The sequence below is a fragment of the Aeromonas sp. V90_14 genome (assembly GCF_029967615.1).
GTDB classification, from domain to species: Bacteria; Pseudomonadota; Gammaproteobacteria; order Enterobacterales; family Aeromonadaceae; genus Aeromonas; species Aeromonas hydrophila.
This window is the reverse complement of sequence record NZ_JASCAS010000049.1, coordinates 56,061-113,731: the sequence shown is the minus strand read 5'-3', so window position 1 is coordinate 113,731 and position 57,671 is coordinate 56,061. Positions and strand designations below refer to the sequence as shown.

The following is a 57,671-nucleotide window of genomic DNA, read 5'->3' as shown; positions in this document are numbered from 1 at the left end:
TCGTCGACCATGGCCAGCGGCGCCGGAAAGATCCCCATCCCCGCCTTGCCGAACGACTTCATCAGGGTCGAATCGTCGAACTGGCCGACCAGATGGGGATGGATGCCCTGCTGCCGATACCAGGCCAGCAAGCTGTCATGGGTCGCCGACTTCTCCCCCGGGATCAGCAGCGGCAGCCCCTCAAGGGAAGCAGGAAAACCCTGCCGCGCCTTGGCAGCCAGCTCGGGGCTGGCAAACAGCGCCAGCGGGCTGCGTCCCAGCTCGTGGTTGTAGCCGCGCACTCCGCTGTCGGGAGGGAGCGGGCGATCGATCAGCACCATGTCCAGCTTGTGGCTGGCCAGCTCGCTGAACAGCTGTTCCGCCCGCTCTTCATGGCACACCAGCCGCAGCGGGGTGACCAGCGCCATGGCGGGTGCCAGCAGCTCGAACGCCAGGGTGCGGGGCACGGAGTCGGCGATCCCCACCTGCATGGTCAGCTCCTGGCTGGCATGGCGCAGGGTATGCTCGAGATCGGCGCCGAGCGAGAAGATGGCGCCAGCCTGTTCGAGCGCCTGGCGACCGGCGGTGGTCAGGGCAAGCCGCCGCCCCACCCGGTTGAACAGCGCCACCCCGAGCGAGAGCTCCAGCTCGGCCACCTGACCGCTGACGGTCTGCGGCGTGAGGTGCAACTGCTCGGCGGCCCGCGTCACACTCCCGCTGCGCGCCACGTGCCAGAAGTAATAGAGCTGTTTGTAGTTGAGCATCGGGCCCCTTATCAGTTTTTACCGAACAATCATCAATCAAAATCTGATTTTATCGAAACATCTTGCACTCTAGCATGCAACCACCCTGTGAATTGCCTCCTGCGAACTCCCATGCTGGATGTTGTTGTACTCTTTTTCCTGTTTGGCCTGCTGGCCGGTCTGGTGCGCTCCGAGCTCAAGCTGCCACCCGCGCTCTACGATACTCTCTCCCTCTTTCTGTTGCTGGCCATAGGCCTCAAGGGCGGCGTCGGCCTGGCGCAGCAATCCCTGCAACCGTTATTACCGCAACTGGCACTGGTGATCCTGCTCGGCATGCTGCAGACCCTGGCCGGGTTTGCCGTGCTGCGCCTCAAGATGAACCGGGTCGATGCCGCCGCCACCGCCGCCCACTACGGCTCGGTCAGCGTGGCGACCTTTGCGGTCGGGGTGAACTGGCTGACCGAGCGCGGCATCAGCTTCGAATCCCAGCTCTCCATCTTCCTGGCGGTGATGGAGATCCCCGCCATCCTGGTCGGCATCGTGCTGGCTCAGGGGATAAGCCGGCAGACCCGCTGGCGCCGGCTGGCCCATGAAACCTTCCTCGGCAAGGGGGTCACCCTGCTGCTGGGCGGCATGGCCATCGGTTATCTGGCCGGTCCCGACGGGATTGCCCCGCTCAAACCCCTGTTCGTCGACCTGTTCAAGGGGGCGCTGGCGCTGTTCCTGCTAGAGATGGGCCTCATTGTCGCCCGCCAGTGCCAGGACCTGCGCCGCCACGGCCTGTTCCTGCTCGGCTTCGCCCTGCTGATGCCGCTCGCCTCCGCTGGCCTCGGCCTGGTGATCGGCCAGCTGATGGGGCTCTCCCTCGGTGGCCTGACCCTGCTGGCCACCCTGGCGGCTAGCGCCTCCTATATCGCCGTGCCGGCCACCATGCGCATCGCCGTCCCTCAGGCCAATCCGGGCCTGTCGCTCAGCGCCGTACTGGGGGTCACCTTCCCGTTCAACATCATGCTGGGGATCCCGCTCTACCACAGCTGGGCCCGCCACTTCACGGAGTAGCCACATGCAGACCGAGATCCGCACCCTGCTCACCGTCATCACGGAAGCGAACCTGGAACCCACCCTGCTGCGCACCCTCACCCGCGAGGGGCTGCGCGGCTACACCATTACCGATGCCAGAGGGCGCGGTGACCACGGTGAGCGCAACGCCAGCTGGAGCGAGAGCGGCAACATCCGGCTGGAGGCGATCTGCAGCCGCGAACAGGCGGAACGCCTGCTCGCCCACCTGCAGAGTCGCTACTACCCCGACTATGCCATGGTCGCCTTTTTGCAACCGGTCGAAATCGTGCGACCCGAAAAATTCTGAGCCGGCTTGCCGGCTCTTTTTGCCAACCAGAGACAAACGTTTGACTGCAAGGAGTCATCAGCCATGAATACCCCTCCCCTGATCGGCCTGGTAATGGGATCCGACTCCGACTGGCCCGTGATGCAGGCCGCCGCCCGCATCCTCAAGGAGCATGGCGTCCCCTACGAGGCGCGCGTGGTCTCGGCCCACCGCACCCCGGATCTGCTGTTCGAATATGCCGCCAGCGCCCGTGAGCGTGGCCTGCACGCCATCATCGCCGGGGCTGGCGGCGCCGCCCATCTGCCGGGCATGGTGGCCGCCAAGACCACCATTCCGGTGCTGGGTGTGCCCATCCCGACCCGCCAGCTCAAGGGGATGGACTCCCTGCTCTCCATCGTGCAGATGCCCAAGGGGGTGCCGGTCGCCACCTTCGCCATCGGCGAGGCGGGCGCCGCCAACGCCGGCCTGTTCGCGGTCTCCCTGCTATCCGTCGCGCAAGACGGCGATGCCCCCCGCTATCAGCAGCAGCTCGACGGCTTTCGCACCACCGAACGCGACCGGGTGCAGGCCCTCACCCTGGAGGACCCGGCATGATACTGCCACCCGCCACCCTCGGCATGCTGGGGGGCGGCCAGCTCGGCCGCTACTTCGTGATGGCCGCCCACCGCCTCGGCTACAAGGTGGTGGTGCTGGATCCCGATCCCGCCAGCATCGCCGGCGCGGCTGCCGATCACCATATTGTTGCCGCCTATGACGACCCGACCGCCCTGCACGATCTGGCCAGCCGCTGCGCCGCCGTCACCTGCGAGTTCGAGAACGTGCCGGCCACCGCCCTGGCCCTGCTGGAGCAGTACCAGCCGGTACGCCCGGCCGCCGGTGCCGTGCGCATCTGTCAGGATCGCCGCGAAGAGAAGGCCTTCCTGAGCAGAGCCGGCATCCCGGTCGCGCCGAACCAGACCCTGCAACCGGGCGAGCCGCTGCCAGCGCTGCCCGCCGCCCTCTTCCCCGCCATCCTCAAGACCGCCCGCGAGGGGTACGACGGCAAAGGCCAGTGGACCATTCAGGCCGCCGACCAGCTGCCGGCCGCGCTGGCCGCCAGCGGCGTACCCTGCGTGCTGGAACAACGGCTGGCGCTGGAGGGTGAGTTTTCCCTGACCCTGGCCCGCAGCCCGAGCGGTGCCATCGGTGCCCTGCCGCTGGTGCAGAACTGGCACAGCGGCGGCATTCTGGACCAGACTCGCTCCCCGGCCAAGGTGCCGGCGCTGGAGGCCGACGCCAGACGCATCGCCGAGCAGCTGATCGCCGCCCTCGACTACGTCGGCGTGCTGACGGTGGAGTTCTTCCTGGTGGCAGGGAAGTTGCTGGTCAACGAGCTGGCGCCACGCCCCCACAACTCGGGCCACCCCAGCCTCGACAACGCCGAGTGCAGCCAGTTCGAGCTGCAGGTGCGCGCCCTGTGCGATCTGCCGCTGCCCGCGCGGATCGCCGTGCGCCCTGCCATGCTGCTCAACCTGCTGGGGGATCTCTGGCAGGCTGGCACGCCAGACTGGGCCGCCCTGCTGGCACTGCCCGGCGTGCATCTGCACCTGTACGGCAAGGGGGAACCCCGCCCCGGCCGCAAGATGGGCCATGTCACCATCACCGCCGCCGACTGGCCGACGGTGGAAGAGACCTGCCAGCGGGTGCGCCAGCTGTTGGGGCTGCCGCCACGCTGAGTAATGAGCCGCGCATAAAAAAGACCCGGGCCAGGCCCGGGTCTTTTCATTGCTTGCTGCGGCAGGCGGGTGATCAGGCCCGCTCTACCGATACCGGCGCCGGCAGGCGGATGGTGAGGGAGAGCACCAGCGCCACCACCAGCAACACCAGGATCAGGTTGAAGGTCGCCATGAAACCACCGAACAGGGAGGCTACGATGGAGCCGATGATGCTGCCCAGACCAAAGCCCAGATAGATGACGCCGTAGTTCTTGGTCAGGTTGTTGAGACCGAAGAAGTCGCTCACCAGCGAGGGATAGACGGTGATGGTGCCGCCGAAGCTGAACGCCACGCAGGCCACCGCCACGAAGAACAGGTTGGCGTTGAGCGGCACGAACAGCAGCAGCGCCATGCCGGCCAGGGTAATCAGCTGGGCGATGGTGATGACCCGGATGCGGGACATCTTGTCAGACAGGATGCCAAGCACCAGCCGGCCACCCAGGTTGGCCATGGCGATGATGGCGACGGCGTTGGCGGCGACCACGGCCGGCAGGCCCACCATGTTCTCGCCGATGTCCTTGGCCACGCCGATGACGTAGAGACCGCTCATGCAGGCGGTGAGGAACATCAGCGCCAGCATCCAGTACTGCGGCTTGCGCATCGCCTCGGCCAGAGTGAAGTCGCGGCTCTCGCTCTGCTGCACGGCGGCCGCCTGCTTGGGTGCATCCTTCATCAGCATGCCGCCCACCAGCACCATGGACATGGCGATCAGCCCCCACAGCTGGAAGGTGGTCTCAAGGCCGTTGCTGGAGAGCAGCAGCAGGTTGATGTACTTGAAACCCAGGCTGCCGAGGCCGTAGGCGCCGATGGAACAGGCGGAGATCAGCCCCTTGCGCTCCGGGAACCACTTCACGCAGTTGGAGAGGGTCATCAGGTAGCCGGTACCGTCGGCAAAACCGACCAGGATGCCGGCGCAGAGGTAGAGCATCGCCAGGTTGCTGGCGTGGGCGGTGAGGAAGAAGCCGATGCCGAGCAGCACGCCGGCACCCAGGGTGACGTTGCGCACCCCGAACCGCTCCTGCAGCTTGCCCGCCAGGGAGGAAGCTACCGCCAGGGAGAGGCTGAGCAGGCCGAAGGCGAAGGCGACCTGACTGACCGGCTCGTCCAGCTTGTCGGAGAGCTGGGCGTTGAACAGGCTCCAGGTGTAAACGGATCCCAGCGCGAACTGGGTGATGATGGTCCCCAACAGGGTGAGGTAGCGGGTGCGATTCATCTCTTTGGTCATGATGCGTCTCGGTCAATGGCCTTAAGGAAACTGGGGCCACTATAGGCAAGACGCCACTCCCGCCGACCGATTAAGGCATGAAATGCAGATCGGCGGGAATGAATGACAATCAGAGCCGCATCAGCTGACGGAACGCCTTGATGTTGCTGCGGCTGACCGGCACTTCGAACGGCAGGTCATGGAGCCGGATGAGATAGGTGCTGTTGAACCAGGGCACTATCTCGCGGATCTTGTTGATGTTGACGCAGTAGGAGCGGTGACAGCGGAAGAACCCCTCGGCGGGCAGCCGGCTGACGAACTCGCTGAGGGTCATGGTCATCACGTAGCGATCATCGCGGGTGTAGACATAGGTGAGCTTCTCGTCGGCTTCCGCGTAGTAGATCTGCTCGCAGGGGGTGACGATGATGCGCTCCCCCTTCACCAGATTGACGGTGCGATTGTGCGGCGTGCCCGGCTCGCTCCCCTGCCCCGTCTGCGACTTGCCCACCAGCTCCAGCTTTTGCAACAGGCTGATGAGACGCGGTTCGTTGTAGGGTTTGAGGATGTAGTCGAACGCCTCCAGCTCGAATGCCTCCACCGCAAACTCCTTGTAGGCGGTGACGAAGACGATGTGGGGCGGATGGCTCGACTTGTGCAGGTTCTTGGCCAGCAGCAGGCCATCGATGGAGGGAATCTGGATATCCAGAAACACCACGTCCACCTCGTGATCCTGCAGGTATTTGAACGCCTCCAGCCCATCCTCGAAGCTCGCTACTATCTCGATGGCGCTGTGCTGCCCCACCAGGTAGGCCAGCTCCTCGCGCGCCAGATATTCGTCTTCCACTATGATGGCTTTCAGCATGACAACGCCTCTCGCAGCACACACTTATCTTCAATCATGATGGCCTTCAGCATGGCATCGACTCCTGATCCGGCAGATAGAAACTCACTTCGGTACCCGGCTCCAGCCGTTTGAGGTGCAGGCCGTCGCCATAGAGCAGCTTGACCCGTTGATGCACGTTCATCAGGCCGATGCTGCGGCTCTCCACCCGACCGGCGGCGACCCCGTCGATCACCTCCTGGCTGATGCCGTAACCGGTATCGCGCACCGCTACTCGAATGCCGCCCGCCAGCTGCTTCACCTCGATGGTGACCCGACCCGGCGCGCTGCGGGGCTGGATGCCGTGCAGGATGGCGTTTTCCACCAGCGGCTGCAACAGCAGGCTCGGCACCTGGATGTGCACGTCATCCACCTCGAACACCACCTCCAGCTTGTCGCCGAAGCGGGCCTGCTCGATGGCCACGTAGTCGCGCACCTGCTGCAGCTCCTCCTGGATATCGATGAGGGTGTCCCCCTTGTTGAGGTTGTAGCGCAGGTAGTCCGCCAGATTGGCAATCAGCTGACGTGCCTGCTGGGGCCGAATGCGGATCAGCGACGAGATGGCATTGAGGGCGTTGAACAGGAAGTGCGGGTTGATCTTGCTCTGCAGCGCGGTGAACTCCGCCTTGCGGGTCATCTCCTTGAGCTGCTCGATGCGCGATACCTCCATCTGGGTGGAGATGAGCTGGGAGAGGCCCACCGCCATCTCCTTGAGGGAGCTGGTGATGCTGTGGGTGCGACGGTAGTAGATCTTGAGGGTGCCGCTCACCGAGCCGTTTTCCCGCAGCGGAATAATGATGACCGAGTGGAAATCGGATAGGTGATATTGGCGCAGATCGTTGTTGATGATGATCTGGTCGAGCAGCACCGCCCGCTGGGTCATGTCGCTGATGGCGTGGTGCTCGTCCAGCTCGTAGTAATCCTTGCCCACCCCCACATAGGCCAACACGTCACGGGTGTCGGTGATGGCCACCGCATCGGCGCTGATCTCGCTGCGAATGATGCCGCACACCTGGCTCAGGGAGTGGCGATCGATGTTCTGGAAGAAGGGCAGCGTCTTGTTGGCGATATCCAGCGCCAGCTTGGCCTGCTTGGCGGCAATCAGCTCCTTCTCGTCATCCAGATCCTGCACCAGCTTGATGATCAGGCCGATGCAGAGCGCCCCGGCGATCATCGGGTAGGCGATGTGGCTTACGATCTCGACACCCACCGCATGGGGCTCGGTCAGCAGCCAGATGAGCAGCATGGTGAGCCCTTCACACAACATCCCCGCCAGAATGCCGTACAGCCAGAGCCGCGACTTGCGACAGCGCAGGTGCAGCCAGGTGGCGAGCAGGCCGGCGATGATGCTGGCGATGAGGCACGGGATCGAGGTGTGCCCATCCATGTCGATGAGATAGCGGTGCAGACCGGAGATGACCCCGGCCGGAATGCCGACCCAGGGGCCAAACAGGATGCCGCCGGAGATGATGGCGATGATCCGCACGTTGATGAGGGCCCCTTCCACCGGAATGCCGGTATAGGTGCTGAACACCGCAAACAGGCAGAAGATGGCCGCCACCAGCACCAGCTCGGCCGGGGTGTGATCCCGCTTCTGGAACAGCCGCTGGAACGGCCGGGTACGGGTCAGGAAGAACAGGGTCATCAACATCAGCGCCGCCCGTTCGAACACCGCCAACAACATCATCTGATTTTCGAGCAAAGCAGGGATTCCATATCTATGACTAAAGGGAGGACAAGGCGCGGGATCATACCCCGTATCCCGTGTCAGCTCATTCCGAATAGTGGGGTACAGATTAAGCTTCGCCGCGGGCGGGTCGATAGATGAGTGACCCCCGGCAGCGGGGTAACCTCGATATCCAGGAGATAATCATATGTCTCAGAAAGGAGTTCTGGTGGCACTACTGGCTGGTTGCTGCGCGATGGCGGCTCAGGCCGACACACAAACCAATCAGCTCACCTGGCCTGCCACCGCCAGCAAGAGTACCGGGATGGAAATTTCGCTCACCCACCCGGGTCAGCAACCGGTCAATTCCGTTGCCACATCCAGCCCGGTCCAGACCGAGGCCATCAACCTCAGCAATCCGGACTTCAACACCACCTATCAATTGCAGGCTCGCACCCTGTATGCCAGTTTGCCCGAACAGGCCGGCACCGACTTCAAGCTGGCGCTCAACGGCCAGCCACTGCCACAACACCATGCCCTGCCTCTGACCCAGGCCACCCGCTACTTCCTCAGCTATCTGGCTCCGGCCGCCAAACCGGATCAGACCGGCGAAGCGGCCTATGAACTGCTGGTCTACTGGCACGGTTGACCATCCATGAAGGCATGCCCGGCATGCCTTCATTTTCATTCCGGCTCGGCCTGCATTTGCACCATGGCCTGCCTGACGATCCCGTAGGCATGCTGCAACGGCAGCAATGCCATCGGCAATCCCTGCGGCCCGAGCCTGGCAGATTCTGTCTCGCTGCACACCGCAACCAGTTTCATCGCTCCCATGATCCTGGCCCCGCCCTTCAGACGGTGCACATAGTCGAGAAAACGGGCCAGTTCACCCCCCTCTGCGGCTTGCTGCAGGCCCAGCAGATCATCGTCGCTGGCTCGCATAAACTCATGCAACAAGGGCAACATCAGCGCAGGCTGATTGCCGGTCAATGGTCCGAGACACTGCTTGATCTCCTGCACACAGCGCTCGATTTCCCGCTGCTCCTCATGCTGCATGTGGCGACACAGGCAGCGCTCCAGCTCTTCCAGCCCTACCGGCTTGAACAGGCAGTCGTCCATGCCAGCAGTCAGCCCCTCGCTCACCTGCTCCTGGCGGGCATCCGCCGTCAACCCCAGGATGAGGCAACGATGCGTACCCCGGCTCAGCTCCAGAGCCCGATACTGGCGGGTCAGTTCAAAGCCGCTCATGCCAGGCATGTTGAAGTCGGTGATCATCACGTCAAAGGGTGAGTTGGCAAACAGTGCCAGCGCCTCGCGCCCCGACTCGGCGGCGGTGGCATCATGCCCGAGGTATGCCAGTTGCTGGCTGACCAACAGCCGGTTGGTGGGGTGATCGTCCACTATCATGACCCGCAGTCGCCGGTGATGCCCTGTCATCGTGCCCAATGCCACGGGCGTAACTGATTCGACGGCGCTCGCCAGCGGCACTTTCATCTCGATGCTGATGCACGTGCCGTGTCCAAGCTCGCTCTCCAGCAGCAGCGAGCCTCCCATCGACTCGCACAGCGAGCGAGAGATCATCAGTCCGAGACCGGTCCCGGAGCGCTGGATGTGCTCGGGCTGCCTGGCCTGACCAAAAGGCTGAAACAGCCTGGCTTGCTCCGCAGGCGCAATCCCTATGCCCGTATCCCGGATCACCAGTTGCAAGGTACACCAGCCGTCGCTGGTTTTTGATTGCAACTCGACCCGCACCGATCCCTGCTCGGTGTACTTGATGGCATTGCTGATGAGATTGGAGAGGATCTGCTTGTAGCAGATGCCATCTATCTGTACCCAGCGGGGCTCGCCGGCGGCGAGTTCCAGTTGCAGGCTCTTTTGTCTGGCCAGCGCAGTGAATACGGTGACCACCGAGGCCGTCAGCGCCGTGATTTCATGGGGCTCCGGCCTCAGTTCAAGCCGGCCGGACTCGATCTTGGATATGTCCAGAATATCGCCAATCAGGCTCAGCAGATCCCTGGCCGAACCATGGGCGATGGAGAGTGAGGTCTTATCCTCATCATGCAATCGATCGCGGCGCAGGGTCAGTTCCAGCAAACCTATGATGGCATTCATGGGCGTGCGGATCTCGTGGCTCATGGTGGCCAGAAAGGTCGACTTGGCACGATTGGCCTCCTGGGCATCCTGACTGGCCAGAGCCAGCTCTTCGAGCAGCCGCAGCCGCTCGCTCACGTCGATCCAACCACCGATTCCCCCCTGAACATTTCCCTCCAGGTCATAGTAGGGCTGTACCCAGTGATAAACGGCCACGGACCCCGTCGCCATGGAGAGGCGATGATCCCCCTGCCTGGCACAGCGTACCGTACGCGCGGCACTCAAATCCTCGAACAGGGGAGCCAGAAAAGGCCAGCGCTGCACATCGTCCGCCATGGTGGAGCCCAACAGACGGCTCTTCTCCTCGCCAAAGAAGCTGGCATAAGTGCTGTTGCAGAGCACCAGCCGATCCTCTCGATCTCTGGCATAGATGGGATGGGGTGTGCCGTCCACCAGATCTTCGATGAACTTGAGCTGGGCACTCAAAGCCATCTCGGCTGCCCGGCGCTGGCGCACCTGTTTGTGCAAAGAGAGGCCCCATAGGCCGATCCAGATGGTCAGCAGCATGATCAAGGCAATGATGCCGCCAAATTCCCGTACCAGCTCCTGCCAGGTGATGGCCTCCTGCTGGGTACTGACACGCCAGCGATTGGAGAGTCCCTCCAGCTCATCCGGCGGAATGATGGCAATCACCCGATCCAGAATGTCGCGCAACATATGCTGCTTGGGCGAAACGGCAAACGCCGCCCCGATCGGGATGGAGTCGAACAACTCTCCCGTAATGAGCAGACTGTCCGGAAACTTGCTGTTGATGTAGTACTTGGCGACCCGCAACGGCAACACGGTCACGTCGCAGGTCTCGGTCGCCACGCAGCGCAGCGCATCTTCGATCCGTTCGAACTTTCTGCTGGTCAGCTTGCCATACTCGTCCTCTATCGCCTGCTCGGAGATGAAGTCCTTGATAATGGCGACCGTACCGGTCTTGAGCAGCGTCTCCGGTGCCGTCGCCTCATGGCGGACCCCCACCACATAGGCCAGCGGGTCGAGCACAAAGGCACGGCTGAACAGGTAACGACTGCGACGCTCTTCCGATGGGCTCAACACCGCGATGTCCACCTGCCCACCATCCAGCAACTGCAACATCTGCCCTGGCGTCTTGACCGGCACCACCTCTATTTCCACCCCCAGCTTCGCTCGCAACACCTGCAGCAAATCGGCCACCACCCCGTGCAAGGTGTCATTGATGTCGAGAAAACTCAGCGGCGGCACCCCGCTGTTGACGGCCATCCGGATTTTTTTCTGCTGACCCAGCCAGGCCCACTGCTCGCTGGTCAGCTCGACCTTGCTGGCCCCGATAGAGAGGCCGCCGCCATTCCAGCGTTTGGCAATTTCCTCCCGCTTGCCTTCCAGAATTTCATCCAGCGCAATATTGATGATTTTTTTAAGCCGCTGATTTTTTCTTTCCAGCGAAAACGAAAAACCATGGGTGTCTATATAAAGAGGTTTCAGTAATTGAATGCTGTCTTGATAAAATTTATTGACGATGAAGTTCCCGGAAATCATGTCCAGCATGACGGCATCGACCTGGCCATATGCAACCGAAGAAAGTGCGCTATAACGAGAGGAATACATTTTTATCTGAACCTTGGGCAGGTAGCGCATCACATCCAGCGCCGGCAGATAATACTCCGGGACGGCCACCGTTCTTATATCACGCTCCTTTACGTGTATATTTTTATATATGGCCGGATCATCCGGCATATATTTATCGGTCAACAATAATTGCTGCTCTTCTTCATAGGCATTGGAGGTGCTCAGCAGATCGACCTCTCCCCGCTTGAGCGCAGCAATGGCCGCGGCGCGAGACGGCAGATTCTTTACGACGATCTCGACACGCAACAGATGACTCAGCATGCCGACAATGTCGGCGGTGACGCCTTCGTAAGCATTGGCACGCAGGGTGATGTCCATCGGAGGATTGTCGGGCATGGGGACCCCGAGCACCAACCGGCCACGATTTCTCAACCACAGCCAATCTTCCGCATGCAGCGGCAGAGTCTGCTTCTCGAGGTACTCGCTGTCATTGCGCGCATAGACATGCAGAAAGGGCGCCGCCAGCTCATGAGCCGAAGCCCATGAAGCGCAGCAACAGAACAGCAGAGCTGCAAGCCAATGCCTCATGGTCACAGCAACTCTTGGCGCTTGGCCAGGCTGATCAGATCAACCATGGTGGTGACATTGAGCTTTTGCATCAGCCGACTCTTGTAGGTGCTGACTGTCTTCTCGCTGAGCAGCATGCTCTCTGCAATCTGCTTGTTGGTGTGCCCCTGGCATATCTGCAACAAGACGCTCATTTCTCTATCCGAGAGCGCCGACAAGAGATCTTTCCGATCGACTTCATGGGCATTCTTAGCGCCAGCAATCACATCGCGAGGGAAATAAAGCTGACCTTTCCCTACCTTTACCAGCACTGTTTTCAGCAAGGAAAGGTCATCCAGCTTGGATATGAAACCGTTGGCACCGGCTTGCAGACAACGCACCATAATATGATGCGTAGCTTGTGCCGACAATATGACCACCTTGATATCAGCATCCATCTCTTTCAGTCTTTTGATCACCTCAATGCCGTCCAGCCTGGGAATTCCGATATCCAGCACGACCATATCAGGCTGATATTTCCGCGCCATCGAAACTGCATCAACACCATTATCAACTTCGGCAACAATATGATGATCATCCTGCTGCAGCAGGATATTTACAGCCATTCTGATGGCGGGGTGATCATCTACTACCAATATTTTTGCCATATACTTTCCTGTCATTACTCCATTTGATTCAACGTATATTAACTACAAAGTCGGCACGTGTACCATATGGCGCTTGAATATTAATGATATGTTACGTAGTTCAAATAACGACTCCTCTCTTCGCACCTAATTCATTTTTATCTGATATTTTTATTTATGCTCATCAAATACTTACAGAGCTATATATTCTTTTGAATCTCCATTTTTCCTTGTACTCATTCCCGCACGGCAACTCCTCCCATCCTCCCCCGCCAGAGAGACACGCCATCTAGATAAGAAAAGCACCAAAACTCTTAAAAATCAAAATCATAAGAGAAACAAAAAACCCTGATAAGGGAATGGACAAGGCTTATTTTAAGTTGCAGACAACAACCATCTTTTAGGACTTTTCCTACACAGCATTCCATCGATCCGAGCAGGTCCGTCCAGTATCTTTGCCGGCGAAAAGATGAGCTGATTGACGAAACATTACCCTTCGGCGATCGGCAAGATTGCTTGGACAAACCCGTCCGGCAAGGTGGAAAGGGAATGCACCCTGGGTGCGTGAAATCAAACGGGTGGCAAATGCCCCCATCAGGAAATGTGTAGGAAATATCAAGATGAAAAAGACTCTGATTGCGCTGACTGTTGCAGGACTGGGCTTCGCTGCCGCCGCTCAGGCCGCTGTAGAAGCAAAATCCGTTGCCACCTGGAAGGCAACCGCCAAAAAGGACACCGAGTCGGCGCTGGTTGTCACGCCGCTCGACAGCCTCTCTTTCCAATACGCGGAAGGGATCAAGGGTTTCAACACCGTGAACGGCCTGTTCGACGTTGCCATCAAGGGTGATGCCAGCGCCACCGACTTCACGCTGAAGGCCAAGAAGCTGAGCGGCACCCTGAACCACCTGAGCGGCGGCTCCACCGTCGACGTCGGCGTGCTGTGGCAAGGTGCTCCCGTCAGCACCACCGCCTATACCACGCTGATCGATACCGCTGCCGGCATCACGGGCGGCAACCTCTCTCCGCTGGCCAGCAGCTTCAAGGATGACACCCAGCGCAGCACCGCCCAGGGCTCGTTCACCTTCAACATCGAAAGCGCGACCGTCAACGGCACTGAAGCGGCTTTCGAGACCCTGCCGGATGGCCTGTGGAGTGGGGAAGTCAACGTCGAGTTCGTTGCCAACTGGTCCTAATTGCCGCGACGCATAGTATTTGGGGCCCTGCGGGGCCCTTTGCAATCACAGGAGTTCCCATGAACCTGAAAATGCTGATGGCATGGATGCTGTTTATTCCCGGGGTCAGCCAGGCCATCAACGTTGGTTCCGTCACCACCTTCATCGATGCAGGCAACCAGGATGTAGCCAAGGAGATCGAGAATGGCAGTGCTCAAGCCAGGCTGGTCACCATCTCCATCAGCCGCATCTCTTCACCCGAAGAGGGTGGCCAGGAGATCCCGATGGAAGTGGCCGGCGAGCTGATGCTCTCGCCCAGCCGACTGATGCTGCCCGCCCATGCCAAGAACAACGTGCGTTTCTTTTACAAGGGACTGCAGGATGGCAAGGAGCGCTACTACCGCATCCGCTGGCTGGACACCGCCCTGTCGATGGACGACCAGAGCAACAATCGCCGCCAGGCGGTTGCCACCACCTCTGCCCAGATAGGCACCATTCTGGTGGTCACGCCACGCCAGCAGCACTTCGCCTACAACCTGCAAAACGGAATGTTGAGCAATCAGGGGAATGCCTCTTACCGCACCGTGGCCTACGGCCCCTGTCTGGACCGCAAGGCACAGGCGCAGTGCAAAGAGACCTACTACGACCTGCCCGGCAAGCAGCGCCGCTTCAAGAAAGTCGATTTGCAGGATCCGCAAAGTCATCTTGGCCTCTGGCTGGGTCAGGAATTCGTCGTCGTCAAATAACCCGTTTGTGCTGGTACTGCCTTCACCACCCGGTCGAGTGGCGGTGTTGTTTTGCCGAAATCTGAAACCATGGTGCGTGATATGTTGAAGAAAACCTGCTTGTTGCCGCTCTCATTGCTGATGGTGGTCTCCGCCTCGGCCAACAGCGCGGCGCCACTCAAGATCGCCAACGTCATCATTCCGGCCAGTTTTGCCCAGGCTCTGGCAGAAGGGCTGGCTGTTCCCGTTCGTCTGCAGTACACGGATGAAAAAAACCGGCTCGACACCCTGACCGATAACCCGATCGGCAATGCCACCCTGCTGCTGCAGGACGGCAAGCTGCATCTGCTGCACATCGATTTTGGTGCTGGCCAGCAGCAAGGTCTGCTCAACGACCAGCTGACCACCATGCTCGCTAGCGAAGAGAAACGCACGTTTTCTGCCGAGGGCAGCTTGCAGATAGATGCCAACGCCAGCATGCAGCTTGACCTGGTGGCCATGTTGCTGACGATTCGGGTTTCACGCGATGCATTCGGCCAGGCGAGGCAGCCGGACAACCGGGTGACCTTGACCCCGACCGTTGACGCCCTGACCGGGGTGCATCGCTACAATCTGGGCTACTCCTTCAACAGCAATCCGCAAAACGGTCACAGCGACTCCAACTTCCTGCAACTGGACAGTACCGTCGGGATGGGCGCCCATCACATGGCGCTGGACGCCTCCCTCTACAACCTAGGGGAGCCAGAACAGAGCGGTGACATCTATCGTGCCATGTACGAGCGGGATCTTGACGATCGCCGCATCGCGGCCGGCATGGCCTCGACCTGGGATCTGCAGACGCTGGGGGTGGTGACCGGCCTGAGTACTGGCCGCATTTATGGGGCATCGTACGGCAACCAGGCCCAGTCACGTAAACAGAAAGCCGACGCGTCCACCACCCCGGTACAAGTCTTCATGCCTGCCAATGGCGAGGTCAGGGTGTACCGTGAGGATCGCCTGATCAGCCTGCAGAACCTGGCCATCGGCAACCAGAATATCGACACCTCGGCGTTCCCCAGTGGCGTCTACAACGTCACGGTCGAAGTCTATGTCGATGGACGGCTGACCAGCACCACGACCCAGCGCGTCACCAAACTGGGCGGTAGTCTGGGCTTTACTCAGGAGTGGGGATGGCAATGGTGGGGAGGCATGATGGAAGGCGCCCAGAACAACGGTGATTCACCGCTGCTGGGAGTATCACTGGCACGTTCGCTGGATACTCTGGAACTGGCCACCACAACCTATGCCTTCAAGGATGCTGCGGTAGGCGAAGCGCGTGCAAACTGGCAGGCAACCGATCGTGTCAGTGCCCAGTTGCAAACCATGCTGGCCTCCGACCAATCGTGGCGATTCGCATCCAGCCTTGCCCTGCAGGCCCATGACAATGCCTCTCTTTGGCTCAGCCAGGAGAAGCTCGAGACCGGCAGCGCCCTGACAGTAAGCAACGCCGAACTCTACTCTGCCGGCATCACGCTCAATCTGGGTGGCTGGGTCAGCGGTCTCGGCCAGCTCACCTTCAACACCTTGCACGACCGCCAGATGAACAGCGATCGCAGTTATGCCGATTACTACCAGCACCTTTATGCCGGCAAATACGGCAACCTGTCGCTGCGCGCCAGCCTGCAGAGCGACAGCGGCACGCTCAACGGATTCAACAACAAGAGCATCACGCTGGATTACTCGATCCCGTTCGACAACCTGTTCAGCTTTGGCATGAGCAGCAACGAGCAGGGCCAGACCACGGCCAACCTCAACTACCAGAAACGCATGGACGGTGTCATCAATCTGGCCTCGTTCAATGCCTCGCGCATGATGCACGGCAGTGATGAACACAATATGGCGCTCTCCGGCACTCTCGGGTTCGAGAACAGGGTCATCGGCGGCACCATGACACTGGGCCGCAGCCATGGTGGCGACATGAATGGCAACCTGATTGCGCGCGGCGCCCTGGTCACTACCGAGGACTCACTGGTCGCCTCTAGCCGCAACTCCTCGGGGTCCGGCTTGATCATCAATACCGGGATCGATCGCGAAGGACAGATGCTCGCCAAGGTCAACGGACAGGATTACCCCCTGCATGGCGAGCAGACCTTCCTCGCCCTCCCCCCTTACGGGGAGTACGAGATAGAGCTGCTCAACAGCAAGCGGGGCAAGGACAGCTACGACATCAATACCGGCAAGCAGCGCTACACCCTGTTTCCCGGCAACGTGGCCACCCTGGATGCGAGCAGCACCATCAAGGAGATGGTGACTGTCTTCGGCATACTCAGGGCAGAAGACGGCTCCTTGCTGGCCAATGCCCGCATCGACAACCATATCGGCACCACGGTGACCAACGAGGAGGGTGAATTCTCGCTGGATGTGGATAAAACCAATCCCATGCTGACTTTCCGCCAGGGGAATGACTTCTGTGAAGCCGAGCTCGATCTTGAAAAACACAGCGGCGCCGCCTGGGTAGGCATTATTACCTGCCAGGGGCTGCCCACCTATGCCATGGTGAGAGAGTACTGATGATGAATCCCGCATATAAATGGCTGTTGGCGATGGTAATTGCCACCAGCTGGGCCTCGCAGGCCAGTGCCGCAGTAATAAAATATAATTTGGTCGACGCTGATCTGCGCCATTTTCTGTTTATTGAAAACCAGGAAGACCACAATTTATTCATTACACCAACCGATTATCTGGACCCTCGCCTGACGGGCGGCAACGCATGGACAACTGACTCCAGGCAGGTCAGTTTGGCATATGCAGACAATGGTCATAACTACACAGTGACCAACTACAACATCGATATGTGGGAAAACGGCCCAGTTAAATATCCATATATCAATCAGCGTTGCATAAAAAGCTGGGCTGGGTGTGATCCACAGACAGCAGAAGCGATGAATAAACCCGCCTCAGTAAATGAAACTGGATTTTTCGGATTGATGAAAGCCGCCACCGGATATGCCCATGCAAAATTGAGCTCCGCTTTCTTTGACTATCTTCGCACCATGCCTGCCGGGGGCATTTTGAATAGAGAAATGAATCTTTGCATGACCACCAGAATCTATGATGCCGCTGCCGGGGAACGCTGTATCAATCAGGATAGTGGGACCTGGTACGTCAAGCGGACCCAGCATAAAAAAGCGGGACACCTACGTTTCATACAAACCAATGCGATCAGTGAAGTGATCGTCGACAGCAATGGGGCTCCCTATGTGCTGCCCGGTTCACAAGGTTGTGAGAATTATCGGCTGGGTACACGAGATGGAGTGCTGTGCCGCTTTCTGGACTACGACTTCAATCAAGATGGCAGCCAGTCATTTTCAGACCCGTATATTTATACCAACATCAAAAATGCGGCACTCAACAGCGCCATTGTTGGCGGTGATGTACAGATGAGTGCCAATCTGACCAACTGGGCTCTTAAAGGTGCGGATTACAATGTCAGCTATCTTAGAGGACAATCGTCCATTTATCTTTTTCTATCAAGCAACTTTTTCAAACAAGTGGTCAGGTTGGGATTACAAGAACAGCTCACCAGAAATTTGATTAACTTTAATATGCGAAATATCAAAGCGCCGGAAAGTGGATTCTATGAATTCAGCGGCACCACCGAGATCATCATAAAACCACGGGACTTCAGTGTTTCCATTCTATCCTCGGAGGGGGTGAGCAATCCCTACCGAGAAGGCAATGTGGGCAAGGATATATTGAGTTTCTCTTACAATATCTCGGATAGTGGGCCCATCAGTGCAGACATGCTTGAGATTACTGTTTCACAAGATATCGGGGCTCCGTATCAAGGTCTCTGCACTTTTTACCCCGTAGGGCAGGCTGTTCCCGAACAGGCAGTACCTATACCGACTAGATTGGTATTTGATTCGACCAACCATGGGACAGCCTCCCGACATGCGGTCCGCTGTGATCAGACGCCGCTGGATATTCGCACCTTGGGGATTCAGGACAGCCAGCCTCCACAGGAATGGAATGACCCCGTCAGCGGCAAAGGCATTACCCGATTCTACAAGCTGGCGCTGGAATTCGATCTGACCGATCCCATGGTGCAACGCACCATTGGCAACGACCTGTGGGAAGGGGAAGTACAACAAAGCGGTACCATTACCATCAAAGGGACTTGGCGCTGACCATGAAGAACGACATGCATCGCATTCTCTGGCTCTTGCTGGCCGGCACGCTGAGCTCACAGGCCATGGCCATCGACATCGGCGCCATGACGATTGCCATGGCACCGAACGAAGAGTTCATCGCCCGGACCGTCACCAACAACAGTGGCTCGCCCAAGGTCTACGAAGTGCAGATGGAAAAAATCAGCAATCCCACGGCCACGGGAACAAGCGTTCCGACGGTGCCTGGCGAGCTGCTGTTCGCCCCCAAGCGCTTCACCCTGCACGCCAAGCGCATGCAGAACGTCAAGCTCTACTACAAGGGGCCGGCGGATGGTCAGGAGCGTTACTATCGCATCACTTTCACCGAGTCACCGGCGGCCCAGCTTGATGAAAGTGGCCAGGCCAGGCGCCGTGGTGCGTTGGAGATGAAACTCGCGCTGCAATCGACCCTGGTGGTGCGCCCGCGCCAGGTGCATTTTCAATACCAGCTGGATCCGGCAAGGAGCAGCATCACCAATACCGGTAACACCTACTTCGAATTCATGGTGAAACGGGGATGTCTGCAGGCGGACAGCGAGGCCGACAGCAAATACCTGCTGCCCGGCGAAACCTACCAGAACCCAAGGATCGGCCAGGCAGGCAACCAGAAGCTCATCGTCTACCAATCCCGGTTCATCCGGGTTGGCAAGGATTGCTGGCCTGACTAGCCGCTCGCGAGCGGGCGACCGGGATTGAGCTGTGACCCGACCATCAGGATGACAACGTGGCCAGCCGGGCGGCGAAGCCCATAAAGAAGAGGCCGATAAGGCCATTGCCGAGTTTGGCGAGGCGTACCTTGCGCGCAAAGAAGCGGGCCATCAGGGTGCCGCCGAAGATCAGCAGGGTCAGATAGACGAAGCTCATGGCCTCCAGCATGCTCGCCAGCACCAGGTAGGAGACCCAGGTGTGGGCGTAGTTGAAGTCGACAAACTGCACGAAGAAGGATACGTAGAACAGGATCGCCTTGGGGTTGGTGAGGCTCAAGGTGAGCGCCTTGGAGAAGTAGCGCTCGCCGTGCTCGACCACGGGCGCCTGCCCTTCCCGCCTGGCGATGAAGTTGGCGTGCAGGATCTTCACCCCCAGATAGAGCAGATAGAGGGCCCCCAGGTAGCGCACCAGGGTAAACAGCAGCGGGGTGGTGCGAATGAGGGAGGCGATGCCCAGATAGGCGCAGAAGATCAGGATGGCGTCGCCGACGAAGACCCCGAGGGCCGCCTGGTAGCCCGGGCCAACGCCGCGGCTCGCCCCGGTGCGCAGCACATAAATCGAGTTGGGACCCGGCGCTATGATGATGAAAAACAGTCCGACCAAATAAGTCCAGACGTTGATGACTCCCAGGCTCTCAAACATGGTGCGCCCCCCAAGACTTGGAGAACAGCCCGGTCAGGCAGGTCCAGACATTGATGACTCCCAGGCTTTCGAACATGTTCCCTCCATGGCGGGTATGCGACGACGAGGTTTCTATACTAATCCGCCGCCCGCCGAGCACAAGTGCCGATCCGTGATCGGTTGCCCCATTCTCTCACTGCTCTCTTCCTGCCCCACTTTGTGGTGTCCAGACGCGTCGGGATCAGGCATGTTAAGCCATACCCAGACTCACAGAACCCGCCCTCATGGAAAAGAGCCTCAGTACCGATCAGCCACTCGCCGCCACTACCGCGCACGACGCCTTGAATCGCACCACCTATCCGGTGATCGCCGCCATCAGCTTCTCGCACCTGTTGAACGACATGATGCAGTCGGTGCTGCTGGCCATCTATCCGCTGCTCAAGCTCGGCCTCAACCTGTCGTTCGCCCAGATCGGCCTCATCACCCTCACCTACCAGTTCACGGGTTCCTTGTTGCAGCCGCTGATCGGCCTCTACACCGACCGCCGGCCCATGCCCTATTCATTGCCGTTCGGCATGGGCTTTACGATGATCGGCTTGCTGTCGTTGTCGCAGGCGGCCAGCTTTGGCGCCGTGCTGCTGTCGGCCATGCTGATCGGCATCGGCTCGTCGGTGTTCCACCCGGAATCTTCCCGGGTCGCCCGCATGGCGGCCGGCAGTCAACCTGGGCTGGCCCAATCGCTGTTCCAGATCGGCGGCAACCTGGGATCAGCCATAGGCCCGCTGCTCGCCGCGCTGATCATAGTGCCGCAGGGCCAGGGCAGCGCGGCCTGGTTCTCGCTGTTTGCGCTGGTCGGCGTCATCGTGCTCAGCCTGGTCGGGCGCTGGTCCAGCCACCACGCCGCCAACTTCCATAAACGGATGAAGGCGCACCTCGGCCATGGCCTGAGCCGTCGCCAGATCGGCTGGTCGCTGGCCATCCTCGGCCTGCTGATGTTCTCCAAATTCTTCTACATGGCCAGCCTGAGCAGCTATTACACCTTCTACCTGATGGACAAGTTCAGCCTGTCGCTGGACAGCGCCCAGCTCTATCTGTTCGCCTTCCTGTTTGCCGTCGCGGCAGGTACCGTCCTCGGCGGGCCGATCGGTGACCGCATCGGCCGCAAGCGGGTGATCTGGATCTCCATCCTCGGCGTCGCCCCCTTCACCCTGCTGCTGCCCCATGTCGACCTGTTCTGGACCTCGGTGCTCTCGGTCATCATCGGCCTGATCCTGGCCTCGGCCTTCTCTGCCATCCTGGTCTACGCCCAGGAGCTGGTCCCCGGCAAGGTCAGCACCATCTCCGGCCTGTTCTTCGGCTTCGCCTTCGGCATGGGGGGCATAGGGGCGGCCCTGCTGGGCCAGCTGGCCGATGCCACCAGCATCGAAACCGTGTACCAGGTCTGCTCCTACTTGCCGCTCATCGGCTTGCTGACTGCGTTCTTGCCAACCCTTAGAAAGGGATAGCGGGCCACCCCGCGAGGGATGTAACCCATAAAAAACGCGGCCTGAGCGGCCGCGTCTGAAGTGGATGAGAACGAGGGTAGGTCAGCAATACTGGCCAGCGACCCAGCCGCCGGGGCTACAGCCCCACTGGAAGTTGCCCCCCAAAGGCCGCTATCGCGCTCATCGACGATATAGAAGCAGCCTCCATCAGCAGTACTGGCCAGCCACCCAGCCGGAAGACCAGGCCCACTGGAAGTTGTAGCCACCGAGCCAGCCGGTCACGTCCACCACTTCGCCGATAAAGTAGAGACCGGCCACCTTGCGCGCCTCCATGGTCTTGGAGGAGAGCTCGTTGGTATCCACCCCCCCCAGGGTCACCTCGGCGGTGCGATAACCCTCGGTGCCGTTGGGCAGGATCTGCCAATCCCCCAGCAGAGTGGCTACCGCCTCCAGCTCCCGCTCGTTGTACTGGCGCATCGGCTTGCTGACCAGCTGGCCCAGCTCCACCAGCTTGTCGACGAAGCGCTTGGGTAGCTCGCGCCCCAGCACGGTTTTCAACTCCTGCGCCGGATGGGCCTGGGCCCACTCCCTGAGGGTGGCGGCGATGTCGAGCTCCGGCAGCAGGTTGATGTGGATCTTCTCCCCCGCCAGCCAGAAGGAGGAGATCTGCAGGATGGCCGGGCCGGAGAGACCGCGATGGGTGAACAGCATGGCCTCCTTGAAACAGGTGCCATCCTCGGCGGTCACCGCCACCGGCAGGCTGACCCCGGCCAGATCGGCGAACGCCTCTTTCTCGGCCTGATGCAGGGTAAAGGGCACCAGTCCGGCGCGGGTTGGCAGCACCTTGAGGCCGAACTGCTCCGCCAGCTTGAAGCCGTAGGGGGTGGCGCCAAGTTTCGGCATGGAGAGGCCGCCGGTGGCCACCACCAGCGAGTGGCAGCTGATCTCCCCCTGACTGGTGGTCAGCACGAAGCCCTCGTCACTCTTGCTGACGGTGAGGATCTCGGTCTGGAACTGCAGGGCCACGCCGGCCCAGTCGCACTCGGTCAGCAGGATGTCGACGATCTCCTTGGCGCTCTCGTCACAGAACAGCTGGCCCAGGGTCTTCTCGTGATAGCTCAGGCCGTGCCGGTCCACCAGATCGATGAAATCCTGCTGGGTGTAGCGCGCCAGCGCCGACTTGCAGAAGTGGGGGTTGGCAGAGAGGAAGGCGTGGGGGCCGGCCTGATGGTTGGTGAAGTTGCAGCGGCCGCCGCCGCTGATGAGGATCTTGCGGCCCGGCTTCTTGGCGTTGTCGAGCACCAGCACGGAGCGGCCCCGATAACCGGCCTGGGCCGCACACATCAATCCGGCCGCCCCGGCGCCGATCACCACCACATCAAACTGCTTCATCATCACTCACTCATCAAAAGAAAAACGGCCCCTTTATACGAAGACCGTCATTGTATCCGGCAAAAACCAGCACCGCGGTTTCATGGCTGCCGCAATAGAAAACGGCCCCTGTTGAGAGGGGCCGTCATTGTACTGGCTGAACACTAAGTGTCCACGACTATCAGGCGTTGCCATCCATGATGCTGGCAGGAGCGCCCTTGGCCAGCTCGGCCAGCTCCTTGTCGATGAAGTAGAGGCCCTTGCCGTCTTCCCCCACCAGCGACAGGCGATCGACGATGCTCTTGAACAGCTTCTCCTCTTCATGCTGCTCGGCCACGTACCACTGCAGGAAGTTGAAGGTGGAGTAGTCCTGGGTGGTGAACGCCACGTGGGCCAGGCCGTTGATGCACTTGGTGATGTGGTATTCGTGCTCGAGGGTGGTGCGGAAGATGTCGCCCAGCGACTTGAACTCGTGGGGAGGGGCATCGATGGCACCCAGCAGCGGCATGGCACCGGTCTCGCTCACGTAGGTGAACAGGCGCTCCATGTGCTGACGCTCCTCGACGGCGTGCTGGCGCAGGAAGTTGGCCGCCCCCTCGAAGCCCTTGTCCTCGCACCAGGCGCTCATCTGCAGGTAGAGGTTGGAGGAATAGAATTCAAGATTAATCTGCTCGTTCAACTTCTCGATCATGGCTTTGGCCAACATGATGATTCTCCACTGTGATTTGGTCACGATTGTCGCCACAGTTTCGTTATGAAGCAACCAGATACCGCTGCCCGAGCTCTCAGTTGTGACAGCTTTTCGCCTCATCCTATCCCCCATACGGTTATAGAGAAGCAAAGAAACATGGTGTAGGTGGATTCAGCCATTATGATGGCGCCAGTGGTCGGGGAAAGGATTCAATGAGATTCATAATGGCACTGGCGCTGCTCTGGATGACCCAGCTGCAGGCCACTCCCTCCTTGCTGAAAGAGGCTGAACTGCAGGCGGCGCGCGATCCCGTCGGCTATCTGCAGCGCCTCGACGCCAACCCGCAGCAGGACATGGAGCAGTTTTACGCCAGAGCCCTGGCCCAGGCCGCGCTGGGGCGCTATCCGCAAGCCCTGCTCGACAACGCCCGTGCCCGCGGGCTGGCCAGTGCCCAGCAGGAGACCCTGCGCCTGCTCGACTTCCGCTTGCAGCAGATCGCCCTCACCCTGGATACCGAAGCGCCGGATCAGGCGCTCACCCTGCTGGAGCAGCTCAAACCCGCCGTCGCCGGCCATCCGCAGCAAACCTCCGAGTGGCACGCCCTGAACGGGCTCGCGCTCTATCGCACCCAGCAGCTCAGTGCGGCGATCGCCGAGCTCAAGACCGCCTTCCGCCTCAAGCAGACAATACCGGATTCCACCATCGCCAGCCTGCAGTGCGCCCGCCTGCTGATGACCCTAGGCAACCTCTACGCCGACCTCAATCTGGCGCGGGAGGCCGAAAGCTATTACCTGGAGGCGCTGCAGCGCATGGTGCAGCTGGACGAACCCAACAGCCAGATCATCATCCGAGCCAACATGGCGCGGCTCTATATCGATACCGATCGCCCCGCCCAGGCCAGACGGCTGCTGGACAATCTGCTGGCCAACCCGGCGCTGGCGCCGGACTACCGTGCCATCATCCTCGGCTATCAGGCCATGGCGCTCAATGCCGAGCGCGACTGGGCCGGTGCCCTGCGTGCTCTGGACGAGGCGCAGGCGCTCTATCAGCAACTGGGCTACCCGGAAGCCGGGGTGCGCCTGCTGGAGACCCGGGCCAGGGCGCTGCAGGGCAGCGGCGAGAAGCAGCTGGCGCTGCAACTGCTGACCAGCCAGGGGCCTGCCGGTGCCGGCAGCAAGGCCTTGCAGGCCAGCCTGCTGGCGGATCAGGGGCGCTACCCCGAGGCCTATCAGGCGCTCAGTGAATACGTGAACGACTACAAGCAGCACTTCAACCAGACCCTGAGCCAGCATGCCGCCGCCTTCCAGGCCGAGATGGATCTGGCCCGCAGCGAGGCCAGCAACCGGGTGCTGCAGCAGGAGAACGAGAACAAGCGCCAGCAGCTGCTGCATCAGCAGAGTGCCCGCCACTACCAGCTGGCCCTGGTCGGCCTGCTGGCCAGTGCCCTGCTGCTGCTGGGCGTCACCACCCACCGGCTGCACCGCAGCTCGCGCCACCTCTACAAGCTGGCCACCTTCGATCAGCTGACCGAGCTGCCCAATCGCCGCGCCCTGCTGGAACGGCTGGCTACCCAGTGGCAGCAAGAGGGCCCGCTCACCCTGCTGATCATCGACATCGATCACTTCAAGCAGATCAACGACCGTCACGGCCATCAGGCGGGAGACAGGGCCATTCAGCGGCTGGCGCGGGAGCTGAGATCCTGGGCACCCGACCTGCAGCTGGTCGGGCGCTGGGGCGGCGAGGAGTTTCTGGTAGCGGTGCCGCTGCCGGCGGCGGATTGCTGGTATCTGGCAGAGCAGCTACGCCAGCGCATCGGCCAGATCGACAAACCCCGCATGACCATTAGCATCGGGGTAGCCGGCCGCTCGGCCGCCGACGACGGGCTGGGCCAGCTCATCCACCGGGCCGACATGGCCATGTATCAGGCCAAGCGCCAGGGCCGCAACCAGACCATCCTGGCCGCAGAGCCGAGCAACCCGGAGCAGCCGGAGGCCCTGGCCAGCAGCGTGGCCTGACCTTCAGCCCCCTAGCTCAGGGCAGCAACTCGGTCAGCGAGGCCAGATCCACCGGTGCGCCGTAGTCGACACCCGGCAGCTCGAAGCCATTGAGCTGCATGAAGTCCTGGCGCAACCCGGCAAAATCCCCCAGCCCATGGAAGTTGTCCGGCGTAACCTTGGACCAGAGCGCCGAGACGGCGGCCTGAATGGCGGGGTCCAGTTCGTGGTCATCCATCCGGATCAGCCGGTTGCCGTCGGCCACCACCCCTTGCGGGCCGTACATCTTGGTGGCGAACAGCCGCTGCATCTGCTCGATGCAGCCCTCGTGCACGCCACGCTCCTTCATCACCCCCATCAGCAGTCCCAGATAGACCGGCAGCACCGGAATATAGGCGCTCGCCTTGGTCACCAGCGCCTTGCAGACCGATACCCAGGCGTGGCCGCCAAGCTCCGCCAGCTGCAGGTTGATGGTCTCGGCGGTGGCGTGCAGATGCTCCTTGGCATAACCGATGGTGCCGTCCCGATAGAGGGGGTAGGTCGATTCTGGGCCGATATAGGAGTAGGCCACGGTTTGCGCGCCGGGTGCGAGGCAATCCGCCTGCTGCAACGCCTGTAGCCAGAGCTGCCAGTCCTCGCCGCCCATCACGCTGACGGTGTCGCGGATCTCCTCCGGGGTGGCCGGATCCAGCGCCTGCTGCACCAAGGTGTCGTGTTCCAGATCCAGTCCCCAGCCGCTGAATGGCTGGCCGGTGGTCTTGAGCACGGAGCGCACTTGCGTGCCGTCAGGCAACACCCGGATGCCGCTCGCCAGCGAGTAGATCACCAGATCCACCTGCCCCAGCTGCTGGCGGATGGTGTCGATGGCCTGCTGGCGCATCCCGGTAGAAAAGGCATCCCCGAGCAGATTGATGGCGATACGGCCGGCCTGCTCCGCCTCCTTGCGAAACCAGATGTTGTTGTACCAGCCGGCGCTGCCCGGCCCCTTGTCGGAGGGGCCCCGCTCGAACGATACGCCGACGGTGTCGGCACCGGCCCCGAAGGTCAGGGCGATGCGCGACGCCAGCCCGAAGCCGGACGAGGCGCCCAGCACCAGCACCCGTTTCGGCCCGTTGAACGGGCCCGCCGCCCGGATCCGCTCGATCTGCTGCAGCACGGCGGCACGGCAGCCGATGGGATGACAGTTGCGGGCGACGCAGCCCTGGATCTGTGGGTGAATGATCATCAAGGAGTCTCCAAGGAATCAATACGATACGCAAAATGACAGTGCAGACCGACCCGCATCCAACCGGGATCCGGTGTTCAATGGCCGGCGACGGTCTGCCAAAGGAACTGGCTACAGCATAACCAAGCGAGACGGGATTACCTTGATGTCGGGCGGAATATCGGCGAGAAGGCGGCAGAAAAACAAAAGGGAGCGCGAGGCTCCCCAAAGCGGTATTCAGATGCTTTTTGTTGTTTTGTGTTCATTGCGAAGCACGGGCACATCCTATGCCTGTCACCGGCTGCGGGCAAGCCGGCGGGTGTGACCTGCTTCAAACTCCTGTTCGATTTATAGCCAGTTTATTGGCTGCTGTCGGCGGACAAGCTCCATAAGAAACTCGTTTAAATCCCAAAACTGTGCCGGGGACACCATTTTAGTTTCAGCAGACATTGGTATAGTGGACTCAGGATCAGTGAGGAGAACTCCCATGAATGGAACCTATTACAAACACATACTGGCCGCGATCGACCTGTCGGAAGACAACCGCAAGGTGATCGAGAAGGCGGTCGACCGTGCCCGCTCCAACGGCGCCAAGCTGTCGGTGATCCATGTCGATGTGGACCTCAAGGATCTCTACACCGAGATGATCGATATCGACATCGACAACGTGCAGGATCAGGTGATCGCCGAAGCGAAAGAGAAGCTGGAAGCCTTCCTGGCCTCGGTGGACTACCCCATCGAGAAGAAGCTGGTGATCTGCGGTGATTTGAGCGAGCGGGTCAACCAGGCGGTCAGGGATTACCAGATCGATCTGCTGGTGTGCGGCCATCGCCAGAGCTTCTGGAGCCTGCTCACCTCGAGCGCGCGCCAGCTGATGAATACCGTGCCCTGCGATCTGCTGGTCGTCCCCTTGCAGAAGTGATCAAACAGGCGTAGTTTCATTTGCCATGAATATGACCTCATTCAATCACAACTACTGGTGGTGCTGCTCTTAAACAGGCGGCACTGCTTTTCTATGTAAAATTTCCCAAAGAAAACACCGTGACCGCCGAGAGGCGGTCATTGTTTTCATCCCTTTGTCGCCTCCCGGCTCACCCAACTGGAGAGAGTGACATGCACAACCCCGTTATCCTGACCGGCGACCGTCCCACCGGCAAACTGCACATCGGCCACTATGTCGGCTCGCTGCGCCAGCGCGTCGAAGCCCAGCACCATTACCGCCAGTTCGTGATGATCGCCGATCTGCAGGCGCTGACCGACAATGGCCACAACCCGGCCAAGGTGACCGACCACGTGCTGGAGGTGATGGCCGACTACCTGGCCGCCGGCCTCGACCCGGCCAAGACCACCTTCTGCCTGCAGAGCGCCCTGCCCGCCCTCGCCGAGCTGACGACCTATTACCTCAACCTAGTCAGCGTCGCCCGGCTGGAACGCAACCCCACCGTCAAGGCGGAGATCCAGCAAAAAGGCTTCGAGCGCAGCCTGCCGGCCGGCTTCCTGATCTACCCGGTCAGCCAGGCCGCCGACATCACCGCCTTTCGCGCCACCCATGTGCCGGTGGGCGAGGATCAGCTGCCGATGCTGGAACAGACCAACGAGATAGTGCGCCGCTTCAATACCTTGGTGGGCAAAGAGGTGCTGACAGAGTGCCAGCCCATCCTGAGCGACACCGGCCGCCTGCCCGGCATCGACGGCAAGGCCAAGATGTCCAAGTCCCTCGGCAACACCATAGAGCTCGGCATGTCGGCGGAGGAGATCAAGCAGGCGGTGTTCGCCATGTACACCGACCCCAACCACCTCAAGGTGAGCGATCCGGGTCAGGTGGAGGGCAATACGGTGTTCGCCTATCTGGATGCCTTCCACCCCGACAAGGCGCTGGTGGCCGAGATGAAGGCCCACTACCAGCGCGGCGGGCTGGGCGACATGCGCTGCAAGCAGGTGCTGAACGACTGCCTGCAGACCCTGCTCGCCCCGATGCGGGAACGGCGCGAGGCGGCCATCGCCGACAAGCGCCAGCTGCTGCGCCTGTTGCAGCAGGGCACCGAGCAGGCGCGCGCCCTGACCGACGAGGTGCTGGCCGAGGTGAAGGGGGCGATGGGGCTCGACTACTTCGCCGGATTGAACTGATCCGCCCCGCGCTGCGCCGGGCTGCCGAGCGCATCCGCGCCGTAGCGCTCGAACGCCAGCCGGTGCAACAACCCCTTGAACCAGCCGATCGCCTCGTCATGGGCGGTGAGCGGGTGGCCCGCCATCAGATAGACGATGGGGATGTCGGGGTCCAGCTGGTGCAGCCGCAGCGGGTAGTAGCGGCAGAAGTGGCGCCCGATCATCTCGGGCACCACCACCAGATAGCGACCGGTGGCCATCAGCGGCGGCACCGCCATAAAGCTCGGTAATCGGACACCCAGTTCACGCTCCACCCCGAAGCGGGCCAGCCAGAGATCCACCATGGCCTGACTGTGGCCCCAGCTGGAGGTGTGGATGTGGGGCCGGCTGACCAGATCGTCCGGCCCCAGCACGTCCGGCAGTTCGCTGCCAAGGGGCGACAGACAGACCAGCGGGTTGTTGAACCAGGGCTCGCGCCACAGCCGGGGCGAGAGGTGGTTGGCATCGGCGAAGCCGATCACCAGATCCAGCTCCCCCTTCTCCAGCTCCCGCTCGTAGTCGCTGTCCGCCAGCTCGCACACCTCCAGCCGGCAGTGCGGGGCATGCCGGTGCAGCCGCTCCACCAGCGCCGGCACCAGACCGTGTTCCACCGAGCCCGGAGTGGCGATGCGAAAGATCCGCCGCGCACTGGCGGGGTCGAACCCCTTGGCCTGCCGCAACCCCTGCTCCAGCATGGCCAGCGCCTGACGCACCGGGCCGGCCAGCGCCTTGGCGCGCTCGGTCGGCATCATCTCGCGCCGGCTCATCACGAACAGGGGGTCATCCAGCGCCGTTCGCAGCCGCCCCAGCGCATGACTGACGGTGGACTGGGAGAGGTGCAGCCGCTCGGCGGCACGGGTGACGTTGCGCTCCTGCATCAGCATGTCGAACACGGTGAGCAGGTTGAGGTCGAGGCGGGAAAGGGGCATTTCCATCGATATTGGCCATGGTTGAATGACGACAATTCATTTTTGGCATAGTAGCAGATTGCATAGAATGCACAGGCGAATTACATCGGAGATTAAAATGCGTAGCTATCTGTTGTTGCTGGCGATTGGCCTGTTGTGGGGCTCCCAGTTCATTTTCATGCATCAGGCCGTGACCGAATTGCCCCCCATCATGGTGGCAGCGGGTCGCGCCTTGTGTGGCAGCCTGACCCTGGGTCTGCTCTGCCTGTTCATGCGTCTCAAGAGCGAGCACACCCCGTGGCGTACCTATATGCTGATCGCCCTGCTCGATGCCACCCTGCCTTTCATCATGGTGGCCTGGGGTCAACAGTATGTGGATAGCGCCATCGCCGCCGTGGTAATGGGTTGTATCCCGTTTGTCACCATCCTGATGGCACCCTTGTTGGTTTCCGGTGAAAAAATCACCAAGGGCGGTCTCGTCTCCGTGGTCATCGGCTTCGTCGGCGTGCTGGTGCTGTTCTGGCCGAAACTGGCCAGCGGCATGAATGCCGGCCTGCTCGGCGCCATGGCCATCCTGTTCGGTGCCAGCTGCTTCGCCATCGGCCTGCTGATGATCAAGCGCTTCGCCAAGGACCACCCGGTGGTCGTGGCACGCAACATCCTGATCTCTTCGGCCATCCAGCTGATGCTGGCCGCACCGTTCGTCACCGATCTGAGCGCGCTCACCATGCCGAGCCAGCATGCCGTCGGCGCCGTCGCGGTGCTCGGGGTGTTCTGTACCGGTCTGGTCTACTTCCTCTACATGGCGCTGATCCAGAAGGCGGGCCCGACCTTCGCCTCCTTCAGCAACTACCTGGTGCCGCTGTTCGGCGTCATGCTGGGTGCCCTGTTCCTCGGCGAACAGATCCAGTCCACCACCGGCGTGGCACTGGCCCTGATCCTGGGCTCGGTCGCCCTCAACCAGTGGGCCCAGCAGCGCCGCGTCCAGCGGGAGGCTGCCCTATGTCAGGCATCCTGACCACGCTCTGCGGCGGCCTGGTAGTGATCGCCGGTTGGCAGTATCGCCAGCGGCTGATGGGTCTGCTCGGACTGTTGATGGTGCTGCTGCCCTGGTTCTTCGACAGCAAGCTGCAAGCCATGCTGAGCTATGCGCTGAGTGCCTGACATCCATTTCTGAATGTGTGACGAGAGTGTATCTCTCCTGTTTTTGGGACCGTTTTTCAAAAAAACCTCCGATTTGTCCCTTCTACCGGCGCTCTGCGCCGGTTTTTTTATGCCTGCCTTGCCCCGTCCTGCCGCCCGTCACACCCGATAGCGATAACTCAGCCGCTCGTTCTTGCGCGGGCCGGTGATCTGCCAGCCGAGCAGAAAGCCGTCCCCGGTCGGCGTCAGCTCGGCGCTGTAGTGATCCTGGCCGCACAGGTGGGGCTCGGCGGTGAGCCAGCGACCATCCGCCTGAGGCAGCAGCTCGAACAGCACCACCGGCTGCTCGTAGCGCAGATGGGAGAGCCGGATCCCCCGCTCGCCACGCTGCCACCAGAAGCGGTTGTGCATGGTCAGCACCCGGCCATGGGGCGTGGTGTAGCGGCCCTGCTCGGCAAACAGCCAGCCACCCTGATGATCGGTCACCGTCACCTCCCCCTCGCCACTGCCGCACCAGTCGGTGGCGGAGCCTGCCCCGTTGCTTGCGGTAAAGGCAAATGCTCCGATCTGTGGCAACTGGCGCCATAAACGCTGGATCACGGCTTCCATCTCGGCCATCATAGCCCCCTTCAAAATTGACAACTGACGACAAATCAACCACATGAACTACTTGATAGGGGTTACCCTGCTCTGGTCATTCTCCTTCAGCCTGATCGGGGTCTACCTCGCCGGTCAGGTGGATGCCTACTTCTCGGTACTGACCCGCATCGTGCTCGCCAGCCTGGTGTTTCTGCCCTTTCTCAGACGGCGCTGGTTGCGCCCCGACCTGGTGGCCAAGCTGATGGCCCTCGGCGCCACCCAGCTCGGCATCATGTATCTGTTCTATTACCACTCCTTCCTGCTGCTGACGGTGCCGGAAGTGCTGGTGTTCACCATCTTCACCCCCATCTACGTCACCCTGATCCATGACCTGCTGGAGCGGCGCTTCAAGCCCACCTATCTGTGGGGAGCCTTGCTGGCGGTGCTGGGGGCGGCCGTCATCCGCTTCGACGGGCTGACCGAAAGCTACGTGCTGGGCTTCCTGGTGGTGCAGGGTGCCAACATTTGCTTCGCCATCGGCCAGGTCGGCTACAAGGTATTGCTGGCACGGGAGAAGGAGCAGCCCCCCCAGCTCGCCGTGTTCGGTTGCTTCTATCTGGGCGCCCTGGCCGTGGCTCTGCCCGCCTGGTGGCTACTGGGCACGCCGCAATACCCCACCAGTACCCTGCAGTGGGGCATTCTGTTGTGGCTGGGGATAGGTGCTTCCGGGCTTGGTTACTTCCTGTGGAACAAGGGGGCGACCCAGGTCAGCAGTGGAGTGCTGGCCATCATGAACAACGCCCTGATCCCGGCGGGTCTGCTGGTCAACCTGCTGCTGTGGGGCAAGGATACCGACCTGCTCAGGCTCACCCTGGGCGGCCTGCTGATGCTGGCCTCCCTCTGGGTATGCCAGCGTCATGGGGTAAGTGAGCGCTGACTAGAAATCAGCCGACGACGGTATTGTGCTCACGTCTGGCCTGACCGTGGCAGGTAGCCAGCCGGGCCAGCAGGTGATCGATCTGCTCGCCGGCCTGGCTCTGCACCAGGCCGATGCTGACGGTCACCGGTCGCTGCGGCAGCAGGCTGGCATCGGCGATCTCGAGCCGCAGCCGCTCGGCAATCTCGAGGCCGCTCAGCCGATCGGTCTGGGAGAGCATCAGGATGAAGCCGTCTTCGTCCCAGCGGGCGAAGGGATCTTCCCGCCGCAGCTCGTGACGCACGATGCGGGCCAGCTTGGCCAGCATGGCATCGCAGGCCACCTCGCCAAACAGCTGCTGGATCTTGGCCCTGTGGTCGACGCTGAATTGCAGCAGGCTGAAGCTGCCGCTCTCGCTGGCCAGCCGCTCATCGAGCAACAGCTCGAAGTGGCTGCGGCTCTCCAGCCCGGTGAGGGGATCGGTGCCGTGCCGCTCTTCCACCAGCAGTGCCTGTGAGTCGAGCAGACGCACCACCCCCAGCACCTGGCCGTGAACATCGCGCCTGGCCCGCTCTTCCAGCCGGACATAGTGGCCGTCGTGATGCAGGATGCGGTATTCGAGCCGGATCTGGGCCACCCGCCCGCTCTGGCAGGCGGTCAGCGCCTCCTGCAGGTTCCCCACGTCGTCGGGGTGCACCCGCTCCAGCCAGCCGAGATCGTCCAGACCGGCTTCGTTCAATCCCAGCAGCCGCAGACAGGAGAGATCCCGCTGCACGCCCTGCTGCGGGCTCCAGCTCCAGAGCCCTGCCTCCAGCAAGGCTATGGCATCCGCCATCAGCGCCAGATCAAACCGGGTAATTGCCTCCCTGAGGGGAGCCTTGAGCATGTCCATCGAGCGCCTCGACACCGAATCTGAAGACCTTCTCAATAAGTAACATTGGCTCTCGCGCCGAGCAACAGGGTCAGCTCGCTTTTCCTTGATAGCCGTTCATCAGGGCCTGCCAGTTCTCCGGTACGAAGTGAAAACTGGTATGCAACTGGGACTCCTTGTTGAAGGAGCGCAGCAACCGTTCCAGATTGGCCTGCTGCCAGTTGCCGGGAGAACGGATGGCGCCCTTGTCGAAGTCGATCACCCACACCTTGCCCTCCTTGTCGAGCAACAGGTTGTGGCTGTTGAGATCGGCGTGATAGACCCCGGCGTCGTGCAACCGGCGCACCGTCTGGCCCACCTTGTGCCACACCTCGCCGGCGATCGGCCCCTGCTTGAGCAGGGCGACCAGATCCTTGGCGCCACGGATGCGCTCGATCAGGATGTCAGCTCGATAGAAGGGACCCTGCTTGGCCATCCGGGCGGCAAACGGGCGCGGCACCGGCAATCCCTGGGCGCTCAACTTGGCCAGCAGCGTGTATTCGGCCATGGCCCGGCTCGATTCAACCCCTTCGAACCAGAAGCGATCCCGCACCACCTTGCCCACCATGCCACCGCGATAGTAGTGACGCAGCACCAGGTGGCGGGATTCATCCTTGACGAACCAGGTCACTCCGCGGCCGATGGAAGACCCCACCACCTGGCGATGTGTCTGCCACCAGGCCGGATCAAACAGCTCGGGAGAAGGGTCGCGAAACGCCCCTTCGGCGTACCAGCAGATCTGGTTGTGTTCGGTCTGAATTTGCATTTTTGGCGATTCCGGTCGGTCAGTCATGGCTACACAAGGCAAGGGCAGGCAACGGCAACACGGGCCTTATCAGGGGCACCGGCTGCCAGTCGTGCGCAATTTTACAATCCACGGGGGAGTTTGCATAATGCCATCCATCCATTTTGCCACCATTGCGCCACATCATGCCGCTGTTCCAAACGCCGCCCTCCTCCATCTGCATCCTGCGGCTCTCCGCCATCGGCGACTGCTGCCACGCGCTGGCGCTGGTGCGCGTCATCCAGCGGGCCTGGCCGACGACCCGCATCACTTGGATCACCGGCAAGATTGAAGCGACGCTTTTTGCCGATCTGCCCGGGGTCGAAGTCATCGCCTTCGACAAGAGCAAGGGCTGGCGCGGCTATCGCGAGCTCTGGCAGACCCTCAAGGGACGCCAATTCGATGCCCTGCTGCACCTGCAGGCGGCCATGCGGGCCAGCATCGCCACCCTCGGCATCCGGGCCAAGGTCAAACTCGGGTTTGATCGGGAGCGGGCCAGCGATGGCCAGTGGCTGTTCACCAACCACAAGGTGCCATCCCCCGCCTCGCCTCACGTGCTGGACGGCTTTCTCGCCTTCGCCAAAGAGCTCGGCATCCAGGATCTGACCCCGGACTGGCAACTGCCCATCAGCGCCGAGCACCAGGCCTGGGCGAAAGAGAAGATTGACGGCAAGCCGACCCTGCTCATCTGCGCCGCTGCCAGCAAGGCATTCAAGAACTGGACTGCCGCCGGCTATGCCGCGCTGGCGGATCACGCCGCAGAGAAGGGTTTTCAGGTCTATCTGTGCGGCGGGCCGGCCAAACTGGAGCGGGATCTGGCCGCCGACATTCAACGGCTGAGCCACAGCAAGCCGGTGGATCTGGTGGGGCAGACCAACCTCAAGCAGTTGCTGGCGCTGATCAAGGAAGCCAGTCTGGTGCTGGCCCCCGATACCGGCCCCACCCACATGGCCACCATTGTCGGCACACCGGTGCTCGGCCTCTATGCCCACCACAACCCGGACCGGACCGGCCCCTATCTGTGCCGTGACTACGCGGTCAGCGTCTATCAGGAGCTGGTCGAGCAGGAGACCGGCAAACCGCTGGCCGAGCTCGGCTGGCGCACCCGCCTCAAGGATCCGGACGCCATGAGCAAGATAACCCGCGAGCGGGTCATCGCCGCCTTCGACCAGCTCTGCGCCGATCGCCAGCTGCCCGCCGGGCAGCAACTCGGAATTTCCGAGCAGTGAAGCAGGGATAATCTGCTGGCCCACCCACACGGCGGCAGGCAGAATGGCGGCTGATGTGGGTGACGCTCCCGCAGCAAGCTACGAATACTTTGATCGGCTGGAATATGATTCCGGCCGTTTTTTTATCCGCCACCTTCTGTTAAAATTCGCCGCCTTTACATCCCTCTCAATTCAAGAATTTTCCGCGTTTCGGATTTGGCTGTCTCCCTTTCGGGCACAAGACGGCGGCCTCTGCTACAACCAAAACACGGTCTCGCTTAAAGGTACAGACATGGCGCAACAAGGCACTCTCTATATCATCTCCTCCCCGAGCGGAGCGGGTAAATCCAGCCTGCTCAATGCCTTGCTGACCCAGCACAACAGCGCAGGCAAGATGCAGCTGTCGGTTTCCCACACCACCCGCGCCACCCGTCCCGGTGAAGAGCACGGGGTGCACTACCACTTCGTCAAGGTGGAAGAGTTCAAGGCACTGATCGAGCGCGGCGACTTTCTGGAGTGGGCCGAGGTGTTCGGCAACTACTACGGCACCTCCCGCGCCGCCATCGAAGCCTGCCTGGCGCAGGGGATCGACGTGTTCCTCGACATCGACTGGCAGGGCGCCCGCCAGATCCGCGAGCAGATGCCGACCAAGTCCATCTTCATCCTGCCGCCCAGCCGCGAAGAGCTGGAGCGCCGCCTGATCGGCCGCGGCCAGGACAGTGCCGAGGTGATCAAGGGCCGGATGGAGAAAGCCATTGCCGAAATGGTGCACTATGACGAGTATGACTATGTCATCATCAACGAAGACTTTGAGCAGGCACTGTTCCAGCTGAGGGCCGTCATCGAGTGCCAACGGCTGGAATTGCGCCAGCAGCAGCAGGCCCAACAAAACTTGCTGCAACAGCTACTGGCAGAATAGGCCAAAAACAAGTAAACTTTTGCGTCATTTTTAAACACCGCTTTTTTAAACCGAGAAAGCCCAAACACTGGAGTCCTGCATGGCACGCGTTACTGTAGAAGATGCTGTAAAACAGGTAGGTAACCGTTTTGACCTGGTGCTGGTCGCCGCCCGCCGCGCCCGCCAAATCGCGGTTCAAGGCAAAGATCCCCTGGTTGACGAAGAGAACGACAAGCCGACCGTGATCGCCCTGCGCGAGATCGAACTGGGTCTGGTGAACAACCAGGTGATGGACACCCAGGACCGTTACGAGCAGCAAGAGCAGGAAGCCGCCGAGCTGGCTGCCGTTGCTGCCATCGCCGAAGGCCGCGGTTAAGTCAGTTATTTCTTATAGTCGGCGCCCGCCCGGGTGCCGACTGTTCTCTCCCATTTACAACCGCTCGAAAACCTCGCAAACTCAGGACTATACCCTCTATATCCACGGATTGCCGTTTCACCGCTGCGGGGACTGTCTTGTATTTATTTGAAAATCTTAAAGAAATAGCCAGTTCCTACCTGCCACCCGAGCAGGTGGAGAAGCTCAGGCAAGCCTATGTGGTGGCCCGTGATGCTCACCAGGGACAGATGCGTTCCAGCGGCGAGCCCTATATCACCCACCCGGTTGCCGTTGCCCGCATTCTTGGCGACATGCGCCTCGATCATGAAACCCTGATGGCTGCCGTGCTGCACGACGTCATCGAAGATACCCCTGTCACCAAGGCCGATCTGGCCGAACTGTTTGGCGATGCCGTCGCCGAGCTGGTAGCGGGCGTCTCCAAGCTCGACAAGCTGAAGTTTCGCGATCGCAAGGAGGCCCAGGCCGAGAACTTCCGCAAGATGGTGATGGCCATGACCCAGGATATCCGGGTCATCCTGATCAAGCTGGCCGACCGCACCCACAACATGCGCACCCTGGGCTCCCTGCGGCCAGACAAGCGCCGCCGCATCGCCCGGGAAACCCTCGAAATCTTCGCCCCCATCGCCAACCGCCTCGGTATTCACACCATGAAGAACGAGCTGGAAGAGCTGGGCTTCGAGGCGCTCTACCCCATGCGCTCGCGCGTGTTGCGCGAGTCGGTGCGCCGCGCCCGCGGCAATCGCCGCGAAATCATCGACTCCATCCAGAGCGAGATTGAAGGCCGGCTGCGCGAGGCAGGCATCGAATCCCAGGTCAGCGGCCGCGAGAAGAACCTGTTCTCCATCTACAACAAGATGGAGAAAAAAGAGCTGCAATTTCATGAGGTAATGGATATCTACGCCTTTCGTGTGAGGGTGAAGGACATAGATACCTGTTACCGGGTGCTGGGCCAGATGCACAGTCTCTACAAGCCCCGCCCCGGCCGCTTCAAGGATTACATCGCCATTCCCAAGACCAACGGCTACCAGTCGCTGCACACCTCCCTGGTGGGGCCGCACGGGGTGCCGGTGGAAGTGCAGATCCGCACCGAATTCATGGATCAGATGGCCGACAAGGGCGTTGCCGCCCACTGGGCCTACAAGCAGGATGGCGACAGCTCGGGTACCACCGCCCAGATCCGCGCCCAGCGCTGGATGCAGAGCCTGCTCGAGCTGCAGCAGAGTGCCGGCAGCTCCTTTGAATTCATCGAGGGGGTCAAGACCGACCTCTTCCCCGACGAGATCTACGTGTTCACGCCGGAAGGGCGCATCATGGAGCTGCCTGCCGGGGCTACCCCGGTGGACTTCGCTTACACTGTACACACCGACATCGGCCACGCCTGCGTCGGCTCGCGGGTCGATCGCCACCCCTATCCGCTGAGCAGCCCGCTGCACTCCGGCCAGACGGTGGAGATCATCACGGCGCCGGGGGCTCGCCCCAACGCGGCCTGGCTCAACTTCGTGGTGACCACCAAGGCCCGCTCCAAGATCCGTCAGTTCCTCAAGAACCTGCGCACCGAAGAGTCGGTGGTACTGGGTCGCCGCCTGCTCAACCATGCGCTCGGTGCCAAGAACATCGAAGACATCCCGGAACCGCGCATCAAGCAGGTGCTGGCCGACACCAAGCACGAGAACCTGCAGGGCCTGCTGGCCGACGTAGGGCTCGGCAACGCCATGAGCGTGATGGTGGCGCGCCGCATGCTGGGGGATGAACTGCCGCCGGAAGAGCAACCCAAGTCCAGCAGCAAGAAGATGCCGATCAAGGGTGCCGACGGCATGCTGGTCACCTTCGCCAACTGCTGCCGCCCCATCCCGGGGGACGCCATCATCGCCCACATCAGCCCGGGCAAGGGCCTGGTGATCCACCAGGAAGCCTGCCGCAACATCAAGGGCTACAGCAAGGAGCCGGACAAGTACCTGCCGGTACAGTGGGAAGTGGACAAGGAGCAGGAACAGGAATTCCGCACCGGCATCAGCATCGAGATCGTCAACCACCAGGGTGCCCTGGCGGAGCTGGCCAACGTGATTGCCGCGACCGGCGCCAACATTCACGCCATCAGCACCGAAGAGAAGGATGGCCGGGTCTATCTGGTCACCCTGCTCATCACCACCAAGAGCCGGATCCACCTTGCCAACATCATGCGCAAAATCCGGGTGATGCCGAACGTGCTCAAGGTGAGCCGACAGAAAAACTGACCACAGGCGGCGCAAGCCGCCTGCTGCTTTTCAAGAGACAAGCTTGACCCACCGCCGCAGGCATACCCGTTCGCCTTGGCGAGTGGGCAAGCCCTACTTCGGCATAGCCGACATGACAGCGGAACGCGTCGAACGAATTTACGACAGGCTGGCCCGGTGCCAGCCCGATTTGATCCTGTGCATGCAAGCGATGCGTGCACACACCTCACGACATAGAAACCGATATGACTCCTGAACGCTTCAAGCGCATCACCGACATGCTGGCCCAGCGCCAGCTCGATCTGACCGTCTGCATGGAAGAGGTCCACAAACCGCACAACCTGGCCGCCATCGTGCGCACCGCCGATGCCATCGGCATCCATCGGGTGCACGCGGTCTGGCCCAAAACCTGGATCCACAAGCGCAAGGGTACCGCTCGCGGCAGCCAGAACTGGGTGGACGTGAAGCTGCACCCGGACATCGGCAGCGCGGTGGCCGAGCTGAAAGCCTCCGGCATGCAGATCCTGGCGACCCACCTCTCCGACAGCTCGGTGGATTTTCGCGCCATCGACTACACCAAGCCCACCGCCATCCTGGTGGGTCAGGAGAAGCACGGCATCGGCGAAGAGGCGCTGGCCCTGGCCGATCACCATATCGTCATCCCCATGGTGGGCATGGTGCAGTCCCTCAACGTCTCGGTGGCCGCCGCCGCCATCCTCTATGAGGCCCAGCGCCAGCGCGAGCTGGCCGGCTGCTACCAGTGCGGCTGCCCGCTCGACCTGGAGGAGCAGAACAGCATACTGTTCGAGGGGGGCTACCCCATCTATGCCCAGCTCTGCAAAGAGAAAGAGATGCCCTACCCCCAGCTCGGCCCGGCCGGCGAAATCCTGGCAGACGAGCAGTGGTGGCAGCAGATGCAGCTGACCCGCAAGGGCTGGGCCGCCCAGCAATCGGATGATCCTTCGGAAGAGTACGCTGATGAAGCTTAACCACTTGCCCCTGCTGGCCCTGACCCTGTTTTCTGCCGGAGCCCTCGCCGTGAACAATCCCTATAAGCTGACGCCGGAAGCCGACATCGCCACCCTTCATCAGCAGACCCTGCCCGACTTCTGGCGCCAGCACGCCGTCGAGAGCGCCTTCAAGGGCAAGGACGGGGTCACCATCCGCTATGCCGCCCTGCGCCAGGCCAAGGTCGATCGCGCCATTCTCATCGTCAACGGCCGGGTCGAAAGCTACCTCAAGTATCAGGAGCTGGCCTGGGATCTGTGGCGTCAGGGCTACAGCCTCTACCTCATCGACCACCGCGGCCAGGGCTTGTCCGATCGGCTGCTGGCCGACCAGGAGAAGGGATATGTCGACCAGTTCGACGATTATGTGCTCGATCTCAAGCAGTTTCATGACGAGGTGATCGCCCAGGACCAGCCCGCCAAGCTGTTCCTGCTGGCCCACTCCATGGGCGGCGCCATCTCCGCCCGCTATCTGGAGCGCTGGCCCGATGATATCGAAGCGGCCGTGCTCTCCTCCCCCATGATGGGCATCAATCTCGGCGGCCTGCCCAAGTGGCTGGCCAAGGGGCTGGCGGCCACCATCGGCACGGTCGGCGGCTGGCTGGGCGAGCCTCCCTACGGCCCGGGTCAGGGCCCGTACGAGAGCCACGACTTTGCCGACAACGGTCTGAGCCACAGCGAAGCCCGCTATCAGGCCTTCCGCAAGATCTATGAGCAGCACCCGCAGATCAAGCTGGGAGGCGCCACCGCCCACTGGATCTATCAGGGATTGACGGGGGCGGACGCCGCCGTGGCCGAGGCTAGCGCCATCAAGACGCCGCTGCTGCTGCTGCAGGCCGGTGATGACGGCGTGGTGGACAACGCCGCGCAGGACGCCTTCTGCGCGCTCGCTCGCTGCGAGGGAGGCAAGCCGCTGCGCATAGAAGGGGCCTGGCACGAGCTGTTCATGGAGGCCGATCCCCAGCGCCAGGCCGCGCTCAACGCGACTCTGGCTTTCTTCGCACGCTACTAGCGGCTGGTTATTTTTTGTATCCCTAAATAAATGGGGTAGCGGGAGCGGTTGCTGTACACTGCTCCCGCTTTCATTCGTAACCCCGAGGTGATGATGTATAAGGTCGTTGTATCCGATCTCGATGGCACCCTGCTCAACGGGCAGCACCAGATCTCCCCCCGCACCCGCGATACCCTGCACCGTCTGGTGGATCAGGGGATCAAGTTCGTGGTGGCCACCGGCCGTCACCATGTGGATGTGCGCAGCATCCGCGACACGCTCGGGCTCGACATCTATCTCATCACCTCCAATGGCGCCGTGGTGCACGACAAGCAGGATCAGCTGATCTTCAACCAGGCCCTGCCGGACAGTGTGGCGGCCGAGCTGATCGCGCTGGAGCGCGACCCCTCCATCCACATCAACCTCTACTACGGCGACGAGTGGCTGGTGGAAGAGGAGATGCCCTGGCTGCTGCAGTTCCATCATGAGTCCGGCTTCAGCTATCGCCTGACCGATCTCGCCAGCCACCCGCTGGACAAGGTCAACAAGGTGTTTTACATCGGCGAGCACGAGAAGCTGCTGCAGATCGAGGCAGAGCTGAACCAGCGTTATGGTGATCGGCTCAACGTCACCTTCTCCCTGCCGGACTGCCTCGAGGTGATGCACGCCGGGGTACACAAGGGCAATGCCGTGCGCGCCGTGCTGGAGCAGCATGGGCTGGAGATGTCCCAGGCGGTGGCCTTTGGCGACGGCATGAACGACTTCGAGATGCTGAGCATGGTCGGCCGCGGCGTGGTGATGGGCAATGCCCACGACCGGCTCAAGCTGGCGCTGACCGACCACGAGCAGACCCTGAGCTCCGACGAGGATGGCGTTGCCGTCTATCTGGAGCAGTTGTTCGCCCTGCAGGGCGTCAACGTTGCCTGATGCTTCTGAACCTCATGGATACACGCCTCGGCCGTATCCATGAGGTTCACATCCGCTAAATTCCCTTCTTGTTGCCTGACGCCCTACCAGATGAGGCTTTTCAGGTTCAGCTTGTCGAACATGCTGCCCTTGTTCTGCCATGCGAAGCTCTGGTTGGCCCCACCGAAACAGTCGGCCAACCGCAGCGGGGTACCCGGCTTGTGACGACGGCCGGCCACATCCAGACAGCGGTCAGCCTTGCTGTTGAACAGCCGATCTTCCTGCCACTGCCATTGCCGGCTCTCATCCTGACACTCGGCCATGGTCAGCTCGCTCACTCCTTTGGCCACCAGGCAACGCTGGTCAAGCTGCAAGGCACCGGCATCCCAGCTGAACTGCTGGCGGGCAGTCTGGTCACAAGGCTGGGTGATCAGCTGATTGTGGTCATTGAGGGCCACGCAGAATCCGGCATCGGTTACCAGCGCAGAAGTGGCGATACTCTGCATGGGGGCTGCCCCCATCAGGATCTCGTCGGGCTTGGGTTTGTATGAGCAGCCGCTGAGGGCCACGACAACCAGCGCCAGTGTACTGACGCGAAAAGAATTTGGGTGCATATGACATGTTGGCCTGAATTGTGTTCAATAACGCCCACTTGCCGTGGGTCTGCGTCCCAGCATACCCGAAGCGACAGCGAGAAAGTGCCAACAGAAATGTAAACAGACGTGACAGAAACCTGCGGCAGCAGGCTGGCAGAAGACAGAAAGCAAAAAACCCCGCCTGAGCGGGGTTTTTCAGAATGTGGTCGGTGATAAAGGATTCGAACCTTTGACCCTCTGGTCCCAAACCAGATGCGCTACCGGGCTGCGCTAATCACCGAGGCTTTAAAAAAAGCTTTCTTTTCAAAACACAAAGACGACCATGAACGGTCATCCTCGTCATACAGCAAGTATGGTGCGAAGAGAGGGACTCGAACCCTCACACCCGGGGGGCACTAACACCTGAAGCTAGCGCGTCTACCAATTCCGCCACCTTCGCATACCTGACAAGCTGTAAAATGGGGTGGCTGATGGGGCTCGAACCCACGACAACCGGAATCACAATCCGGGACTCTACCAACTGAGCTACAGCCACCACAGCTGTTTTCGTTCTTCAACTCGCCCGCTTAACCGGCGCACTTTTGATGGTGCGCCCGACAGGATTCGAACCTGTGACCTCTGCCTCCGGAGGGCAGCGCTCTATCCAGCTGAGCTACGGGCGCTACGCTGTCGAACGGGGCGCAATATTAATGATGGGGACCCACCTTGTCTACTATTTTTTTATCCCACAGAATCAACCGCTTGTTTTTTCATCGTTTCTGGCTTTTTTTAAGCGTTTTTGTTTCATTCAGGCTGGATCCAGCCCAGCTCCGCTACTTTTGGCTCCCCCCACATAGCAATCCGATGATGGGCAAAACTTGACTTGCCTCAAAGCCCCCCTAGAATGAATGAACGTTCATTCAGCCGTTGTGATCATCCCGTCATGAACAAGAAAGAACGCATTTTCGATGCGGCTCATGAAGTACTCGGCGAACAGGGTTTCCACGGCCTCTCCATTGCCGTGGTGGCCAAGAAAGCCAGAGTGGCGGCAGGCACCATCTATCGCTATTTCAGCGACAAGGATGACCTGATCCGCCAACTCTATCGGCACACCATCCTCCAGTGTCATCCCCTGGTCATGGAAGGCGTGCAGACAGAGGAGGTATCGTTCGAACAATTTCGGCGTTTGTGGCTCAACATCCACGCCATCTTTGTCGACGAACCGAACGCGCTCAAATGCAAATTGCAGTATGAAACGTCCCCGCTGGGAGCGGAGCTGGAGCAGGACCCGGTCATCAAGGCTGCCTGGGCCCCGCTGGATCGCTTCTTCGAACGGGGTCTGGAGCAGGGTCTGTTTATCGACCTGCCCGTCCGGGTACTGCAGGTGCTGAGCCTGGATTGCGTGGCAAATATGGCGCTGCAAAGCCAGGTGCACCAATTCGAACTGACGCAAGACCAGCTGGAAGCCGTGATCCGGGCCTGCTGGCGAGCTATTTTGACCCCTTAAACATTGCACTCATATCTCAGGAGCGAGAGTTCATGAAAAAGTGGATGAGCATCATGTTGCTCATCGCGCTGGCCCTGTTCGGCAGCGTGATTGGCTTCAACCTGTTCAAGCAAAAGATGATAGCCAACTACATGGCCAACATGCCGGAGCCCGAGTTTCCGGTCACCACCCACAAGGTGGAGACCCGCGACTGGGTGCCGACCATCGAGGCCATCGGTTTCATCGAACCCAACCAGGGGGTAACCCTGTCAACCGAGCAATCCGGCACCATCGACAGCATCTCCTTCGAGTCGGGTGATACCGTCAAGCCGGATCAGCTGCTGCTGAGCCTGGATGCCAGCGTCGAGAAGGCCAACCTGCGCGCCTCCATGGCCAAGCTGCCGGCGGCCAAGGCCAAGTTCGATCGCTATCAGAACCTGTTCACCAAGGGATCCATCTCCCGCGACCAGCTGGATGACACCGAGGCGACCTACCGCTCCCTCGAGGCCGATATCGAGAGTCTGAAATCGACCATCGCCCGCCGCGAAGTGCGCGCACCGTTTGCCGGCGTAGTCGGCCTGCGCAACGTCTTCCTCGGCCAGTACCTGCAACCGGGTACCGACATCGTCCGGCTGGAAGACACCAGCGTGATGCGCCTGCGCTTCACCGTGCCGCAGACCGATATCTCCCGCATTCGCCTGAATCAGGACATCCTGATCAACGTGGATTCCTACCCGCATCGCCAGTTCAAGGGCCACATCAGCGCCATCGAACCGGCCGTCAACTACCAGAGCGGCCTGATCCAAGTGCAGGCGGACATCCCCAACAACGATGGCCAGCTGCGCTCCGGCATGTTTGCCCGCGCCAGCATTCTGCTGCCGGCCCAGAAGGACCAGATCGTGCTGCCGCAGACCGCCATCACCTTTACCCTGTATGGCGAGAACGTCTACCTGGTCAAGGAGAAGGATGGCGTGAAGCGCGTCGAACAGGTGGTGGTCAAGGTCAGCGAGCGCAAGGGCAACGATGCGCACGTGGTCTCCGGCATCAAGGCGGGTGACGAAGTGGTTATGTCCGGCCAGGTACGCCTGAGCAACGGCGCCAAAGTGAAAATCGTGCAGGACCAGGGCCTGAAGGTTCCGGACCAGGTTCCCATGCTGTAAAACGCGGAGAGACAGATGCGCTTTACCGATATATTCATCAAGCGGCCCATCCTGGCCATCTCGATCAGCTTTCTGATCGCGTTGCTGGGTGTCCAGGCCGTGTTCAAGATGCAGGTGCGGGAATACCCCGAGATGACCAACACGGTCGTCACGGTCAGCACCAGCTACTATGGCGCGAGTGCCGACCTGATCCAGGGCTTCATCACCCAGCCACTGGAACAGGCCATCGCCCAGGCGGACAACATCGACTTCATGACGTCGTCCACCCAGCTCGGCAGCTCGACCATCACTGCCTACATGAAGCTCAACACCAACCCGAATGCGGCCCTGTCCGACATTCTGGCCAAGGTCAACTCGGTACGTTCCCAGTTGCCGAAGGAGTCTGAAGATCCCTCGGTGACCATGTCGACCGGCTCGACCACGGCGGTGCTCTACATCGGCTTTACCAGCCCCGAGCTCAACGCCAGCCAGATCACCGACTACCTGGAGCGGGTCATCAAGCCCCAGCTCTTCACCGTCGGCGGCGTCTCCAAGGTCGACATGTACGGTGGTACCAAGTACGCCCTGCGGGTGTGGCTGGATCCGGCCAAGATGGCGGCGTTCAACCTGACCGCCGCGGACGTGATGAGCGTGCTCAACAGCAACAACTATCAGTCCGCCACCGGCCAGGCCACCGGTTACTTCACCCTCTACAACGGCAATGCCGAGACCCAGGTCAACACCACCGAGGAGCTCGAACGCCTGGTAGTGGCCACCCGTGACAGCAAGGTGATCCGTCTGGCAGACATCGCCAAGGTCAGCCTGGAGAAGAGCCACGATACCTATCGCGCCACCGCCAACGGCCGCGAGGCCGTGGTACTGGCCATCAACGCGGCGCCGACCGCCAACCCGATCAACATCGCCCACGACGTGCTGGAGATGCTGCCGAGCCTGAAGAGCAACATGCCGAGCACCATGGAGGCCAACGTCCTCTATGACTCGACCGTTGCCATCAACGAGTCGATCAGCGAGGTGATCAAGACCATCGCCGAGGCAGCCGCCATCGTGCTGGTGGTGATCACCCTGTTCCTTGGCTCGTTCCGGGCGGTCATCATCCCGATTATCACCATTCCCCTCAGCCTGATCGGGGTGGTGATGGTGATGCAGATGTTCGGCTTCTCCATCAACCTGATGACCCTGCTGGCCATGGTACTGGCCATCGGTCTGGTGGTGGATGACGCCATCGTGGTATTGGAGAATGTGGATCGCCACGTCAAGGAGGGGGAAGAACCGTTCCGGGCCGCCATTATAGGTACCCGTGAAATCGCCGTGCCGGTCATCGCCATGACGGTCACCCTGGCCGCCGTGTATGCGCCCATCGCCCTGATGGGGGGCATCACCGGCTCCCTGTTCAAGGAGTTTGCCCTCACCCTGGCCGGCGCCGTATTCGTGTCGGGCATCATAGCGCTGACCCTGTCGCCCATGATGTGCGCCAAGATGCTCAAGGCCAACGAGGAGCCGGGCAAGTTCGAGAGCAAGGTACATCACCTGCTCGACCGCATGACGGTCCGCTACGATGCCATGCTGCACGCCGTGATGCAGAAGCGCATCGTGGTGGTGCTGTTCGCCATCATCGTCTTCGCCAGCCTGCCGATGCTGTTCAAGTTCATTCCGAGCGAACTGGCACCGAACGAAGACAAGGGCGTCATGGCCGTGCTGGGTACCGCCCCCTCCAACGTCAACCTGGACTACATCCAGGGCACCATGGAGCAGGTGAACAAGGTGCTGGACGAACAGCCGGAAGTGGCCTTCTCCCAGGTCTTCTCCGGGGTGTTCAACGCCAACCAGGCGTTCGGTATCGCCTCCATGGTGCCGTGGAGCCAGCGTGAAGCGAGCCAGAAAGAGGTGCTGGAACGGGTTGGCAAGCTGGTCGAGAACGTGCCCGGCATGTCCATCACCACCTTCCAGTTCCCGGAATTGCCGGGTGCCTCGAGCGGCCTGCCGATCCAGTTCGTCATCACCACGCCGAACAACTTCGAGAGCCTCTATCAGGTGGCAAGCGAGATCCTGACCGCAGCCCAGGGGAGCGGACGCTTCGTCTACTCCGAGCTGGACCTGCAGTACGACTCCGCCACCATGAAGATCAAGATCGACAAGGACAAGGCGGGTGCCTACGGCATCACCATGCAGGACATCGGCATTACCCTGGGCACCATGATGTCGGACGGTTACGTCAACCGGATCGACCTGGATGGCCGCTCCTACGAGGTGATCCCGCAGGTCGAGCGCAAATACCGCCTCAACCCCGAGTCGATCAAGGGCTACTACGTGCGGGCGGCCGATGGCCAGTCCATCCCGCTCGGCAGCCTGATCAGCATCGAGGTGGTCGGCGAGCCGCGCGCCCTGCCCCACTTCAACCAGCTCAACTCGGCCACCATAGGTGCCGTGCTGATGCCGGGCACCACCATGGGCAACGCCATCGCCTGGCTGGATGCCACCGCCAGCGAGAAACTGCCGCAGGGTTACCGTTACGACTACATGGGCGAAGCCCGCCAGTTCGTGACCGAAGGCAGCGCCCTGTACGCCACCTTCGCCCTGGCGCTGGCCATCATCTTCCTGGTGCTGGCGATCCAGTTCGAGTCGGCCCGCGACCCGCTGGTGATCATGGTCTCCGTGCCGCTGGCCATCAGTGGCGCGCTGATCGCGCTGGCCTGGGGTGCCGCCACCATGAACATCTACTCTCAGGTGGGTCTGATCACCTTGGTCGGCCTGATTACCAAGCACGGTATCCTGATCTGCGAGGTGGCCAAGGAGGAGCAGCTGCTACACGGTCGCAACCGGATGGAAGCCGTGATGGCCGCCGCCAAGGTACGTCTGCGTCCCATCCTGATGACCACGGCCGCCATGATCGCCGGTCTCATCCCGCTGCTCTATGCAACGGGGGCCGGGGCTGCCCAGCGCTTCAGCATCGGTATCGTGATCGTGGCCGGTCTGGCCATCGGCACACTGTTCACCTTGTTCGTGCTGCCGGTGATCTACACCTACCTGGCCTCCGAACACAAACCGCTGCCGGTGTTTGACGAATCCATTCCGCCCAAGGCGAAAGGGAGTCATTAAAAACCGTTCTTAATCAACAAGGCCCCGTTTCGGGGCCTTGTTTTTATCACGCTAACGAAACACGACATAAGTGCATGAAGCAGTTAAACTAAATGGCAATATATCCAGACCGCAAGGACGCCATGTCAGGACTCTTCTCCAAGACCGCTAGGGCCGTCGGCCGTAACGGACTCTCATACCGCCTGCTCTCCTACATTCTGGTGTGCAGTACCGTATTGGCGATGATCATTACGGTGTTGCAGCTTGCCTGGGATTACCGCAAGGACGTGGCGGTGATCGAGGACAGCATCGGCCAGATCGAAGCTTCCTTCCTGCAGCCCATCGCTGCCAGCCTGTGGAACCTGGACGAAGAGCAGGTCAAGGTACAGATCGAAGGCATCATGAACCTGCCCAACATGCAGTTCGTGATGGTGAAGGAGATGCTCGGCAACTCGGAAGTGCCGCTGCTGACCCAGGGGGTGGAACGGGAAAGCTACGATATCTCCCGCGAGTTCAACCTCACCTATCAGGGCGAAGTGGTGGGCAAGCTGTTCGTCGCCGCCTCCCTCGAGCAGATCTACCAGCGCCTCATTGAGAAATCGGTGCTCATCATGGTCAGCCAGACCATCAAGACCCTGGTGGTCTCGTTCTGCATCCTGATCATCATCTACTACCTGGTGGTGCGGCACCTCAACCGCATCGCCAACTATGCCCAGAAGTTCAATCTGGACCGGCTGGCCATCGAGCTCACCCTGGAGGGGCGCCCCCTGCCCCGCAAGAAACCCGACGAGCTCGACACCCTGGTCGCCACCCTCAACCAGATGCGAACCCGGCTCAACGACGAATTTGCGGCGCGCCATCAGGCCGCCGAGCAGCTGCAACAGGAGCGGGACTTCTCCGCCACCCTGATCAACTCGGCCAACATGGTCATCTGCTGCATGGAGCCGGACCTCAACATCGCCAGCATCAACCCGGCGGCCATTCTGCTGACTGGCTACCACCAGCAGGAGATACTGCAGCACAACTGGCTGGATCTGTTCGTCAGCAAGGCCCAGCGCGATGAGCTGGCGGCCATCCTGGCCGATCACGGTTCCATCGAGGACAAAGAGGTCATCATGCATGACCAGCAGGGCCACGAGCTGGTACTGCAGTGGACCTTCGCCCCCTTCTACGAGGGGCCCAACCTCAAGTATCTGATCGGCTTTGGCTACGACATCACCCGCCTCAAGAAGGTGGAGCGGGAGATCATCCAGCTCAACGAACAGCTGGAGGGCAAGGTGGTGGAGCGTACCCGCAGCCTGAGCGATGCCAACGACCAGCTGGGCAAGGCCTACGACGACCTGAAACAGGCCCAGCAGACTCTGGTGGAGTCGGAGAAGATGGCCTCCCTCGGTTCACTGGTGGCCGGCGTGGCCCACGAGATCAACACCCCCATCGGCATCAGCGTGACCGCCTCCTCCTACCTGCAGGAGCGGGTGGCCGACTTCAAGCAGCACATCGACTCCAAGCAGCTGTCGCGCTCCTATCTCACCGAATTTACCGTCAACCTCGACGAGTCCATGCAGCTGCTGCAGGGCAACCTGCGCCGCGCCTCGGAGCTCATCGCCAGCTTCAAGCAGGTGGCGGTGGATCAGTCGTCCGAGGCTCGCTACAACTTCAGCCTCGCCGACAACCTGCACCAGGTGGTGGTCTCCCTCGGCCACAAGCTGAAGAAGGCCCAGTGCGAGGTGGATATCCAGTGCGATCCCAAGCTGTCAATCTTCTCCTTCCCTGGCAGCTTCACCCAGATCTATTCGAACCTGATCCTCAACTCCATCAACCACGGCTTCGACAACTGGGACAAGCCCAAGAAGATCACCATCAAGGTGGAACAGCAGGGTGAAGAGCTGCTGATCGACTACAGCGACAACGGCCGCGGCATCCCGCCCGAGATCTTGCCGCGCATCTTCGACCCCTTCGTCACCTCCAAGCGGGGCCAGGGCGGCAGCGGGCTCGGCACCCACATCATCTACAACCTGGTGGTGCAGCTGCTGCGCGGTCGCATCAACTGCGTCAGCGAGCCGGACAACGGCGCCCAGTTCCATATTCGCCTGCCGATCCAACATAACTGAGCACTGGCTCTTGTGAGCCAGCCGCTTTATCCCCATCATGCTGTGATTGCATTCTTAATGAGCGGAGAACCTCGCAATGGCACAGCATTTTGACTATATCGCCATCGGCGGCGGCAGCGGCGGCATCGCCTCGGCCAACCGGGCTGCCATGTACGGTAAGAAAGTTGCCCTGATTGAAGCCAAAGAGTTGGGTGGAACCTGCGTCAACGTCGGCTGCGTGCCGAAGAAGGCCATGTGGTATGCCGGCCAGATCGCCGATGCCCTGAAATATGGCGCCGACTACGGCTTTGACACCACCCTCAACCACTTCAACTGGGCCAAGCTGGTCGAGTCCCGCCAGGCCTACATCGGCCGCATTCATCAGTCCTACCAGAACGTGCTGGGCAAGAACCAGATCACCGTCATCAAGGGCTTCGCCCGCTTCGTCAGCAGCAACACCATCGAAGTGAATGGCGAGCAGTACAGCGCCGATCACATCCTGATCGCCACCGGCGGCCGCCCTGAAGTGCCGGCCATTCCGGGCGCCGAGCTGGGCATCGACTCCGACGGCTTCTTCGAGCTGCAGAGCCAGCCCAAACGGGTCGCCGTGGTAGGAGCCGGCTATATCGCAGTGGAGATCGCCGGGGTGATGCAGGCGCTCGGCTCCGAGACTCACCTGGTAGTGCGCAAACACGCCCCACTGCGCAACTTCGACCCCATGATCCACGAGACCCTGGTGGAGATCATGGCGCAGGAAGGGCCCAAGCTGCACACCCACGCCATTCCAAAAGCCGTGGTCAAGAACGCCGATGAGAGCCTGACCCTGCAGCTGGAAGATGGTCGCCACCTCACCGTCGACTGCCTGATCTGGGCCATCGGCCGCGTCCCGGCCACCGACAACCTCAATCTGGCCGCCGCCGGTATCGAGTTGGACGAGAAGGGCTTTATCCCGACCGACAAGTTCCAGAACACCGCCGTCGCCAACGTCTATGCCGTCGGTGACAACACCGGCCGCATCCAGCTCACCCCGGTGGCTGTCGCGGCAGGCCGCCGCCTCTCCGAACGGCTGTTCAACAACAAACCCAACGAGCACCTCAATTACGATCTGGTGCCAACCGTGGTGTTCAGCCACCCGCCCATCGGCACCATCGGCCTGACCGAGCCGGAAGCCATCGCCGAATACGGTGAAGATCAGGTCAAGGTCTACCGCAGCCAGTTCACCGCCATGTACTCGGCGCTGACCCAGCATCGCCAGCCCACCCGGATGAAGCTGGTCTGCGTCGGGCCGGAAGAGAAGGTGGTCGGCCTGCACGGCATCGGCTTCGCCATGGACGAGATCCTGCAAGGCTTCGGCGTCGCCATGAAGATGGGCGCTACCAAGGCGGACTTCGACAACTGCGTCGCCATCCATCCCACCAGCGCGGAAGAGTTTGTGACCATGCGATAAGCATGTTTGAAACTGGCCTGTCACTCTCAGACCAGTCTCAGCCACTTACCTACCAAACCCGGCCCAGGCCGGGTTTTTTGATCGCAGCCCACCCCTCCCACTCTGCCAATCCCCTCCTTTTTACGCCGATTTTACGCCAGCCAAATCGGGCTTTATGGCGCCTTTACGCCCGTTTTACATACCCTTTCAACGTCAATGAGACCTATGGGATCGACACGGATATGCATCGATCCCTGACGCTAATTACCTCAACGGAGTCGTTATGAATTGGCTATATCTGCTGCTGGTCCTCGCCCTCGCGGGTTATCTGCTGCGCGCCCTCGCGCGCACCCATGAGTGAGGAACCGGATATGTGGCAAGAGATCATCTATCCCGTCGCGTTCCTGCTGCTGGTGCTGCTGCCGGCGCCTCTGCTTGGCAGCTACCTGTATCGGGTATTTGAAGGCAAGAGTCGCTGGCTGGCCCCGCTTGAGCGCGCCACCCTGGCCTGCTGCGGCACGGACGGGCGCGAGCAGGACTGGAAGTCCTACGCCCTCAGCCTGCTGGCCTTCAACGGCGCCGGCTTCGGCCTGCTGTTCCTGATCCTGCTGGCGCAGGGGCTGCTGCCCCTCAACCCGCAGCAGCTGCCCGGGCTGAACTGGCAACTCGCCTTCAACACCGCGGTCAGCTTCATGACCAACACCAACTGGCAGGCCTACTCCGGCGAAGCCAGCCTCTCCTACTTCAGCCAGATGGTGGGGCTCACCACCCAGAACTTCGTCTCCGCCGCCACCGGCGCTGCCGTCGCCATCGCCCTGTTTCGCGGCATCGCCCGCCAGCAGACCACCCACCTCGGCAACTTCTGGCAGGATCTGGTGCGTTTCTGTCTCTACGTGCTGCTGCCGATGGCGCTGATCCTGGCGCTGCTGCTGGTCTGGCAGGGGGTGCCCCAGAGCCTGTCGGCCTACCTGCCGTTCCACGCGCTGGAAGGCCAGGAGCAGCTGCTGCCGCTCGGCCCGGCCGCCTCCCAGATCGCCATCAAGCAGCTCGGCTCCAACGGCGGCGGCTTCTTCGGCATCAACTCGGCCCATCCGTTCGAGAACCCCACAGCCCTCTCCAACTGGCTGGAGATGGTCGCCCTGCTGACGCTGGCCGCCGCCATGGTCTGCACCCTGGGTCGCTACGTGAAGGATCTGGCCCACAGCCGCGCCATTCTCATCGCCATGACCATCATGCTGGTGCTGGGGCTCTGCCTCGCCATTGGCCAGGAGCTGAAACCGGATCCCGCCCTCGCCCACCTCACCAGCGAAGCCGGCAACTGGGAAGGCAAGGAGAGCCGCTTCGGCCCCGTGCTGTCCAGCATCTGGGAAGTGGCCACCACCGCCGCCTCCAACGGCTCGGTCAACGCCATGCACGACAGCTTCGCCCCGCTCGCCGGCATGGTCGCCATGATCAACATGCTGCTGGGTGAAGTGGTGTTCGGCGGCGTCGGGGCCGGCATCTACGGCATGATGCTGTTCGTGCTGCTGACCGTGTTTCTGTGCGGCCTGATGGTGGGGCGCACCCCGACCTATCTGGGCAAACGGCTCGGTATCACCGAGATGAAGTGGGTGGTCGCCAGCATGCTGGTGATGCCGGTCGGGGTATTGGTGATCGGCGGTATTACCCTGCTGATGCCGGACTCCGCCACCGTCATCGGTCACGACGGCCCCCACGGCCTGTCCCGGCTGATCTATGCCTACGCCTCGGCCGCCGGCAACAACGGCTCCGCCTTCGCCGGCTTTGCCGCCGCCGACAGCTGGCAGTGCATCGCCATCGGGCTGGCCATGCTGCTCGGCCGCTTCGGCTACATCATTCCGGTGCTGGCCATCGCCGGCCAGCTGGCCCGCGCCCCGCGCCAGGAGCGAAGCGAGGGGGACTTCCCCGTCAGCGGCCCGCTCTTCATCACCCTGCTGATCGTCACCGTGCTGCTGATGGGGGGTCTCTCCTTCCTGCCGGTGCTGGCGCTGGGCCCGGTGGCGGAACACCTGAGCCTGCTGGGAGGTGCCTTCTGATGCTGCACACCCGACTGATCTGCGTGACCAACTATTCGATGCAGGGAGCTTTCCAATGAGCAAGTCCGCTTCAATGAGCACCGACACCATTCAGGTGAAGGGCAAGAAACAGAAATCACAGATCCTGCAGGCCATGGTGGAAGCCCTCTATCGCTTCAACCCCAGGGCGCTGTTCGGCAGCCCCATCCTGTTCACCCTCTGGCTGGCGGCCGTGATGGCGACCCTGGAGTCGCTGCTGGGGCAACCGCTCTCCGGCGTCGTTCCTTCGCTGGCCTGGCAGCTGACCGCCTGGCTCTGGCTCACCCTCTGGTTTGCCAACTTCGCCGAAACCCTGGCCGAGGGGCGCGGCAAGGCGCGGGCCGACAGCCTGAAGGCCGGCATGAGCCAGCTCAAGGCGCGTCGGGTCACCAGTCCGCAGGATGACAAGGGCGAATGGGTGCCGGCCACCAGCCTGCTCAAGGGCGATCTGGTGCTGGTGCGCAGCGGCGAGATGATCCCGGCCGACGGCGAAGTGGTCGCCGGCATCGCCTCGGTCAACGAGGCGGCCATCACCGGCGAATCCGCCCCCGTCATCCGCGAGTCGGGCACCGACCGCAGCGGCGTGACCGGCAACACCACCGTCGTCTCCGACCAGATCTGGGTGCACATCAGCAACAACCCGGGCGAAAGCACGCTGGATCGGATGATTGCGCTGGTGGAAGGGGCCAAGCGACAGAAGACCCCCAACGAGATGGCGCTGGACGCCCTGCTGGTGGGGCTGACCCTGATCTTCCTGCTGGTGGTGGCCACCCTGCCCTGGTTCCTCGACTACAACGGCACCCAGGTGCCCCGGCTCTATCTGCTGGCGCTGTTCATCACCCTGATCCCGACCACCATCGGCGGTCTGCTCTCCGCCATCGGCATCGCCGGCATGGACCGGCTGGTGAAGCTCAACGTGATCGCCAAATCGGGCCGGGCGGTGGAAGCCGCCGGCGACGTGCGCACCCTGCTGCTGGACAAGACTGGCACCATCACCTTCGGCAACCGGATGGCAGACGAGCTGATCCCTGCCCCCGGCGTGGACCCCTCCCTGCTGGCCCAGGCCGCCATGCTGGCCTCGCTCGGTGACAACACTCCCGAGGGCAAATCCATCCTGACCCTGGCGGGCAAGAGCCACACCAGACCGAGCCAGCTAGAGAGCGACATCCTCATCCCCTTCAGCGCCGAGACCCGGCTGAGCGGGCTGGATCGCAACGGCCATCACTATCGCAAGGGGGCGGTGGACGCGGTGCTGCGCTACCTCTCGCTCGATCGCAAGGCGGTGCCGGAGCTCATCCTCAAATCGGTGGACAACATCGCCCGCCAGGGCGGCACCCCGCTGCTGGTCTGCACCCACGAGAAGCTGCTGGGGGTGGTGTTCCTCAAGGACATCATCAAGCCGGGCATCAAGGCCCGCTTCCAGATCTTGCGCCACATGGGGATCCGCACCGTGATGATCACCGGTGACAACCCGCTGACCGCCGCCGCCATCGCCGCCGAGGCCGGGGTGGATGACTTCATCGCCGAGGCGACGCCGGAGAAGAAGCTGGCCTACATCCGTCAGGAGCAGGCCGACGGCCGGCTGGTCGCCATGTGCGGGGACGGTGCCAACGACGCCCCGGCGCTGGCCCAGGCCGACGTGGGCCTGGCCATGAACGAGGGGACCCAGGCCGCCAAGGAGGCGGGCAACCTGGTGGATCTCGACTCCAACCCCACCAAGCTGCTGGACGTGGTGCTGGTGGGCAAGCAGCTGCTGGTGACCCGTGGCGCCCTGACCACCTTCTCCATCGCCAACGACGTGGCCAAGTACTTCGCCATCCTGCCGGCCCTGTTCATCGCCGCCTATCCGCAGCTGGGGGTGCTGAACCTGATGCAACTGGGCAGCCCGGAAAGCGCCATCCTGTCGGCCATCATCTTCAATGCCCTGATCATCGTCGCGCTGGTGCCGCTGGCCCTGCGCGGGGTCAGCCTGCAGGGCTCGGCCGCCAGCCTGCTGCGCCGCAACCTGCTGATCTACGGCGTCGGCGGCCTGATAGTGCCTTTCATAGGTATCAAGCTGATCGACCTGGTCATCACCGGTCTGGGGTTGGTGTGATGAGAGCACTGCACGATGGTATCCACGGCCAGATCGTACCCCCATACATCGGTATCAAGCTGATCGACCTGGTCGTCACCGGCCTGGGGCTGGTGTAACGGCATTACCGGATGCGGGGCAGACCCGCATCCAACCAACGTATTTGGAGCAAGAAAATCATGATAGCAATCAGAACCCTGCTGACCCTGACCCTGCTGCTGGGGGTGGCGTATCCGCTGGCCGTCACCGGGCTGGCCCAGCTGCTCTTCCCCTGGCAGGCCAACGGCAGCCTGCTCACCAACGCCAAACAGCAGGTGGTCGGCAGCGCCCTGCTGGCACAGAAGTTCGAGCGGGCCGACTACTTCCACTCCCGCCCCTCCGCCAGCGACTTCGCCACCATAGGCGGAGGTGCCAGCAACCTGGGGATGAGCTCGCCGCTGCGGGCCGAGTTTGCCGCCGCGGCGGCCAGGGCGCAGCCGGAAGCCAGGGACCCCGCCCTGCTGACCCGCTCCGCTTCCGGCCTCGATCCCCATCTGCCACTCGCTGCAGCGCTGGCTCAGGTAGAGCGGGTCGCCGGGCAACGCGGGCTGGATCCCGTTCAGCTGACGGAGCAGGTCAAGTCGGCGGCACAAGCTGGTATCCTTGGCCCGCAGGTGGTCAACATTCTCCAGTTGAACCTGCAACTCGATCATCAAAAGGGCGCCTGAGGGCGCTCCTTGCCGTTCGGGACAGGCTCCCTTTCGACAACGGGGACAAGCATGAGCAATGAGGTCACGGCCGCGGTTCGGCCGATGCAACGGGAGCGCGGGGATGCGTGATGAGGTGAGGGCTGACGCCCTGCTGGCGAGCCTGGAACAGGAGCACAGGGGCAAGCTGAAGGTATTTCTCGGTGCCGCACCCGGCGTCGGCAAGACCTACGCCATGCTGCAGGCGGTGCGGGAGCAGGCCAAGGAGGGAGTCGACATCCTGATCGGGGTGGTGGAGACCCACGGCCGCCAGGAGACCCTGGCCCTGCTCGACAAGCTCGCCATCCAGCCGCGCAAGCTGCACCTGCACCGCCAGCAGCGGCTGGAGGAGATGGATCTGGACGGCCTGCTGGCCCGCAAGCCCGCCATCGCCGTGGTGGACGAACTGGCCCACAGCAACGCCCCCGGCAGTCGCCACGAGAAGCGCTGGCAGGATGTGGAGGAGCTGCTCGGCGCCGGCATCGACGTCTACACCACCCTCAACGTGCAGCACCTGGAGAGCCTCAACGATCTGGTGTGGCAGCTGACCGGGGTCAGGGTCAAGGAGACCCTGCCGGATCAGGTGCTGCTGGAGGCCGACAGCCTGGTGCTGATAGACCTCCCCCCCAAGGAGCTGCTCGGCCGCCTCAAGGAGGGCAAGGTCTATGTGCCTCATCAGGCCAAGGCCGCCCTGCAGTCCTTCTTCTCCCTCAACAACCTGACCGCCCTGCGCGAGCTGGCGATGCAGACCGCCGCCAGCCACGTGGAGGGGGATCTGCAGTTGCAGTGGCAGGCCGCCGGCAAGACCACACTGCCGCTGCGGGGCAAGCTGATGGTCTGCCTCGGCGATCAGCACGGCGCCGCCCTGGTGCGCTACGGTCACCGCTTCGCCCAGCGCCGCCAGCTGCCCTGGCTGGTGGTGCACATCGACAGCAAGGGGCAGCGCTCGGTCGAGCTGGAGCAGGCGCTGGCGCTCGCTTCCCAGCTGGGGGCCAAGGTGCTGACCCTCTCCAGTCCGGCGGTGGCCGACACCCTGCTGGAGACCGCCGAGCAGCAGCAGGTGTCGCAACTGCTGCTGGGCAAACCCCACAAGGCCCCCTGGCGTCGCTCGCTGGTGCAGCACCTGCTCAAGCAGGCGCAAGGACTCGAGATCACGCTGGTGGATACCGAGAAGCGCAAGCCCAGCCTGGGCTTGCAGCCGCTCCACCCCAAGGACATTCGCCAGAGCCTGCTGGCGGTGGCCATCATGGGGATCACCTCGGCCGCCGTCTGGGGCCTCTCCCACTGGCTGCCGCCCGCCTCCCTGCCCATGCTGTTCGTGCTGGGGGTGCTGGCCACCGCGCTCACCACCAGCCTGATGCCCGCCATCCTGGCC

The 57,671-nt window shown here is 61.6% G+C and carries 48 protein-coding genes and 4 tRNA genes (2 of these 52 cut by a window edge); 33 read left to right on the top strand and 19 right to left on the bottom strand.

What is annotated here, in order from left to right:
• Positions 1-743 carry the 5' portion of a LysR family transcriptional regulator gene (locus tag QLG02_RS21780; RefSeq protein WP_282466092.1) on the bottom strand. It extends 160 nt beyond the left edge of the window, so only the first 743 of its 903 coding nucleotides appear in the window; it begins with the start codon at positions 741-743; the stop codon falls past the left edge of the window.
• Positions 744-854: 111 nt separating this feature from the next.
• On the opposite strand from QLG02_RS21780, the gene QLG02_RS21775 reads away from it, so the two are divergent.
• From QLG02_RS21775 to QLG02_RS21760, 4 genes are all read left to right on the top strand, one after another.
• Complete coding sequence (locus tag QLG02_RS21775) at positions 855-1,781, top strand: sodium-dependent bicarbonate transport family permease (protein ID WP_026142001.1); 927 nt, start codon at positions 855-857, stop codon at positions 1,779-1,781.
• Positions 1,782-1,785: 4 nt separating this feature from the next.
• A complete protein-coding gene (locus tag QLG02_RS21770) occupies positions 1,786-2,088 on the top strand; it encodes a hypothetical protein (protein ID WP_005306985.1) in 303 nt (100 codons plus the stop codon).
• Positions 2,089-2,151: 63 nt separating this feature from the next.
• Positions 2,152-2,661, top strand: coding sequence for a 5-(carboxyamino)imidazole ribonucleotide mutase (gene purE / locus QLG02_RS21765; RefSeq protein ID WP_282466091.1), 510 nt, complete (start codon positions 2,152-2,154; stop codon positions 2,659-2,661).
• On the top strand, positions 2,658-3,782 hold the full coding sequence (locus QLG02_RS21760) for a 5-(carboxyamino)imidazole ribonucleotide synthase (protein ID WP_282466090.1): 1,125 nt from the start codon (positions 2,658-2,660) through the stop codon (positions 3,780-3,782). Before purE ends, QLG02_RS21760 begins: the two co-directional genes overlap by 4 nt.
• Before the next feature lie 73 nt (positions 3,783-3,855).
• Here QLG02_RS21760 and QLG02_RS21755 read toward each other — a convergent pair whose 3' ends face one another.
• The 3 genes from QLG02_RS21755 to QLG02_RS21745 form a co-directional block, all read right to left on the bottom strand.
• Positions 3,856-5,046 (bottom strand): MFS transporter, encoded by a 1,191-nt coding sequence (locus QLG02_RS21755; RefSeq protein WP_016348936.1) that lies wholly within the window; start codon positions 5,044-5,046, stop codon positions 3,856-3,858.
• A 109-nt stretch (positions 5,047-5,155) separates the two neighbouring features.
• Positions 5,156-5,887 carry a LytTR family DNA-binding domain-containing protein gene (locus QLG02_RS21750; protein WP_282466089.1) on the bottom strand — a complete coding sequence of 244 codons (732 nt, stop codon included), beginning with the start codon at positions 5,885-5,887 and terminating at the stop codon, positions 5,156-5,158.
• Between the two features lie 46 nt (positions 5,888-5,933).
• Positions 5,934-7,607, bottom strand: a complete 1,674-nt coding sequence (locus tag QLG02_RS21745; protein ID WP_017410531.1) for a sensor histidine kinase — start codon at positions 7,605-7,607, stop codon at positions 5,934-5,936.
• Between the two features lie 172 nt (positions 7,608-7,779).
• Between QLG02_RS21745 and QLG02_RS21740 the strand changes: the two genes are divergently transcribed.
• The gene (locus tag QLG02_RS21740) at positions 7,780-8,220 is read left to right on the top strand and encodes a hypothetical protein (RefSeq protein WP_045525968.1); all 441 of its coding nucleotides are present in this window, start codon (positions 7,780-7,782) and stop codon (positions 8,218-8,220) included.
• A 35-nt stretch (positions 8,221-8,255) separates the two neighbouring features.
• Here the strand turns inward: QLG02_RS21740 and QLG02_RS21735 are convergent, their stop codons facing one another.
• Positions 8,256-11,843 (bottom strand): transporter substrate-binding domain-containing protein, encoded by a 3,588-nt coding sequence (locus QLG02_RS21735; RefSeq protein ID WP_282466088.1) that lies wholly within the window; start codon positions 11,841-11,843, stop codon positions 8,256-8,258.
• A gap of 2 nt (positions 11,844-11,845) precedes the next feature.
• A complete protein-coding gene (locus tag QLG02_RS21730; RefSeq protein ID WP_017410528.1) occupies positions 11,846-12,469 on the bottom strand; it encodes a response regulator transcription factor in 624 nt (207 codons plus the stop codon).
• 599 nt (positions 12,470-13,068) lie between these two features.
• On the opposite strand from QLG02_RS21730, the gene QLG02_RS21725 reads away from it, so the two are divergent.
• The 5 genes from QLG02_RS21725 to QLG02_RS21705 all read left to right on the top strand — a co-directional run bounded on the left by QLG02_RS21725 (position 13,069) and on the right by QLG02_RS21705 (position 19,203).
• Positions 13,069-13,641 carry a common pilus major fimbrillin subunit EcpA gene (locus QLG02_RS21725; RefSeq protein ID WP_043851709.1) on the top strand — a complete coding sequence of 191 codons (573 nt, stop codon included), beginning with the start codon at positions 13,069-13,071 and terminating at the stop codon, positions 13,639-13,641.
• A 59-nt stretch (positions 13,642-13,700) separates the two neighbouring features.
• Positions 13,701-14,366, top strand: a complete 666-nt coding sequence (locus tag QLG02_RS21720) for a hypothetical protein (RefSeq protein ID WP_282466087.1) — start codon at positions 13,701-13,703, stop codon at positions 14,364-14,366.
• Between the two features lie 81 nt (positions 14,367-14,447).
• Positions 14,448-16,895: a fimbrial biogenesis outer membrane usher protein gene (locus tag QLG02_RS21715; RefSeq protein ID WP_282466086.1), complete on the top strand. Its 2,448-nt coding sequence runs from the start codon at positions 14,448-14,450 to the stop codon at positions 16,893-16,895.
• A gap of 2 nt (positions 16,896-16,897) precedes the next feature.
• The gene (locus QLG02_RS21710) at positions 16,898-18,514 is read left to right on the top strand and encodes a hypothetical protein (RefSeq protein WP_282466095.1); all 1,617 of its coding nucleotides are present in this window, start codon (positions 16,898-16,900) and stop codon (positions 18,512-18,514) included.
• A 2-nt stretch (positions 18,515-18,516) separates the two neighbouring features.
• Entirely contained in the window at positions 18,517-19,203 is a 687-nt protein-coding gene (locus QLG02_RS21705) for a fimbria/pilus periplasmic chaperone (protein WP_282466085.1), read from the top strand.
• 43 nt (positions 19,204-19,246) lie between these two features.
• On the opposite strand, the gene leuE is transcribed toward QLG02_RS21705, so the two are convergent.
• The gene (gene leuE / locus QLG02_RS21700) at positions 19,247-19,885 is read right to left on the bottom strand and encodes a leucine efflux protein LeuE (RefSeq protein ID WP_241326445.1); all 639 of its coding nucleotides are present in this window, start codon (positions 19,883-19,885) and stop codon (positions 19,247-19,249) included.
• A 263-nt stretch (positions 19,886-20,148) separates the two neighbouring features.
• Between leuE and QLG02_RS21695 the strand changes: the two genes are divergently transcribed.
• Positions 20,149-21,369 carry an MFS transporter gene (locus QLG02_RS21695; protein WP_282466084.1) on the top strand — a complete coding sequence of 407 codons (1,221 nt, stop codon included), beginning with the start codon at positions 20,149-20,151 and terminating at the stop codon, positions 21,367-21,369.
• Between the two features lie 186 nt (positions 21,370-21,555).
• Here the strand turns inward: QLG02_RS21695 and QLG02_RS21690 are convergent, their stop codons facing one another.
• Positions 21,556-22,740: an NAD(P)/FAD-dependent oxidoreductase gene (locus QLG02_RS21690; protein ID WP_026080422.1), complete on the bottom strand. Its 1,185-nt coding sequence runs from the start codon at positions 22,738-22,740 to the stop codon at positions 21,556-21,558.
• A gap of 160 nt (positions 22,741-22,900) precedes the next feature.
• A complete protein-coding gene (ftnA, locus tag QLG02_RS21685; RefSeq protein ID WP_016348910.1) occupies positions 22,901-23,425 on the bottom strand; it encodes a non-heme ferritin in 525 nt (174 codons plus the stop codon).
• Between the two features lie 209 nt (positions 23,426-23,634).
• On the opposite strand from ftnA, the gene QLG02_RS21680 reads away from it, so the two are divergent.
• Positions 23,635-25,425 (top strand): GGDEF domain-containing protein, encoded by a 1,791-nt coding sequence (locus QLG02_RS21680; protein ID WP_257689826.1) that lies wholly within the window; start codon positions 23,635-23,637, stop codon positions 25,423-25,425.
• A gap of 16 nt (positions 25,426-25,441) precedes the next feature.
• Here the strand turns inward: QLG02_RS21680 and fabV are convergent, their stop codons facing one another.
• A complete protein-coding gene (gene fabV, locus QLG02_RS21675; protein ID WP_282466083.1) occupies positions 25,442-26,629 on the bottom strand; it encodes an enoyl-ACP reductase FabV in 1,188 nt (395 codons plus the stop codon).
• Positions 26,630-27,095: 466 nt separating this feature from the next.
• Here fabV and QLG02_RS21670 point away from each other — a divergent pair, with 466 nt between their 5' ends.
• Positions 27,096-27,530, top strand: coding sequence for a universal stress protein (locus tag QLG02_RS21670; protein ID WP_010635648.1), 435 nt, complete (start codon positions 27,096-27,098; stop codon positions 27,528-27,530).
• Between the two features lie 191 nt (positions 27,531-27,721).
• A complete protein-coding gene (gene trpS / locus QLG02_RS21665) occupies positions 27,722-28,735 on the top strand; it encodes a tryptophan--tRNA ligase (protein ID WP_016348907.1) in 1,014 nt (337 codons plus the stop codon).
• Here trpS and QLG02_RS21660 read toward each other — a convergent pair.
• Positions 28,714-29,688 (bottom strand): LysR family transcriptional regulator, encoded by a 975-nt coding sequence (locus QLG02_RS21660; protein WP_269384692.1) that lies wholly within the window; start codon positions 29,686-29,688, stop codon positions 28,714-28,716. The two genes, trpS and QLG02_RS21660, sit on opposite strands and share 22 nt — an antisense overlap.
• 91 nt (positions 29,689-29,779) lie before the next feature.
• Here QLG02_RS21660 and QLG02_RS21655 point away from each other — a divergent pair, with 91 nt between their 5' ends.
• Complete coding sequence (locus QLG02_RS21655; RefSeq protein ID WP_282466082.1) at positions 29,780-30,679, top strand: EamA family transporter; 900 nt, start codon at positions 29,780-29,782, stop codon at positions 30,677-30,679.
• The gene (locus QLG02_RS21650; RefSeq protein ID WP_016348904.1) at positions 30,664-30,825 is read left to right on the top strand and encodes a hypothetical protein; all 162 of its coding nucleotides are present in this window, start codon (positions 30,664-30,666) and stop codon (positions 30,823-30,825) included. The genes QLG02_RS21655 and QLG02_RS21650 overlap by 16 nt, the downstream gene beginning before the upstream one ends.
• A 138-nt stretch (positions 30,826-30,963) precedes the next feature.
• Here QLG02_RS21650 and QLG02_RS21645 read toward each other — a convergent pair whose 3' ends face one another.
• Positions 30,964-31,422: a DUF6314 family protein gene (locus QLG02_RS21645; RefSeq protein ID WP_282466081.1), complete on the bottom strand. Its 459-nt coding sequence runs from the start codon at positions 31,420-31,422 to the stop codon at positions 30,964-30,966.
• Positions 31,423-31,465: 43 nt separating this feature from the next.
• On the opposite strand from QLG02_RS21645, the gene QLG02_RS21640 reads away from it, so the two are divergent.
• Positions 31,466-32,320 carry a carboxylate/amino acid/amine transporter gene (locus QLG02_RS21640; RefSeq protein WP_039214096.1) on the top strand — a complete coding sequence of 285 codons (855 nt, stop codon included), beginning with the start codon at positions 31,466-31,468 and terminating at the stop codon, positions 32,318-32,320.
• A 7-nt stretch (positions 32,321-32,327) separates the two neighbouring features.
• On the opposite strand, the gene QLG02_RS21635 is transcribed toward QLG02_RS21640, so the two are convergent.
• Positions 32,328-33,191, bottom strand: coding sequence for a sensor domain-containing diguanylate cyclase (locus QLG02_RS21635; RefSeq protein WP_044798709.1), 864 nt, complete (start codon positions 33,189-33,191; stop codon positions 32,328-32,330).
• Between the two features lie 70 nt (positions 33,192-33,261).
• On the bottom strand, positions 33,262-33,975 hold the full coding sequence (locus tag QLG02_RS21630) for a 3-deoxy-D-manno-octulosonic acid kinase (protein ID WP_011704082.1): 714 nt from the start codon (positions 33,973-33,975) through the stop codon (positions 33,262-33,264).
• A gap of 164 nt (positions 33,976-34,139) precedes the next feature.
• On the opposite strand from QLG02_RS21630, the gene QLG02_RS21625 reads away from it, so the two are divergent.
• The 7 genes from QLG02_RS21625 (at position 34,140) to QLG02_RS21595 (ending at position 41,634) form a co-directional block, all read left to right on the top strand.
• Positions 34,140-35,222: a glycosyltransferase family 9 protein gene (locus QLG02_RS21625; protein ID WP_282466080.1), complete on the top strand. Its 1,083-nt coding sequence runs from the start codon at positions 34,140-34,142 to the stop codon at positions 35,220-35,222.
• A gap of 271 nt (positions 35,223-35,493) precedes the next feature.
• Positions 35,494-36,120, top strand: a complete 627-nt coding sequence (gene gmk, locus QLG02_RS21620) for a guanylate kinase (protein ID WP_016348898.1) — start codon at positions 35,494-35,496, stop codon at positions 36,118-36,120.
• A 79-nt stretch (positions 36,121-36,199) separates the two neighbouring features.
• Positions 36,200-36,475 (top strand): DNA-directed RNA polymerase subunit omega, encoded by a 276-nt coding sequence (gene rpoZ / locus QLG02_RS21615; RefSeq protein WP_005307060.1) that lies wholly within the window; start codon positions 36,200-36,202, stop codon positions 36,473-36,475.
• Positions 36,476-36,612: 137 nt separating this feature from the next.
• Positions 36,613-38,730, top strand: coding sequence for a bifunctional GTP diphosphokinase/guanosine-3',5'-bis pyrophosphate 3'-pyrophosphohydrolase (spoT, locus tag QLG02_RS21610; RefSeq protein ID WP_011704079.1), 2,118 nt, complete (start codon positions 36,613-36,615; stop codon positions 38,728-38,730).
• Between the two features lie 224 nt (positions 38,731-38,954).
• Entirely contained in the window at positions 38,955-39,698 is a 744-nt protein-coding gene (gene trmH / locus QLG02_RS21605; protein ID WP_282466079.1) for a tRNA (guanosine(18)-2'-O)-methyltransferase TrmH, read from the top strand.
• Positions 39,688-40,728, top strand: coding sequence for an alpha/beta fold hydrolase (locus tag QLG02_RS21600; RefSeq protein ID WP_282466078.1), 1,041 nt, complete (start codon positions 39,688-39,690; stop codon positions 40,726-40,728). The genes trmH and QLG02_RS21600 overlap by 11 nt, the downstream gene beginning before the upstream one ends.
• 93 nt (positions 40,729-40,821) lie before the next feature.
• On the top strand, positions 40,822-41,634 hold the full coding sequence (locus QLG02_RS21595; protein ID WP_282466077.1) for a Cof-type HAD-IIB family hydrolase: 813 nt from the start codon (positions 40,822-40,824) through the stop codon (positions 41,632-41,634).
• An 83-nt stretch (positions 41,635-41,717) separates the two neighbouring features.
• On the opposite strand, the gene QLG02_RS21590 is transcribed toward QLG02_RS21595, so the two are convergent.
• The 5 genes from QLG02_RS21590 to QLG02_RS21570 form a co-directional block, all read right to left on the bottom strand.
• Complete coding sequence (locus tag QLG02_RS21590; protein ID WP_166464675.1) at positions 41,718-42,227, bottom strand: RICIN domain-containing protein; 510 nt, start codon at positions 42,225-42,227, stop codon at positions 41,718-41,720.
• Positions 42,228-42,412: 185 nt separating this feature from the next.
• Positions 42,413-42,489, bottom strand: a tRNA-Pro gene (locus QLG02_RS21585).
• Between the two features lie 73 nt (positions 42,490-42,562).
• Positions 42,563-42,648: transfer RNA gene (locus QLG02_RS21580), tRNA-Leu, on the bottom strand.
• Positions 42,649-42,668: 20 nt separating this feature from the next.
• Positions 42,669-42,744, bottom strand: a tRNA-His gene (locus tag QLG02_RS21575).
• Positions 42,745-42,794: 50 nt separating this feature from the next.
• Positions 42,795-42,871: transfer RNA gene (locus QLG02_RS21570), tRNA-Arg, on the bottom strand.
• Positions 42,872-43,131: 260 nt separating this feature from the next.
• On the opposite strand from QLG02_RS21570, the gene QLG02_RS21565 reads away from it, so the two are divergent.
• From QLG02_RS21565 to QLG02_RS21525, 9 genes are all read left to right on the top strand, one after another.
• The gene (locus QLG02_RS21565; protein ID WP_016348886.1) at positions 43,132-43,695 is read left to right on the top strand and encodes a TetR/AcrR family transcriptional regulator; all 564 of its coding nucleotides are present in this window, start codon (positions 43,132-43,134) and stop codon (positions 43,693-43,695) included.
• 32 nt (positions 43,696-43,727) lie between these two features.
• Positions 43,728-44,834: an efflux RND transporter periplasmic adaptor subunit gene (locus tag QLG02_RS21560; RefSeq protein WP_011704066.1), complete on the top strand. Its 1,107-nt coding sequence runs from the start codon at positions 43,728-43,730 to the stop codon at positions 44,832-44,834.
• 15 nt (positions 44,835-44,849) lie between these two features.
• Positions 44,850-47,930, top strand: coding sequence for a multidrug efflux RND transporter permease subunit (locus QLG02_RS21555; protein WP_282466076.1), 3,081 nt, complete (start codon positions 44,850-44,852; stop codon positions 47,928-47,930).
• 122 nt (positions 47,931-48,052) lie between these two features.
• Positions 48,053-50,020: an ATP-binding protein gene (locus QLG02_RS21550; RefSeq protein WP_282466075.1), complete on the top strand. Its 1,968-nt coding sequence runs from the start codon at positions 48,053-48,055 to the stop codon at positions 50,018-50,020.
• Between the two features lie 76 nt (positions 50,021-50,096).
• Positions 50,097-51,446 (top strand): glutathione-disulfide reductase, encoded by a 1,350-nt coding sequence (gene gorA, locus QLG02_RS21545; protein WP_124251562.1) that lies wholly within the window; start codon positions 50,097-50,099, stop codon positions 51,444-51,446.
• Positions 51,447-51,796: 350 nt separating this feature from the next.
• Positions 51,797-53,479, top strand: a complete 1,683-nt coding sequence (kdpA, locus tag QLG02_RS21540) for a potassium-transporting ATPase subunit KdpA (protein WP_282466074.1) — start codon at positions 51,797-51,799, stop codon at positions 53,477-53,479.
• Between the two features lie 55 nt (positions 53,480-53,534).
• On the top strand, positions 53,535-55,592 hold the full coding sequence (kdpB, locus tag QLG02_RS21535) for a potassium-transporting ATPase subunit KdpB (protein WP_139393447.1): 2,058 nt from the start codon (positions 53,535-53,537) through the stop codon (positions 55,590-55,592).
• Between the two features lie 158 nt (positions 55,593-55,750).
• The gene (locus QLG02_RS21530; RefSeq protein ID WP_039214110.1) at positions 55,751-56,278 is read left to right on the top strand and encodes a potassium-transporting ATPase subunit C; all 528 of its coding nucleotides are present in this window, start codon (positions 55,751-55,753) and stop codon (positions 56,276-56,278) included.
• A gap of 103 nt (positions 56,279-56,381) precedes the next feature.
• Positions 56,382-57,671, top strand: the beginning of a protein-coding gene (locus tag QLG02_RS21525) for a sensor histidine kinase KdpD (protein WP_282466073.1). 1,299 nt of this gene lie beyond the right edge of the window; 1,290 of the gene's 2,589 nt are visible here — the first part of the coding sequence; it begins with the start codon at positions 56,382-56,384; the stop codon falls past the right edge of the window.

Excerpts from the sequence above, each read along its gene's own strand:
- QLG02_RS21600 (WP_282466078.1), top strand. The coding sequence starts at position 39,688 with ATGAAGCTTAACCACTTGCCCCTGCTGGCCCTGACCCTGTTTTCTGCC.
- QLG02_RS21530 (WP_039214110.1), top strand. The coding sequence starts at position 55,751 with ATGATAGCAATCAGAACCCTGCTGACCCTGACCCTGCTGCTGGGGGTG.
- QLG02_RS21635 (WP_044798709.1), bottom strand. The coding sequence starts at position 33,191 with ATGGACATGCTCAAGGCTCCCCTCAGGGAGGCAATTACCCGGTTTGAT.
- kdpB (WP_139393447.1), top strand. The coding sequence starts at position 53,535 with ATGAGCAAGTCCGCTTCAATGAGCACCGACACCATTCAGGTGAAGGGC.
- QLG02_RS21740 (WP_045525968.1), top strand. The coding sequence starts at position 7,780 with ATGTCTCAGAAAGGAGTTCTGGTGGCACTACTGGCTGGTTGCTGCGCG.
- trpS (WP_016348907.1), top strand. The coding sequence starts at position 27,722 with ATGCACAACCCCGTTATCCTGACCGGCGACCGTCCCACCGGCAAACTG.
- QLG02_RS21655 (WP_282466082.1), top strand. The coding sequence starts at position 29,780 with ATGCGTAGCTATCTGTTGTTGCTGGCGATTGGCCTGTTGTGGGGCTCC.
- QLG02_RS21590 (WP_166464675.1), bottom strand. The coding sequence starts at position 42,227 with ATGCACCCAAATTCTTTTCGCGTCAGTACACTGGCGCTGGTTGTCGTG.
- fabV (WP_282466083.1), bottom strand. The coding sequence starts at position 26,629 with ATGATCATTCACCCACAGATCCAGGGCTGCGTCGCCCGCAACTGTCAT.
- QLG02_RS21690 (WP_026080422.1), bottom strand. The coding sequence starts at position 22,740 with ATGAAGCAGTTTGATGTGGTGGTGATCGGCGCCGGGGCGGCCGGATTG.
- QLG02_RS21560 (WP_011704066.1), top strand. The coding sequence starts at position 43,728 with ATGAAAAAGTGGATGAGCATCATGTTGCTCATCGCGCTGGCCCTGTTC.
- QLG02_RS21720 (WP_282466087.1), top strand. The coding sequence starts at position 13,701 with ATGAACCTGAAAATGCTGATGGCATGGATGCTGTTTATTCCCGGGGTC.
- leuE (WP_241326445.1), bottom strand. The coding sequence starts at position 19,885 with ATGTTTGAGAGCCTGGGAGTCATCAACGTCTGGACTTATTTGGTCGGA.
- QLG02_RS21775 (WP_026142001.1), top strand. The coding sequence starts at position 855 with ATGCTGGATGTTGTTGTACTCTTTTTCCTGTTTGGCCTGCTGGCCGGT.
- trmH (WP_282466079.1), top strand. The coding sequence starts at position 38,955 with ATGACTCCTGAACGCTTCAAGCGCATCACCGACATGCTGGCCCAGCGC.
- QLG02_RS21630 (WP_011704082.1), bottom strand. The coding sequence starts at position 33,975 with ATGCAAATTCAGACCGAACACAACCAGATCTGCTGGTACGCCGAAGGG.
- ftnA (WP_016348910.1), bottom strand. The coding sequence starts at position 23,425 with ATGTTGGCCAAAGCCATGATCGAGAAGTTGAACGAGCAGATTAATCTT.
- QLG02_RS21715 (WP_282466086.1), top strand. The coding sequence starts at position 14,448 with ATGTTGAAGAAAACCTGCTTGTTGCCGCTCTCATTGCTGATGGTGGTC.
- rpoZ (WP_005307060.1), top strand. The coding sequence starts at position 36,200 with ATGGCACGCGTTACTGTAGAAGATGCTGTAAAACAGGTAGGTAACCGT.
- kdpA (WP_282466074.1), top strand. The coding sequence starts at position 51,797 with ATGTGGCAAGAGATCATCTATCCCGTCGCGTTCCTGCTGCTGGTGCTG.
- QLG02_RS21645 (WP_282466081.1), bottom strand. The coding sequence starts at position 31,422 with ATGGCCGAGATGGAAGCCGTGATCCAGCGTTTATGGCGCCAGTTGCCA.
- QLG02_RS21750 (WP_282466089.1), bottom strand. The coding sequence starts at position 5,887 with ATGCTGAAAGCCATCATAGTGGAAGACGAATATCTGGCGCGCGAGGAG.
- QLG02_RS21680 (WP_257689826.1), top strand. The coding sequence starts at position 23,635 with ATGGCACTGGCGCTGCTCTGGATGACCCAGCTGCAGGCCACTCCCTCC.
- QLG02_RS21735 (WP_282466088.1), bottom strand. The coding sequence starts at position 11,843 with ATGAGGCATTGGCTTGCAGCTCTGCTGTTCTGTTGCTGCGCTTCATGG.
- QLG02_RS21725 (WP_043851709.1), top strand. The coding sequence starts at position 13,069 with ATGAAAAAGACTCTGATTGCGCTGACTGTTGCAGGACTGGGCTTCGCT.
- QLG02_RS21770 (WP_005306985.1), top strand. The coding sequence starts at position 1,786 with ATGCAGACCGAGATCCGCACCCTGCTCACCGTCATCACGGAAGCGAAC.
- QLG02_RS21670 (WP_010635648.1), top strand. The coding sequence starts at position 27,096 with ATGAATGGAACCTATTACAAACACATACTGGCCGCGATCGACCTGTCG.
- gorA (WP_124251562.1), top strand. The coding sequence starts at position 50,097 with ATGGCACAGCATTTTGACTATATCGCCATCGGCGGCGGCAGCGGCGGC.
- QLG02_RS21705 (WP_282466085.1), top strand. The coding sequence starts at position 18,517 with ATGAAGAACGACATGCATCGCATTCTCTGGCTCTTGCTGGCCGGCACG.
- QLG02_RS21625 (WP_282466080.1), top strand. The coding sequence starts at position 34,140 with ATGCCGCTGTTCCAAACGCCGCCCTCCTCCATCTGCATCCTGCGGCTC.
- QLG02_RS21650 (WP_016348904.1), top strand. The coding sequence starts at position 30,664 with ATGTCAGGCATCCTGACCACGCTCTGCGGCGGCCTGGTAGTGATCGCC.
- purE (WP_282466091.1), top strand. The coding sequence starts at position 2,152 with ATGAATACCCCTCCCCTGATCGGCCTGGTAATGGGATCCGACTCCGAC.
- QLG02_RS21550 (WP_282466075.1), top strand. The coding sequence starts at position 48,053 with ATGTCAGGACTCTTCTCCAAGACCGCTAGGGCCGTCGGCCGTAACGGA.
- gmk (WP_016348898.1), top strand. The coding sequence starts at position 35,494 with ATGGCGCAACAAGGCACTCTCTATATCATCTCCTCCCCGAGCGGAGCG.
- QLG02_RS21595 (WP_282466077.1), top strand. The coding sequence starts at position 40,822 with ATGTATAAGGTCGTTGTATCCGATCTCGATGGCACCCTGCTCAACGGG.
- QLG02_RS21565 (WP_016348886.1), top strand. The coding sequence starts at position 43,132 with ATGAACAAGAAAGAACGCATTTTCGATGCGGCTCATGAAGTACTCGGC.
- QLG02_RS21760 (WP_282466090.1), top strand. The coding sequence starts at position 2,658 with ATGATACTGCCACCCGCCACCCTCGGCATGCTGGGGGGCGGCCAGCTC.
- QLG02_RS21640 (WP_039214096.1), top strand. The coding sequence starts at position 31,466 with ATGAACTACTTGATAGGGGTTACCCTGCTCTGGTCATTCTCCTTCAGC.
- QLG02_RS21695 (WP_282466084.1), top strand. The coding sequence starts at position 20,149 with ATGGAAAAGAGCCTCAGTACCGATCAGCCACTCGCCGCCACTACCGCG.
- QLG02_RS21710 (WP_282466095.1), top strand. The coding sequence starts at position 16,898 with ATGAATCCCGCATATAAATGGCTGTTGGCGATGGTAATTGCCACCAGC.
- QLG02_RS21755 (WP_016348936.1), bottom strand. The coding sequence starts at position 5,046 with ATGACCAAAGAGATGAATCGCACCCGCTACCTCACCCTGTTGGGGACC.
- QLG02_RS21730 (WP_017410528.1), bottom strand. The coding sequence starts at position 12,469 with ATGGCAAAAATATTGGTAGTAGATGATCACCCCGCCATCAGAATGGCT.
- QLG02_RS21555 (WP_282466076.1), top strand. The coding sequence starts at position 44,850 with ATGCGCTTTACCGATATATTCATCAAGCGGCCCATCCTGGCCATCTCG.
- QLG02_RS21660 (WP_269384692.1), bottom strand. The coding sequence starts at position 29,688 with ATGGAAATGCCCCTTTCCCGCCTCGACCTCAACCTGCTCACCGTGTTC.